Below are 44,504 nucleotides of genomic sequence, written 5' to 3'. Positions count from 1 at the left end.
ATAGGTTTTAAGTAGCTAACCATATGAAATCATATATTTCTGACTCCTTGTTCAGGTACTCTGCTTCGTTACAACTCCGGTCACATAGCTACGGCTATGCTCCCTCCGTTGTGCCTCGCATAGCACCTGCCCAAGTAGCCAGAAATATATGATTCCATATGGCCAGCTACTTATTTCATTGTTGAAACTGACCTGTTTCAGAATTGGATAATGCTGCCTGAGCCCACTAAAGTAAGTGGCTGTATGAACTTGTTGTTGATTGCTCTGTCTAAAAAGAATAATACGAATGAACTTACCCAAATGAATGAAATAAGCATGTTCCCTCAAACATCTGCTGAAAACCCTTGCCTCATTTGCTTTGAGGATTTTTCCCAAGAGCCTGACCATGCATTATCTACCCTGAAGTGTGGGCACGTCTTCGGTCGTTCATGCATTATCGAATGGCGAGAAAGGAACACACGTTGCCCCATGTGCAGGGAAAATTTTTTTCTACCAAAAGAGAGTTCAGACGGCAGTTTTACCAGTGCATTGAAGGATCAATTCTACAATACCCTGTACAATCGAACGGTGTTGGCGTGCACATTTGTTTATTGTGGATTTTTTTATGCAACCAACCTTGAGAAGCTGGCTCGCTTTAATGCCTGTGCTGTAGCTGTTGATCTTGCTTGTACCCTGGCCATAAGATGTGTCTCAGAAGTCAGTGATGATGTAATGTCTGTATTTTTCGGCAGGGCTGGCACTCAAAACTGTCACTATCATAATCTGCCCCAAAAAATAGTGACTGAAGGTATTGTCAGCTGTTCGCTCATTACTGCTGGTTGGCTATGTCGGAAATTGCTTTTGGGCTATTGACCGGGTTGAAGCGATAGGTAGTGATCTCACAAAAAATATGTTTGACTTCATTTTGGTTGGTAAACAATGTTGCCGTGCAGGCTGCAATGGCTTTCGGCTGGCAAAAAGATACAATGATCAGGCAATGATTGCAGGGATAAGTTGCGAAAGGGATTTTGGATTACAGGGATTTTACCCGAGGTTGCAACAAAATCTCTATCACATTGTCGAGAGGTTCAAGTGCCGTTTTACGAGGGAACAAGAGATTGTCCAAGAATAAACTGCCCTACGTGGCAACTGCCGTACGGCAGTCTATTCTCGGTCTAGTTCGGCAGCTGTACATTGACCTCAAGGATAGAACAACCATCCTGAGAGTCCAGCTTGATGTCAATACACTCCTGCTGGACCTCTATGTATTTTTGAATAACCTCAAGAATATCCCGCTCCATGGCTGGCAGAAAATCACGCCCACTTCGACTGCTTCGTTCATGGGCTACTATGATCTGCAGCCTTTCCTTGGCAATCGCGGCGCTGTTATCTTCTTTGCGTGAGCGGAATAGCTGCATAAGACTCATCCTATTCCTCCGAACATGCGCTGTAAGAACCCTTTTTTGACGGGTTCGAGAAAACGGTGTGGTATGTCTTCCCCAAGGAAGCGCGCTACCACATCGTTGTATGCCTGACCGGCATCACTGTCGGTATTGCATACGACGGGTACCCCCTGGTTGGAGGCTTTCAAGACTGAGGTGGACTCAGGAACCACACCAATCAGTGGTATCGCCAGAATTTCCTCGACATCCTGAATATTGAGCATTTCTCCCCGTGTCACCCGCTCAGGATTGTAGCGGGTTACCAGTAGATGCTCTTTGACGGGTTCAAGGTTTTCGACTGCGCGACGGGACTTGCTTTGCAAAATACCCAGGATACGGTCAGAGTCCCGGACGGACGACACTTCAGGGTTTGTGGTAATAATGGCTTCATCGGCAAAGTAGAGAGCCATCAGGGCACCGTGTTCGATACCTGCCGGAGAGTCACAGATGATGTATTCAAAGTCTTTTGCCAGCTGGTTCAGGACTTTTTCAACCCCTGCATGGGTAAGGGCTTCTTTGTCCCGGGTTTGGGATGCTGGCAGAATGGACAGGTTTTCTGTGCGCTTGTCTCTGATCAGCGCCTGATGCAGCTCGGCCTCACCGTTAATTACGTTGACAAAGTCGTACACGACACGACGCTCGCAGCCCATCAGGAGATCCAGGTTTCTGAGGCCTACATCAAAGTCAATGACAACTGTCCGATGACCTTTAAGAGCCAATCCTGTTGCAATGGAAGCACTGGTGGTGGTTTTTCCAACACCACCTTTTCCAGAAGTCACAACAATAATACGAGCCAAGGTGAAATCCTGTCATAAATCAAGAACTGAACTATTGTCCAGTATTTCTTAAAGTTTCTTTATGTGCAAGCTTTGTGCCTCGAGGGATACAATAACACTGCCGCCCCAGAGGGGATCACTGTTACTGGCTGCTGAGGGCATTTTATACTGACCGTTGATGGAAATGAGTTCGGCTTCAAACTGCAGACAGAAAATACGGGCGTCAGTATTACCATTGACCCCGGCCAGGGCCCGGCCGCGTAATGGACCATAGACGTGTATATTACCGGCGGCCAGAAGTTCTGCACCGGAACTGACCGGGCTGGTAATGACCAGATCGCCCTCGGCATAGACCTGCTGACCAGAGCGGATCGGATGTTCTATAAGTGTGGTCTTATGAATGACTGGTGATGTTTGCGTCTGGTTGGCACTCTCTGCTGCAGCGGGACTGGCGGTGTGGGATTTCTGCATGATGACCACATTGGTTTCAACATGGCTTTCCACATGAGCAGCAGAATTTTCTTCTGACCGGTTCCGTTGCCTTGGTGACGGGAGCCAGGGAATGCCTGCCATCATGGCGTTCTGTTTATGGCTTTCCTGGCCGCCACGAACAGCAATCAGGATCAGGCCAAACTGTTGCAGGCTATGGCGCAGTTGGTAAAGATCAATCGGTGGTTGTTCCGGGCTGAGTTGGTCGAAGGCGATGATGACAGGTGCCTGCTGGAAAAACTTGGGTGCCTTGCGCGTCATGTTCTCCAGCTGATTGGTAATATCCGCAGGATTGGTAGAATGCAATTCAAGAGTAGTCAGTGTATAAATACCACCGGTCATCTTGAAAGCTGCAGCGGTAGTACCGGTTTGCAGTTGAAGGGTCATAAAGTACAACTCTGGTTGTGTATAACGGCTTTGTATGACGAGAGTCAGCAGATTAAATGGTCAGCTTTTTATACAGCAGAGTCTAGCGTAGAGAACTCAACGTTCAGATACAAGTATTGAATTAACCTATATGTCGCAAAACCCTGATGTTAACAAGCAGGCTGATGCCCGTGCAGACGACGTCTTTCGTCGGGCCTATCTGCACCCGAAGTACTGGCTTACCTGGCTGGTGATCGGGCTTACCGTTATCCCTTCGCTATTGCCTTATCGCTGGCTTCTCCAACTGGGACGATGGCTTGGACGTATCATTTACCATGTGGCGGGTGACCGTGCTCATGTTGCCCGGGTGAATCTGGAGAAGTGTTTTCCTGAGTTGAGCCAGGCTGAAAGAGAGGTGCTGCTGAAGAAAAACTTTGAGTCAGTCGGCATTGGTGTCATGGAGGTTACCATCGCCTGGTGGTGGCCTTCCGGCAGGTTGGACAAGATCGTTTCTTATCAAGGGCTGGAAAAACTGAAGTCTGATGATGGCACCCTCCTGATGGTTATGCATTTCACTACCATAGAACTGGCAGGTCGCCTGATTACCCAGCGCCACAGCGTGGATGCCACCTATCGAGAGCATGGGAATCCGGTTTTTGAATACGTTCAACGTCGTTTAAGACACCGTTTTGATCCTGGCAGCCAGTTGCTGAGAAGGAAGGATGTTCGTGGCATGCTGCGCTCATTAAAGTTGGGCAGAACCGTCTGGTACTCTCCTGACCAGGACTATGGCGTCAAAAATGGACTCTATGTGCCTTTCTTCGGTATTCCCGCAGCGACCATTACCAGTACCTCACGCCTTGCCAAAGCGGGCAGGGCGAAAGTGATTCCCATGACGGTGACCCGGCTGGCTGGTGCCAAAGGCTATCGGGTTCAATTGCATTGTGCCCTGGAAGGGATTCCTTCCGGTGACGACTTTCAGGATGCGCTGCAGGTTAACCAGTTTGTCGAGCAGCAAATTCGTAAGCATCCTGAGCAGTATATGTGGCTTCATCGGCGGTTTAAAAATCGCCCTGAGGGTGAGGCGGACTTCTATCGGGGCTGACTGCCCTGAATGCTCACTGATTGAGTGTCCGGAATATCCTTAGTCAGAAATAGCGTTTCCCGTGTTCTTGCAGAGGACGGCGGCTGGGTGGCCGCTGTCTTATATTGAATAAAGCCATCGGCACTTCCCTGATGTCTGAAAATACCTATAGAACCCGTCGTTCAATGGTCATTTCTTTTTATTTATGGCTTAAGGCCATAATTCATGGCTCGCTGTTGAGCTTGCTTGAGAGTATTGCGAAAAAGTAAATCCATATTCTCATGTAATTGATCAAGACTCACATCTTCCCCACTTTGGTCGACTGGAGGAAAAAGCATCTGTAAGTTCATAACTTTATCATCATTACTCATATTTTGATCAAACAAAAATGCCCTCAGTTGAGCAAAAAATTGTTTGTTTTTTTTCATAAGCTGATACTTATCACTATAAACCCTAACCCATTGTGTTCCTTCATAGTCTCCCTCAACCTTGTAAAAACCACCTTGGTATTCACCATAAAGCATTCTCTTGGCGCACCAGCAGGGGGCACCAACATCAGGGTTCAAAATGGTTTTAAGATCACAGAATCGAGTATCATGAATTAACTTTGCCAATGGCTGGTACTTAACGGGATCAGCTTCAAATAAACAATTTGGATCTTCAAGGCCATTGAATATTCCCGGATGATCTTTGTTTAGTCGTTCAATTGTCTCTTGCTTTAAAGTTCCCGGAGAAGTGTAAGAACCAACATATAAAAGATAAAAATCATCATCAGAGGACAGCTTTAGCTCAACAGAATCACCAGAGACAGATTCCGGCTGATTCGGCTCTGGTGGCGACTGGCCAGCACCGGCAATGAACGAAGATGTTAGAGAAGAAGAGGGAGGAATCATAAGTCATACCGTTACTTGTTTATCTGGTAGGACAAAATAAAAACAGGAGGGTTCCCTGAACATAATAAAATAATTACATAATTCCAGATCATTGTCGGTAAGGCAGACTACCGGGCTGAATAGTCGTACTCTTGTTGGGATAGACCGATTCTTTCCCCGTTCCAATGGTTGTTCCTGCTGTGGGTTTGTCGATAAAAATCTAACGTCGTTTATCTGTAAATGTGATTATCCTGAGTGCAACAATCATCACGACAGTGACATAAACGTAGCAGAGAATATCGAAGCCGAGGTTAGGGCCTGTAGCGATCCGGGAACCCTCCCCCGACAGGAGGCGAGTGTCAGAAACTAGCCAATATGCTCAATAATGGATATTTCCGTAGATTTTGTAGGTCTTTATGCTTATTATCTCTTCGGAAACTCTGGTGCATAAATGACCGGTTTGAATGGCATATCAGGCAGGATGTTTACCATGAACATGTAGCCGAAAAAATTAACGTCCCTTTTTGTTTAAAACTGATAACGATTGTTTTCACAGCTGCAACGGCTGTGCATTATTGAAGACCAAAGATTATGGAAGAGCATTTTAAGCTTGTTGATAAGCCGACCTTTTTTGGTGCGGTTATTTTGTTGATCTCGGTGGTTATACCGCTGGCACTGTTTCCGGATGAGGGCGCTCACTGGATTGCCATCGCAAAAACCTTTATGACGGACACAATGGGGGTGCTTTATCTGGGCCTGGGGCTGGCTGCCGTGGTGTTTATGGCCTACGTGGTATTTTCCGATATTGGCCAGATCAAGCTGGGTGATGCCAATGAGCAGCCGGAGTATTCGACCACCTCCTGGGCGGCCATGCTGTTCTGTGGTGGCATCGGTGCCAGCATTCTCTACTGGGGTTGTATTGAGTGGGCCTACTATTATCAGTCACCGCCTTTTCAGCTGGCTTCGGGCAGTGAAGAGGCAGTTCGCTGGGCGGCCACCTACGGTATCTTCCACTGGGGGCCTGTTGCCTGGTGCATTTATATGATTCCGGCTATTCCCATTGCCTACTTTTTTCATGTGCGCAAAAACCCGGTCCTGAAGGTATCTGCTGCCCTGATGCCGGTACTGGGAGAAGCTCGCAGTAAAGGGCCACTGGGCAAGGTGATTGACGTGCTGTTTATTTTTGGCCTGCTCGGTGGTGCTGCCACCACGCTGGGTTTGGCGGCACCGTTGATCAATGAAGGCATTACCTACCTGACCGGTATTCCATCCACCAATGGCACCCAGATTGGTGTATTGATGGTGTGTACGGCACTGTTCGCCTATTCCTCGTACAAGGGAATGGATGGTGGTATCAAGCTGCTGAGCAATATCAACTTCTGGGGAGCCCTGAGTCTGCTGGCTTTTGTCCTGGTGGTGGGGCCTACGCTGTTTATGGTGGAGACGGGTCTGGACTCCATTGGGCGGATGCTGTCCAACTTCTTCGTCATGGCCACCTGGGCAGAACCTTTCGGTGGTTATGGCACCTTTGAAGATACCCACTTCCCTCAGGACTGGACCATCTTCTACTGGGCCTGGTGGTTGGTATATGCACCCAGTATGGGACTGTTCGTAGCCCGTATTTCCAAAGGGCGAACCATTAAACAGATGGTCGGCGGTGCGATTTTCTGTGGCTCCCTGGGGTGTGCGGTGTACTTTATCGTACTGGGTAACTTTGGTCTGTCCCTCCAGCTTTCCGGTCAACTGGATGTTGTGGGTATTCTCAATACTGAAGGCCCAACAACCGCTATATTCAGTGTGCTTGAACAGCTGCCGTTCAGTTACGTGGTTATCGTATTGTTCACATTGCTCTGTATTATCTTTACTGCGACTACCTTTGACTCCATCTCCTTTATTCTCGCGTCAGTTGTTCAGACTAATGTGACTGAAGATCCCATGCGCTGGAACCGCCTGTTCTGGGCTTTCACTTTGTCACTGATGCCTTCTGTGCTGATGTTTATGGGTGGCCTGGCCACCTTGCAGACGGCAGCAATTGTCGGTGGTCTGCCGCTGCTGGTGATTGCGGTGATGTTGATGATTTCTGCAGTGAAAGCCACCATGCTGGATATCTCCCGCCAGGAAGGCTACGAAGAACCCACCATCAATATTGAAGAACTGCCGGAAGTGGACCCATGGAGCCTGGAAGGTTCTGCACTGGCCCGCTTTGAACAGCTGAAAGATCAGGCGACAGAAGCCGTAATTGCAGAGCGTCAGGCCCATGAAGCGCTGGCTGCACTGAAAAAACAGATTCGCCGGGAGGCTATGGCTCGTGGTGCAACGGGGTCTGATCTGGGGGATGCACCTGCCCCATTGCTGGAGGAAGTTGAGCGATTAACCCGGGTTGCCATTGAGGCCAATGAGAAGCGGCAGGCTGCTTCTGAGTTGGCTCAGCAGGCGCGCATGGAGTTTAATGAGCTGATGCGTCAGAAAGAGGAAGAGCAGAAAGCGCTGGAGCGTCTGCAGGCTAAAGAAGAAATTCTGATGCGCATGGGCAGAGCTTGATTTTTTAAAGTTTAACCACTGCCCAGCCTGTTGGTAAAAGGGTTGGGCAATGTGATTTGAACATCCATACTGGAAACAAACACGGGCTAACGACAGTATGGTGGTATACATCTGGCAAGAGAGTCCTCGTAAAGTTTGTAGAGGGAATTCGCAACCTGATCACGAGGGAATTGGTTGAGTCACATAGGTATTTTGACTGATCGTATGAAAAGTTGGAACTTATCATAAGGCTGCTGGTCAAAAGATCGTAATGAAATAATTACTGATCTCTGTTTGGAATGAGTCTGACTAAAACAGGCACTGCCACTTGTTCAAAGCAGGCGGTGTAGAAAAATTAAGGACGTTATTGGCAGGCTTTTCCTGAGAGAATGTCCGGCATTGACTGTATCTTATGGTCAATCCTTAATATCTTTTAACTCATAAAAGTATGAGAACACTAACATGTATTCTGCAACTACCAGCACAGAACAGTTTGCCCCCGGCACAGCTCAGCCGCCGTCTGGCGGCATGCCATTAGCTCTTGCCGTGCCTCAATCCTATCAAAACCATGTCAGGTCGTTGCCTGAGGACAGACGCAGAGAAACTCTTCAAGAAATGTTGTGGTTTATAAAAGAACAGTTCCCTGAGGAAATGTCGGCATTTTTTGAAAGATCCTTGGAGAATCGAGAGGTAACCCATGCTGAAAATTCCTCTGAGCCCAGGGTAGTATCGATAAGTCCGATGGAAAAATTAATTGCTCATCACGACTGTCCTGAATTAACTGCTCATTTGAATAGTATGGTGGAAGAATTTAACGCTAACTTAAAACATTTTATAAGCTATTCACAAAATAGTGAGCTTCCTTCAAACATGAGAGAGCGTGCCTCGAAAAAGTTTTCAAAACAATTGGAAGATTTTGGAAATGATATTCACAAAATGACTAGCCAGGATTGTGAAAGTTCCCGTGCAAATAGGAAAGTCGTAGCGGCAACACAGAAGAAGCTTGCTGCATGGCACAACTCGGTAAAAATTCTTTGTCAGGGATTGCTTGATCCATTTCTTGATGATCCAGAAGGATTCAATCACAATTCCACAGAGAAGGATAAAGCACTTTCCGCTCTGAGTGATATACAAAGTCTAAAGCAAGATGTTGGAAAAAAAGATTATTTCAAGATTGATATTTTATTAAATTATTTAGCTAAAGGTGGGTTACACAATCATGTTTGTTCCCGCTTGAGTGATCTTATTCTTACTGATTTTATTGGCAGTGGTAACCTGATAATATTCCAGAAAACCCTGCAGCGGTTATTTGAATATTATCAATTCATCCCATACGAAGGGTCTCTTGGTGAAATTACCAATGATCTCTACGACTCTATCAAATTGTTTGCAACAATGAAGACGTAGACTGGGGGCTAATAATTCAGTTCCTGAGATAAAAATCCGGCATTGACCGCATCTTATGGTCAATCCTGAATATCTTTTAACTCCCAAAAGTATGGGAATACCAATATGTATCCTGCAACTACTACCGGCAGAAATCAGTATGCCTCCACAGACCATTCGGCGTCTGGCAGCTCAGCATTGATAACTTTTTCCGTCTCTCAAGCCTTTCATAAACTTGTCAAGACGTTGGAGTCGTCTGACAAGGTCAGATGCAGTGAAACTATTCAAGAAATGTTGTGGTTTATAAATAATGAGTTCCCTGATGTAATGTTGAGATTTCAAGAAAAATCCTTTAGTGAACGAGAGGTGACGACCCTTGCTGAAAATTCCTCTGAGACCAGGGCTGTAACGATAAGTCCGATGGAGAAACTGATTGCTAATCATAAAAGCTTTGATTTAATTACTCATTTGAATAGTTTGGTAGCTGACTTTAACATCAGGCTAACTGTTTTTACAGGCCATTTTCACGATAGTGAAAGTTGTCCATCCAACAGAGAAATGAATTTGAACATCTTTTCATCAAAATTGCATGATTTTGGAAAGGATATTCTCAAAAAGACTAACAGGACTTGTGATATTGATACATACCACGATAGTGAAGCGTGTATTGAGTTGGCAGAGGAAACAAAACGGAAACTTGAAGCATGGCACAACTCAGTTAAAGTTCTTAGTGAGGGATTGGTTGATCCGTTACTTGATAAATCAGAAGGACTTGATCATAATTCCAGCGAGAAGGAAAATGCAATTTCCCATCTGAAGGAAATACAAAAACTACAGCATGAGGATGGAAAAAAAGATTATCACAAGATTGATATTTTATTAAGATATTCAGCTAATAGTGCTGCATTACGCGAAACTGTTCGTTCCCGCATGAGTGATTGTATTCTTAAAGATTTTATTGGCAGTGATAACTTGTTAGTTTTCCTGAAAACCATGCAGCTGTTATTCGATTATTATCAATTCACCCCATACAATGAGCCTCTTGGTGAAATTGAAAAAGACCTCTGCGACACTATCAAAAAGTATGCAAAAATGAAGAAGCCGGTTGGGTACCGTTAATTCAGTGACTGGTGGAAATAGACAGCCTTAAGAACTGTCATTTTTAATAATGTTGACTAGGAGCCTGTCCGAGAATAGCGCCCGTAGCGAGGATGGCAGAAAATTGAGGATAAAAATTTCGTTTTGTGAGGTGAATAGCGGGGCTATTTGCCGAACAAAACGGAATTTTTAGACCAATTTGCTGCCACCGCAGTAGGGCAGTCTATTCTCGGACAGGCTCCTGGAGTGCTGCCCGCCACCGGAAAAGCCGGAACCGTTTGTGCGGGCAGCAGGCGGGATCCCCAGGCTGAATAAAAATTAGATAGAAACCTTTAGGAAAATATTAACCAGCAATCATAATCCGTAGCGCATCCAGTCGAAGAACCGCTTTCTGCAGTGCCTGATGCCCTAGGGCTGCACGGTTTTTCAGATATTCAATCTCTTCACCACGGACGTTCGGGTTAACAACTTTAAGCGCCGCCAGTCGTTTGATCTCTTCAGTGACATCGGTCAGCAGGTTCTGGCAGGCCTGATTAACGATGGGTTGTACCCGATCTTTGGCATACCCTTCGGCTTTATCCAGCATGGCCAGAAAGGGGGCCCGCTGGGCATTCACCAGTTTTTTGGCAACACCCCGTTTCAAAGGCTGAAGCTGGGCGTTCAGGGTATCAAACGCCACTTTTTCGGACAGGTCATTGAACCCCGGGTCGATCAGACAGCGGATCGGTGTGGCTGGCAGGTAGCGGTCCAGCTGCAGAGTTCGGTCGGCGCTGGTTTCTACGACGTAAATTGCTTCCAGCAGCATGGTGCCGGGCTTCAGGGCTTTGTTTTTGAGCAAAGCCACAGAGGTATTCCCCAGCTCGCTGGTCAACACCATGTCCATGCCTTCGGCAACGATGGGATGCTCCCAGGTCAGGAAGTGCATGTCTTCTCTGGACAGTGCCATGTCCCGGTCAAAGGTCACGGTCATGCCATCATCCGGCAGGCCGGGGAAGGTGGTGATCATGTGGCTGCCCGGGCGAATCACCAGACAGTGTTTGGAATAGTCTTCCGCCTCAACACCAAAGCCTTCGAACAGCTTCTCCATAAACCGCTTGAGCTGTCTTGGCTGTTCCTGCTCTTCGATGTCGTTGATCATATCTTCATTGGAGATCAGGCCCCGGGAGTTCAGCTCCAGCAGTCGGTCTCTGCCTTTATGAAGGTGCTCCATCTGTTGCCGGTTCAATTGGGCTGCCTGGTTCAGCAGGGTATCCATGGCTTCTGTGGAGGCCTGGCTGCCCGGTTGCAGATAAGGCAACAACGCTTCACCCAGTTGCATCTGCACCATGCTACCGGCAGGGCAGGTATCGGCAAAAGCGTTCAATCCCAGCTCGTACCAGTGGAACAGTGCCTCCTGACCGGTGCCAGACAGATAGGGCACGTGAATCTTGATGGCTTCAGTCTGGCCAATACGATCCAGTCGGCCAATACGCTGTTCCAGCAGGTCGGGATGTTCGGGCAGATCAAACAGCACCAGATGGTGGGCAAACTGGAAGTTACGGCCTTCACTGCCAATTTCTGAACACACCAGTACCTGGGCACCATGCTCTCCTTCGGCAAAGAAGGCCGCAGCACGATCCCGCTCAATAATGCTCATGTTTTCGTGGAAAACCGCTGCCGGAATGCCGGACAGTATGCGCAGGGCATTTTCCAGGTCCAGTGCCGTATTGGCATTGGCACAGATAACCAGTACTTTCTCTTTCTTCAGCAGTTTCAGCAGGTTCATCAGCCAGTCTACCCGGGGGTCGACTTTCCACCAGGGGTCCATATCATCGACACGGATCTGAGCCTGGTAAGCCAGCTCCGGATAAAGGTTATGGCGGTAGTTGGACTCTTCTTCCAGTGCGATTTCGTACAGTTCCGGCAGCGCCTGGGGGTAGCCCTGGGCAGCTCGACCGGAGAATCCGCCAACGGCTGCCCGGGTATTACGAAACATCACACGGCCGGTACCATGACGATCCAGCAGGCGGCGCAGCAGCTGGGTTTGGGCAGTATTTCGAGCCTCTTCATCACCCTGATCAAGGATATCAATCAGCGACTTGCTGTCTTCTCCAAGGAAACTGATCAGATGGTCCCTTGCCTTGGCAGGGAGCGTCTGATTGTCATTGTTCAGAAGTTCCTGAACAGCCTCTGCCACCGGCTCATAACGGCTTTCTTCGGCTTCGAAGGCGGCAAGATCATGGAAGCGGTCCGGGTCCAGCAGACGCAGATGGGCAAAGTGGCTTTTGGCACCCATCTGCTCCGGCGTTGCGGTCAGCAGCAGGAGTCCCGGAATCTGCAGGGACAGCGCTTCAACACAGCGGTATTCCGCATTGGTCTCTTCTTCAGACCAGATAAGGTGATGGGCTTCATCCACAATCAACAGGTCGAAGTCCGCTTCCAGTGCCTGTTTACGGCGCTCGTCATCATGGCAGAGAAAGCCGATGCTGCTGACAATCAGCTGCTCGGTATTAAACGGGTTTTCATCCGGAGACTGACGGCAGCGCTCTTCGTCAAAGACGCTGAAACGCAGGTTGAAACGGCGCAGCATCTCCACCAGCCACTGGTGTACCAGGCTTTCCGGCAAGAGAATCAGCACCCGGCTGGCACGGCCGGTAATCAGTTGCTGGTGCAGTATCAGGCCGGCTTCAATGGTTTTACCCATGCCCACTTCGTCGGCCAGCATAACCCGTGGCGCATGGCGCTGGGAAACCTCCCGGGCAATATGCAGCTGATGGGGAATCAGGCTGGTGCGTGGGCCAATCAGGCCACGCATCGGGGACTTACGCAGACCGAAGTTATACTGGAGTGTCTTGTAACGCAGGGTAAAGTTGCTGTTCTGGTCAATCTGACCCGCCAGCATCCGGTCCTGTGGCTTGTTGAAGCGAATATGGTTGCCCAGCTCGGCTTCTGGCAGCTGTCGTGTTTCTCCGTCAGGGAGGGTTCCGCAGTAGGTCAGCAGGCCATCTTTCTCAATCACCTCGGTGACCAGCATAATCCAGCCCTCGTGGCTTTCGACACGATCTCCGGGGTTGAACTCAACGCGGGTCAGAGGGCAGTTGTTTATGGAGTAAAGCCGGGTTTCCCCGGTGGCAGGAAACAGCAGGGTGACCATACGACTGTCAAAGGTGAGCACAGTGCCCAGCCCCTGTTCGGTCTCAGTATCACTAATCCAGCGTTGCCCAGAAACGAAACTCGTCATATTTGACTACTAACCTTGCCTGACTGACAGACCGCCATTATACGTTACCGCCCGGGCGGTGCGTAGGCCGGAGATGGACCGGCGGACTGTATTTTGAAAATGGTTTATGGTGAGAGAGCCTCTGTATCGAACAGCAGGTTCTCAGGCTACTCGGGCCATCTCAATCATACGCTTCCCCGAAGTGTTTTGCCTGAAGATTATGACCGATGTGCCAAAAAGCGCGCTATATTAGCGGAATCCTCTTAAATTGCACTACGGGGATGACCGAAATTCAGCATGCCACGATGATTATAGACGGGAGTTTGGCTTTTATTGGCCTGGCTTGTTTTAAGAAGGTGTTCTGGAGGGAGGACTGCACAGGAACTTCCAGCGGCCTGTGCAGAAATATAACCGGGGGATCGTCAGAATTGGTAACGCAAGCCCATCAGCAGTGTGGTGGATTCCAGCTTGCCCTTGAGGGACTCGTCACCGGTAGCTGGCAGGTTTTTCAGTTCCCAGTCTCCCAAGTTGCGATGTTCGACACCAAGATCCAGGGCAAGGTGTTTACTGAATATGTAGGAGACGCCTGTACCCACTGTCCAGGCTATTTCGTTGCTGCTATGGTCATCCCATTTTTCATTCCAGTTCGCATTTGCTGAAAAGGTCTGTACACCGGATGCCTTGTTTTTGGCATATCCTGCGCCAGCCATAAGGTAGGGGACTACATGTTTATTGAGTGGCAGGTCGAAATAGGCCTTGAGCATATATACTTCAGATTCAATACTGATGTTGTTATACGCGGTACCAAGAAGTGTCGCATTGAATGGGCCTCCTCCTGTTAACCGATAGCCCAGAGAAACATCAATCTGATAATCTGACTCTTTCTGATAAGACCCTTCAAGCTCCAGACGGAAATTGGGGCTAAATACCAGTCCGGCACCAAAAGCTCCAACAGCAACGCTGTGATCGTTATTCAGGTTGGCTATCCCCATACTGCCTTGGAAAGTGGCAGGGTCATTGTTAGAAGGAGTACTGCCAATTGCAATGAATGGATTGACAGCCTCAGTATCCTTAATCGCCGTATAAGCTGCCCCACCCCGGGCAAAAGCATAAATATCCATAGCCTGACTGGTGGCCGGTACGGCAAGCGCCAGGCTTACCAATGTTGCGTTAAATGTTTTCATCATTATTTTACCGTTCAATGGTTAGAGAATTTTTATTTGAAAGCGATAACTGCCAGCTTTCTTATTAAAAAGGATAGACAAACTATGGGTGAACGGTATCAGCGGGCGATATCAGCGGGCAATGGGTGACAGGGACTACATATTGTGTACTTCTGGCTCTATACCCGCCTGACGATAGGCCCGGAACTTCGCCCTGGAAATCGCTTTCTGGTTCGGGTTCTGAACCACGACTTCACAGACACGGGCAAAGTCTTTGAAGAATGGAGGAACCTCAGGGCTGAGATTAATCAGCAACCGCTTTGACGCCACGGCAGGGTGGTCAAACCCCAGGGTGATGGGAGACTCTCTGGCCAACAGTACACTTTCCGGGGTATTGCCCTGGATGGGTGAAATAATCCCATGGGGAAGAAAGCTATCCTCCCGCCATGACCAGAGCAGTTGATCCATGGACTGGCAGCTGCTTTCATCCTCTGTATGGATATGCATGGGCAGGCCTCCACGCCATGCTTTGTCGATAAGGCGGCAGGCAAACTGCTGTTCGCTTTGCCCGTTATTGTCAAGATTGCTGTCTAGAAGGTAGAAAGTCACTCTGGTCATGGGGAAATCATAAACTAATCTGAGCAAACAAACAGGCCCTGATCGATCAGGGCCTGTCATCAGTACTGGTAACAGTCAGATTTTATTCAGCAGGTATTGTACCAGCATGGGCACTGGACGACCGGTAGCCCCTTTTTCCTTGCCCGATTGCCAGGCGGTTCCGGCGATATCCAGGTGCGCCCAGGGGTAGGCTTCGGCAAATTTAGCCAGGAAGCAGGCTGCGGTAATGGTACCCGCAGCAGGACCACCAATATTGGCCATATCGGCAAAGTTGCTGTCCAGCTGGCGGCTATATTCTTCACCCATTGGCAGCTGCCATGCCCGGTCCATGGCTTCTTTGGCAGCACTGATCAGCTCTTCAGCCAGCGGCTCATTATTACTGAGCAGGCCGGTGGTGTGATGGCCCAGGGCAACGACGCAGGCACCCGTCAGGGTGGCAATATCGATCACCGCTTCCGGCTTATAACGTTCTGCGTAGGTGAGGGCATCACAAAGCACCAGACGACCTTCGGCATCGGTATTGAGAATTTCAATGGTCTTGCCGGACATGGACGTTACGATATCTCCCGGGCGGGTGGCCTTACCGCTGGGCATGTTTTCTGCCGCAGCTACCATGCCAATGACATTAATGGGCAGATCCAGCTCGATAATAGCATTCATCACGCCGAATACACTGGCGGCACCGCACATATCAAACTTCATTTCATCCATGGCGGCACCGGGTTTCAGGGAGATACCACCGGTATCAAAGGTGATCCCTTTACCCAGCAGAACGAGAGGTTTGGCACCGCGTTTGCCATTTTTGAACTCCATGCAGATCAGCCGGGCTTCCTGTTCGGAGCCGGCACTGACGGAGAGCAGGGAACTCATGCCAAGGTCAGACATCTGTTTTTCATTGAGCACCTTGGTGGTCAGTTTGGCATGCTTTTTCGCCAATGCTTTGGCTTCCTCGGCAAGGTAGGTTGGATGGCAGATATTACCTGGCAGGTTGCCCAGGGTTCGGGCCACATTCCGGCCATTACCAATGGCCTGCCCCTGGGCCAGACCGGCTTTCACTTCTTCAGCATTTTTACGGTCTGCCAGCAGAGTCAGCTTCTTCAGAACCGCGCCTTTGCCGGTGTCGTTTTTAAACTGGCTGAACTGATAAAATGCATATTCAACCGCTTCAACCAACTGACGGGTGATCCAGTGCAGTGATTTGCCCTCGACGTTGATATCTTCGATGGCAATGCTTGCTTCCCTGGCATTCAGTGATTTCAATTGGCTGGCCAGGTTGACCCTCAGTTTGTTAAACCCGGCTTCTGTTAATGGCTTATCATTTTCACCCATGGCCAGCAGCAGCAGACGCTCAACCGGCGCATGTCGGCTGTGCAGAAGCATCAGTGAGTGGCCGGGCTTGAAATCCAGATCGCCACGTTTGAGCAGGTCGGTAAGATACCCCTCGGTTAACGAGTCTAAGGCTGTCGCAGAGGGCGGAAGCGTTTTCTTGTGGACGCCCAAAATAAGGCAGGCAGTTTTCTGTTTTTCTGCAGCACCACTCTTAACAACAAATTCCATGGTCTCTCCAAGGGGACAAGTTATCCGATTTCATGGATAATAATACGGTTAAGCCAATTCAACCAGACGCTTTAGTCCGGATATGGGATATTCAGGCATCATCCAGACGGCTATCAGAACGTAGAAGTCATTGGGTTAATTGTATGTTTATTCTACGATTCTGTCAGACAGGCCGGGATTATACCGGTTTTTTAAGGCGACTGACGTATAATTGTTCATTTTGATTTTATGAATTTCACCAAGGCATGCCTTTAATCATATTTCGTTACCTGTCCAGACAGATGCTGCAGGTTATGTTAGCAGTGACGTCTGTCGTATTGCTCATTATCATGAGTGGACGCTTTGTGAACTATCTGGCACAGGCGGCAACCGGGACGCTGAAAGCGGATTTTCTCTTTGCCATCATGGCTTACCGGATCCCGGAGTTTCTGGTCATGATACTGCCCCTGGGGCTTTTCCTGGGCATTATTCTCGCCTATGGCAGGCTGTATGTTGATAACGAAATGACGGTGCTCAGCGCCTGCGGTCTCAGCCATCATCAACTTTTAGGCATAACCATGGTGCCTGCGGCCGGGGTTATGCTGGTGGTTGCGCTGTTAAGCCTGGAGGTTGCCCCCCGGGGAATACAGAAAGTTGAAAGCATTTTTGTCGAGCAGGACGCTCTGACTGAGTTTGATACCCTGGTTTCCGGTCGTTTCCAGAAGTTTGGCTGGCAGCGCGTGACCTACGCAGAGACGTTAACCGACGACCGCCAGCAGATGATCAGGGTTTTTATCGCCAACCGTAACGGGGATAGCAAGAACACAGGTTCGATGACCTTGCTGCTGGCGCAAAAGGCAAGCCTTGAAGTTAATGCAGCAGAGGGTGGTCAGCGCTATCTGATATTGGATGATGGTTACCGCTATGACCTTACGCCCGGCGCATTGCCTCTGCGGGAAATTGCCTTTGAACATTACGGTCTTCGTATGGAAGAGCGGCGCTCCGGAAAAGAGATCAGCAAGGAGCAGGCCCTGCCAACGGCAACACTTTTGGCGTCCGACACCCCGGGGCATCGTGCTGAGCTGCAGTGGCGCATCTCTTTGCCACTGTTAATACCCATTGTGGTGCTGATGGCATTGCCTCTGGCCCGGGTTAATCCCAGACAGGGGCGTTATGTGAAGCTGTTGCCCGGAATATTGCTGTATCTGCTGTATCTGGCTTTGTTAATGAGTGGCCGTGGCGCGGTTGAGGATGGACGACTATCGCCGGATATTGGTCTGTGGCCGATTCATATTCTTTTCTTGCTGATTGCTTTGCTGTTATACCTTGTTGAGCCGGGTAAACTCTGGCTGGCGCGCCGGAGGGCTGGAAATGCGTAAGCTGGATCGTTACATATCCAGAAATATTCTGGGGGCAACGGTGATTGTCCTGCTGATTCTGGTATTTCTGGAAGCGTTGTTTGCTTTTTTGGGGCAGCTGGATGATGTCAGGGGCAACTATCAGTCGCTGGACGCTTTGATATATACCCTGTTGATGATACCCAAAAAACTGTACGAGCTGATTCCCGTGTCGGCACTGGTTGGCTGCCTTATGGGGCTGGGCTCCATGGCGTCCAGCAGTGAGCTGGTGGTTATGAGGGCCGCTGGTATCTCACTGTGGCGTATTCTGGGGGCAGTAATGAAGCCCACCCTGGTCATGATTATTACCGGATTGATGCTTGGCGAATATCTTGCCCCCATGGCCGAGCAGGTTGGCGAAACCAGAAAGGCGATAGCCCGCTCCGCTGATGGCACATACACCGGAGAAGGCTTCTGGCATCGTGAAGGCCGTGAATTTATGTACTTCAATGCGGTCGAGCCAAACGGCGTGCTTTACGGCGTGAGTCGTTATGTTTTTGATGATGAGATGAAGCTTCAGGAAAGCGCTTTTGCCAAACGGGGAATCTATCAGGGTGATCATTGGCTGCTGGAGGATGTCACCACCATACGCCGTAAGAATGAGCAGTTTATTACTGAGCAGAGTCTGGTTGAACCCTGGGATACCAGCCTGACAACAACACTGTTGAAAGTGGTGGTGGTCAAACCTGAAGCATTGCCCATATCCGGCCTGCTCACTTATACGAAGTACTTGAAAGCACAGGGGCTGGATGCCGGAGAGTATGATCTGGCACTGTGGACAAAGCTGCTTCAACCGTTATCCATACTCTCCCTGGTTATTGTGGGCATCTCTTTTGTCTTTGGTCCTTTGCGTTCGGTCAGTATGGGGTTGCGGATCTTTTCCGGGGTGATCACCGGCATTGTCTTTATGATCGTTCAGAACCTGATGGGTCCATCCAGCCTGGTATTCGGGTTTCCACCGGTATTATCGGTAATGATTCCAGTCGTCATCTGCCTGCTGGCGGGTGCGGTGATGTTAAGGCGGGCTGCATAAAGGGTTAAAGGGCGTAGGCTCCATGCCCTGAATAAAGGACTGTGCCAATCACCCTTCTACTCCGCTCAGGGTGAACGGAGATTGTTCGCATCCTTTAGGCTTCTTTATGCATTCCCACGCAGAGCGTGGGAACGATGGGGGTGGAGATTATCGCTGGAAAGGGTGCCCGGGAATTCTTCTTACAGGCTTTTGTGGGGTTCGTGTGACCGGGCAGTAGAGCCTGCACTCTTCCAGTTGATCTGAGTGGTGGAAAGATTCTGGATTTCCTGATAAACGACGAAAGACTTCCGCCAGTTGAGATACAACCTGTTCAAATAGCCAAGTATTCATACTGGAGTCTCCCTTTTTACTGCCTGCTGAAAGCCTATCTGCTAAGAAAAGCCATCGATAGTCTTGTTGGTACACCGTCGTCGGTGAATGACGATGGTTTCATTCTAATGCTGGATAGGTAAAAATACCAATAAATGTTTCGGTATATGTGTATCAGGCGGCAGACAGCAGTGAACAGTCGTCTGTAAATATTAATGCTGGTAGTGTAACCAGTGCCGCTTATTTATGAAGCTGCACTGAGATATTAGAAGGCTGTGGTCAGGTTTTTTTTACCGGTTTTTCCAGAAGAATGACTCTGGATGACGATGCCAGATCCTGCCAGCTTCGCCGCTGATGATCGATCAGTGCCCAGAGAAGCCCGATACCAGCAAGCGACAGTGCAGGAATGGCAATCAGAAAACGGATCACGCTTTGCCATGGGCTGATCAAATGGTTGTCGCTGCTGACCACTTTTATTCTCCAGGCCTGCATACCGAGGGTTTGTCCTGACCGGGTCCAGAAAAAGCCAAAGAAGCCGTAAATGATGACCAGCAGCGCGGCGTAGAAAAAGGGGCCTCCAAGCTGGTAGCCCTCTTCAGTCATGGTTTTCAGTTGCTCATCACCGAAAATCTGTATCTGGATGAACAGATTAATAAAACCGGCCATAAACAACAGAGCCAGGATTAACAGAGAATCGTACAACATGGCCGCAGCTCTTCTCCACACTGGAGCCGGGGTAAGATTAGTGGCTTCCATCGACCTCTTGCCTTGTTATTAAACGTGTCGGGACATTCTATCAGCAAATTTTTTTCACGCACATAACTACTGCTGTCGTCCGCTCAATGGTAGCACCCGGCACAGGTGTCTCGGTATTTTTCTGTCTTTGGACTTTTTAATGGAACAAATTTACGTGGTTGCTGTCCCATAAGGGCTGAAGATTTTTGAGAATCGGATTATTACGATTTGATTACATTATTTATCTTTTTTTAAGGGATGAAATTGTTTTTCATTATTGAATGGTGACATGCCTGAAAAGAATAAAATGCTTTCCGGGGAGTATGATGAGGCAGAATCGAGTTGTTCATGATTTCTCATTTTTAATTGTTCTTATGTTCAGTTTACTGGCCATTAATGCCACTGCCGATGTAGATGAGCATACTGAAAATATCTCAGAATCATCAATGTATCTGGATGATGAGGGTGATTTAATTGAGGAAGATCTGGACGATGACGATGATTTAATGGAGGAAAATCCGGAGGATGAAGATGATTTAATTGAGGAAGATCTGGATGATGATGCTGAAGAAAATGAAGCCAGCAACGAACCCGAGAAACAATATGCAGACAGTGAATATTACCAGGATCTGATTCGATCCAGAAATAAGAATGCAACCTCTCTATTCATGTCGATCATTGATAATAGTAACTACCTGTTTAATGACCTGATGATGGAACCCCTGATCCGTCCTTTTATCAACTTTGCTTCGGAGTATCAGGATGTTTTCAATCATCACGTGCTAGACCCGGTTCGCCGTGGCAAACACTATATGAGGTATATGGACAGTGTCATGCTCGGTACCTTTGATAATATTTTAAATGAAGATACCGGGACTAAAAACTGGCCTTATGCTATTGCAGGCGTGCCTTATGGCTGGGTTGTAAAGAATGTTGTTGCTGATTTTAAACTGGGCTCTGAGGTACGCAGTCCGGGCATTACCGACAATAAATATCATAATCATCCCGTTCTGGTGGAACGCCTCGGGGCAGAGACGGCGGAAGTGGGAACCAAAATGTCAGAGGAACACAAAAATGAACTGGTTGTTATTGATGTTGTAAAACCTTTTATGCCGAGGCTGGAGATATGGGATGAAGAAAATTCACTTTTTTCGTCCCTGTACAATTTCTATTATGCGACAAAGGAGCTGGTAACTGACGTCTATCAAGTTGTCGAATTTGAAGAGACGGATTTTTTCCAACGAACAGGTCGGTATGAGGAGTCTGACCGAACGTTTCTGCATCACTGGAATAAAACCATATCAAAGCGAAGTGCATTCAGAAGTGGTCAGATTATCAGGGTGGACAGAAAGGGTTATTTTTCCATGGGGCCTGTTCCCATCGCCTGGAATTATTGTGAAGTGATGTTACACGAAGGTGGCAGCAAAGATATTGAGGTTGTTGAAGAGGAAGATGAAACCGAAATTTATTATCAGCATCCTGACACTTATGTATGGGGCGCGCGGGGTGACAGAATGACTCCCAGGGAGAGAACCAGAACGGTTCGTAAAAAGGTGGTCAAACAGGTCCCGAATATTACCACATTCCGGGTTTACACCGAAAACCTATGCCTGGCAGCGGAGGCATCCGTTCGCTCTAAAAGTGAGGTCATTACCTTCACCACGCGCAGGTTGTTTTCCTGGTTCGTGCCAGGGCTGGCATTTATTGGTGCCCCTTCCGTTTCTTATCTGCTGATGGGGCAGTTTGGTATTAATAATTACTTCCCGCTCACAGCCGGCCTGATGGCCACTGTTTTTCTGACGTCCTGGGTGGTTCCCTCAATGTGGGAGTCTGACATTGAAGATACTATGCACAGTATCAAGTTCCCTCCCCCGGACAAGTTGTAATGCCTCTCCTGATGGTAGTCACGGGTATGATTCTGAGCACCACCAGACCAGTGCGGAAACGTCTTTTGCTGTTTTCAGGCTATCTTAAATTATCTATCCATTGACTTAAGATTAATTTCTCAGGGGATTTGGCATGACCTGGTTGCAGTTGATCATTGTTCTGGCATTTATTTTCCTGGGAGCCCGGTTGGGCAGCATTGGTATTGGTTTTGCTGGTGCTGTTGGGGTTGTGGTGCTTACCCTGGGGCTTGGGATGAATCCTGGCACCATTCCGGTGGATGTGATCCTTATCATCATGTCTGTCATTGGTGCTGTGGCAGCCATGCAGGTCGCTGGCGGGCTGGATTATCTGGTATATATTGCGGATAAATTGCTTAGAAGGCGGCCGCAGTACGTGACGTTCCTGGCTCCGGCTGTTACTTACTTCATGACATTGCTCGCTGGCACAGGCCATACGGCTTATTCAACATTGCCGGTTATTGCCGCTGTTGCCCGTGAGAATGGGATTCGCCCATCCCGACCTCTGAGTATTTCGGTGATTGCCTCTCAGGTCGCCATTACCGCCTCTCCGGTCTCCGCCGCTGTGGTGGTATTCAGCGGTATGCTGGAACCCTTTGGTGTTGATTATCTGGATCTGCTCCTGATTTGCATTCCTACCACATTTGTTGCCGTGATGTTGACGTCGCTGGTGTGTAATTACCTTGGCTGTGAACTGCACAAAGATGAAGTGTACCTGCACAAGCTCTCTGAAGGCCTGATTCAACCTGCAGAGGTTGTGGATAATCGAATAAAGCCCGGCGCAAGGATGTCCGTGCTGATTTTTGGCCTGAGCATTCTGGCGGTGGTGGTATATGCGACGCTGGTCAGCGATAAGGTGGGTGTTATTGACAATCCCGTACTGCCCAGAGACAGCGCCATTTTTGCCTTTATGCTCAGTGCGGCGTGTCTGATTACCCTGGTTACCCATATAGATACCAATCACATTCTGAATGCCCAGACTTTCAAGTCGGGTATGAGTGCGTGTATCTGTGTTCTGGGCGTTGCCTGGCTGGGGAATACATTTGTTGGTGCCCACCTTGAGAATGTTCAGGAGACCGCCGGGGATATTCTTGATCACTATCCCTGGCTGCTTGCCCTGGCACTGTTTCTGGCGTCCATGTTACTGTATTCCCAGGCCGCAACGACCCGGGCTCTGATGCCAGCAGCCCTGATGATTGTTGACCCGGTGACGGCTATCGCGTCATTTGCTGCCGTGAGTGCCCTGTTTGTTTTGCCAACCTACCCAACCTTGCTTGCCGCGGTCGAGATGGATGAAACAGGTTCTACCCGGATCGGCAAGATGGTGTTTAATCATCCTTTCTTTGTACCCGGAGTGATCTGCATCCTGCTTAGTGTGGTTTTTGGTTTTCTGCTGGCTCCGGTTATTATCTAGGAGCCTGTCGGACTTAAGACTGTCCTACTGCGGTTGCGATAAATTGGTCTAAAAATTCCTGCTTCTTCGTCAAATAGCCCCGCTATTCTCCTCAGAAGCAGAAATTTTTATCCTCAATTTCTCGCAATCCTCGCTACGGACGCTTAAGTCCGACAGGCTCCTAGTTTCAAAAAATAATATTGATCTAAGTGGCAGGGGGAACAGGTATGTTAAATCTTGATACGACAGTACTGGTGGTTGTGGATGTTCAGGGCAAGCTGGCCACCCTGATGCATGAACATGAGTCACTCTTTGACAATATTGTGACCATGGTTAAAGGGGCCAGATTGCTTAATATGCCGATTCTCTGGCTGGAGCAGGTTCCGGAAAAGCTGGGAGGCACCATTCCTGAACTGGCTGATGAGTTATCGGATTTCAGCCCGGTGAGAAAAACATCCTTCAGTGCCTGTGGTGAGCCCGCTTTTATGTCAGCGCTTGAACAGACAGGTAGCAGACAGGTGTTGTTGGCCGGCATAGAGACCCATATCTGCGTTTATCAGACGGCGATGGATCTGCTTGCTGGAGGCTATGAGGTAGAAGTGCTGGTTGATGCGGTTTCATCAAGAACATTACAGAGCAAAGAGGTGGCTCTGGATAAAATGTCAGCCCAGGGGGCTGATCTGACAACCGTTGAAATGGCGCTGTTTGAACTGATGAAATCTGCCGACGCACCACAGTTTCGTGATGTCGCCAGGCTGATTAAATGATTCGGACCTGAGCCTCAGGAGGCTGAGGCTCATTTTTCGATGTCAAAAGATAAGGTGGGCGATCGCGGCAATAACGGGCAGCGTGACCAGCGTTCTCAGAATGAAAATAATAAATAGCTCAACCAAGGTGACCGGAATCTTGCTTCCCAGGAGCAAAGCACCCACTTCAGAAAGGTAAATCAGCTGAGTCAGGGATAATGCCGCAATTACAAACCGGGTCATATCATTGTCAATGGATGCCGCCAGGATAGAGGGCACAAACATATCGGTGAAGCCCACCATCATGGTGGTTGAGGCCGCCTGGGCTTCAGGAATCTGCAACCACTCCAGCAACGGCAGAAAAGGCATGCCCAGGTACTGGAAGACCGGGGTGTATTCGGCAATGATCAGGGCAATGGTACCAATGCCCATCACCACTGGCAGTACCCCAAACACCATATCGATGGCGTTCTTGCCACCATCCTGAATGATCTTCATGGGATGGGTGATTTTGGCGGCTTTCTCCAGTGCCTGCTCCAGACCCCAGGCAAAAGCACTGGTACCCTGAGGAATAATTTCATCATCATCACTGCGGGTTTTGCCGCAGATGAACACGTCTTTTTTTCTGGACAGGGGAGGCAGCTTGGGGACGATAAAAGCGGCAACCAGCCCGGCAAAGCAGACGGTCAGGTAGAAGCGGGTAAACATGTGTTCCAGACCCACCTGAGCAATCACCACCAGTGAGAAGGTAATTGACACAACAGAGAAAGTGGTACCGATCACCGCAGCTTCACGCTGAGTATAATAGGAGGTTTCATATTGCTTACTGGTCATCAGGATACCAACGCTGCCATCCCCCAGCCATGAGGCAATACAGTCAATAGCTGAACGGCCGGGCAGGTTAAATACCGGTCGCATTATGCGTGTCATCAGGGTGCCCAGCAGCTCCAGCAGGCCAAAGTTCATTAATAGTGGCAGCAAAAGTCCGGCAAAGATAAAGACTGAAAACAGAGTCGGCATCAGGTCATTCAAAACCATGCCGCCAGTGGCTCCTGACCAGATGGCTTCGGGACCAAACTCGAAAAAGCTGGAAAGCACAAAGACCATGCCAGCAACCCTTACCAGGCACCAGAGTGGGGTAATATCAAACAGAGAGTTAAGAAATGGGCGCGTCATTATTGCTTTTGGCTGAAACAGCTTGGTAATGATGGTGATGCATCCGGTAAAGCACACAATAATGGTAATGATGGTGGTCAGCTGGTCTTTGAGCAGCGCTTTTAATCCGCCGGCCAGCAGGGCCACAGGAATGGTAAATTCATCATTAATACTGACCGGAGTGACAAATAGCAACAGACCAATCAGTGATGGAATTAAAAACGTTAACCAGTGACGCAGGCTGGTCTCTCTCTTTTTTACGGCTGTAAACTGCTTCATAACAAGCCCGACTCCTCAAACTCAGCCATGCACGAAAGTATGATTCAAAAACCTCAAATTTCCTGCCCAGCAAATAAATGAGTCAGGAGTCTGGTCATGGTCTAAATGAATCAGTGCATATCGCAGCCAGTAGGTTTGCTGGCTGCTGATTGCACCCTGTTTAGGTTGATTATGCATTATTTCTTAATAAATATTAACTTTCTACCCCGGAAAAGACCTATCTCCTTGATTTTTTATTAAATACCAAGGGCTAGTGATACTCATTGCATTGGCTAACGATAGAAATGAGGATGGAGATATTGATATGGGAACCAGAAGGGATATTGAATCAACAAAGCTGCCAACTGCCAACTGCCAACTGCCAACTGCCAACTGCCAACTGCCAACTGCCAACTGCCAACTGCCAACTGCCAACTGTCAGTCGGCAGTCATTATGAGATATCAATCAGCCCCGATAATAACGCTGTTCGATAAATGGCATTTTACTGACGGTCATTGGCAACTTTTTACCTCTGACCAGTGCATACACTCCTGTTCCCAATGCCGCATAATCAGCGTTGATCAGAGCCATCGCAACCGGTGCCCCAACCGTTGGGCCAAAGGTGCCGGAGGTTACCCGACCAATAGGCTGACCGAGATCATCAACCAGTTCTGCCCCTTCACGAACCGGGGCTCGGCTACTGCCAGTCAGGCCAATGCGTTTGGTGGCCACCTGTCGGGTCTCAATCTGCTGCAGAATTTTTTCGGCTCCGGGGAAGCCTCCTGCCCGCTCACCATCATGACGACGATTTTTACTGATGGCCCACATCAGGCTCGCTTCAATAGGGGTGGTATTGACATCCATATCATGGCCGTAGAGACAGAGGCCCGATTCCAGCCGGAGGGAGTCTCTGGCACCCAAACCAATTAATTCAACCTCCGGATGGTCGAGCAGTAGCCGGGTGATGCGTTCAGCGTCTTTTTCCGGGATGGAAATCTCAAAGCCATCTTCCCCGGTATACCCGGAACGGCTGATAAAACAGGGTGCCCCATCGATGGATAGCTGGCGGGAGTCCATAAAGACCAGTTCAGCCACCTCAGGAACAACCTTTGCCATAACCTCTGCGGCCATGGGTCCCTGAAGAGCAACAAGTGCCCGGTCATCGAGAACGTCCAGCTTGATACCTTCCGGCAGTCTGGACCGGATATGCTGAATATCCTGCGCCTTGCACGCCGCATTAACCACCAGATAGAGGCAATCGTCATAACGGGTGGCCATCAGATCATCAAGGATACCCCCAGCCTCATCGGTAAACAGGGCGTAACGCTGTCGGCCAATGGCAAGGCCTGCAATATCAACCGGCACCAGGGATTCCAGGAAATAGTCAGCCCCTTCACCGGACAGTTTCAGCTGCCCCATATGAGAAACATCAAAAAGCCCGGCCTTACTGCGTGTATGGATATGCTCGTTCTTAACCCCGGATGGGTACTGCACCGGCATTTCATAACCGGCAAAAGGCACCATTTTTGCTCCCCGGGCCAGATGAAGACCATATAACGGGGTTCTTTTCAGGCTTCCAGCGGACGCTTCAGACATACCTTATCTCCATTTATTGATAATTATCAATGCCGGGGCACGAACAGATAAAATTGCGGTCGCCAAAAACGTTGTCGATGCGATTGGCCGCAGGCCAGTATTTCGACTTATGACCGGCAGCTGATGGAAATGCCGCGACCTTCCTGCTGTATGGGCGTTGCCATTCATCTTCCGCCAGGTCTGCCATGGTATGGGGGGCGTTGACCAGAGGGTTGTTGTCTTTTGGCCATTTGCCGTTGGCGACCTGATCAATTTCCTGCTTGATTGAGATCATCGCATCAATAAAGCGGTCTATTTCTTCCCTGGATTCAGACTCGGTTGGCTCGATCATCAGGGTTCCAGCCACGGGGAAAGACATGGTCGGAGCGTGGAAACCATAATCCATCAGGCGTTTGGCAATATCTTCCTCGGTAATACCGCAGGCCTCTTTGATCGGGCGAATATCAAGGATGCATTCGTGGGCAACGTGGTTGTTTCTGCCCTGATAGAGAATCGGGTAATGATCACCCAGCCGTTTTGCCATGTAGTTGGCATGCAGGATGGCCAGCTCTGTTGACTCCCGTAGACCCCGGCTGCCCAGCATGGTGATGTACATCCAGCTGATGGGCAATATGGACGAGCTGCCGTAAGGCGCAGCAGATACGGCGCCAATGCCTTCATTATGGCCTTCGACCGGGCTTATAGAATGGTTGGGCAGGTAAGGTGCCAGATGGCTCTTGACGCCAATGGGGCCCATACCCGGACCGCCACCACCGTGGGGAATGGCAAAGGTCTTGTGCAGATTGAGATGGGAGACATCGGAGCCGATATCGCCCGGGCGGGAGACACCGACCATGGCGTTCATATTGGCACCATCCATATAAACCTGGCCGCCATGATCATGAATGATCTGGCAGATGGTGCGGATCTCTTCTTCGTAGACCCCGTGGGTGGAAGGGTAGGTGACCATCAGAGCACAGAGGCGGTCACTGTACTCTTCAGCTTTGGCTCTCAGGTCATTGACATCCACGTTACCGCTGTCATCACAGGCGACAATCACAATTTTCATCCCGAGCATCGCCGCCGAAGCGGGATTGGTGCCGTGAGCGGAAGAAGGGATCAGGCAAACATCACGGTGCTCCTGCTGGTTTGCCCGTTGATAATTACGGATAGCCAATAGGCCCGTATATTCCCCCTGGGCTCCGGAGTTTGGTTGCATGGAGATGGCGTCATAACCGGTAATCTCCACCAGAGCCTGTTCCAGTTGCCGGATCATGGTCAGGTAACCCGGAACCTGATCTTTGGGCGTGAAAGGGTGAATACTGGAAAATTCCGGCCAGGAAACCGGCAGCATTTCTGCTGCAGCATTGAGCTTCATGGTGCATGAACCCAGTGGAATCATGCCATGAACCAGTGAGTAATCCTTGTTTTCCAGCCGCTTCAGATAACGCATCATATCGGTTTCTGAGTGATGGCTGTTGAATACCGGGTGACTCAGGATGCTGTCTGAACGTCGCAGTTCCGGTGCGAGTCCGATGGTACTCCGGGTATGAGACAGCTGACTGTTATTGGCCGAGATCTGGCGGTCAATGGAGGCAATATTCAGCTCTTTGCCGTCACCCATAAAGATATTGAACAGTTCAATAATGTCTTCAGAGCGGGTGGTTTCATCAAGGCTGACACCCAGGCGGTCAGAGCCAATTCGGCGCAGGTTGCAACCATATTTCAGCGCCCGCTGGATAATGGTTTCCTGCTCACTGCCTACCTTGAAGGTCAGGGTATCAAAGAAGGTTTGGTTGCACTGGAAACCCATTTCAGTGAGTCCATGATGAAGGATTCGGGTCAGGCGGTGTACGCGTTCTGCGATGGTTTTTAACCCTTCCGGACCGTGGTAGACCCCATAAGCGGCCGCCATGTTGGCCAACAGAGCCTGGGCAGTACAGATATTGGAGGTGGCTTTTTCCCGGCGAATATGTTGCTCACGGGTCTGCATGGCCATACGCAGGGCGGTATTGCCACGGCTGTCTTTGGATACCCCGATAACCCGGCCGGGGATTGAGCGTTTCAGTTTACCGGTGGTGGCAAAAAATGCAGCGTGGGGGCCGCCAAAGCCCATGGGCACGCCAAAGCGCTGGCTGTTACCCAGAACAATATCAGCGCCAAGTTCCCCGGGGGATTTCAGTAATGTCAGGGCCAGCAGATCCGTGCCTACTGAAACCATGGCACCCTGTTGCCGGGCCATGGCGGCAATGCTCTCAATATCTGTGATGTTACCGTAGGTGCCCGGATACTGAAGCTGCACACCAAATACATCGTGATTGCCCAGCTCGGTATGGGGGTTGCCAACGATAACGTTGATGCCAAGCCAGTCGGCACGGGTTTTGATTACATCAATGGTTTGTGGGTGCACGTCATCGGCCACAAAGAATGTTTGTGAGGCCGCTTTGCTGCGTCCCACGCTACGCAGGCAGAGGGTCATGGCTTCGGCAGCGGCAGTTGCTTCATCCAGAAGGGAGGCATTGGCAACTTCCATACCCGTGAGGTCCATAACCATCTGCTGGAAGTTCTGCAGCATTTCCAGGCGGCCCTGGGAGATTTCGGGCTGATAAGGGGTATAGGCGGTATACCAGCCGGGGTTTTCCAGCAGATTACGCAGAATGACATTGGGTACTTCGGTGTTGTAATAGCCCATGCCAATGTACGACTTATTCACTGTATTTTGCCGGGCCAGGTCATAGAGCCCGGCAAGGGCCTGCTGCTCTGTTTTTCCGGCAGGAAGTGCTAACTCCCGATTTAACCGGATGCTGCCCGGAACGGTGTCATTGATCAGCTCTGCCAGCGATTTGAGCCCGAGACTTGCCAGCATGGCCTGCTGTTCCTGCTGGTCAGAACCTGTGTGACGATGGGTAAAGGCATCGTTATGTTCCAGTTCTGCCAGTGTTGGCAGAGTAGAAGTGTGTTCAACGGCCATGTTGTCGTCCTGTTGTCACTATTACGTTATTTTAATAAAATTTCTTTGAACTGACGGATTTGTTGTTAAAGACAAAGGTCAGTAGTGGAAATATAAGACAAATGTTGTTTTCGGTTCGGTTTTCAGCACATTACGACATTAACAGCCAGGCCACCGGTGGCTGTCTCTTTGTATTTATCCTGCATATCCAGCCCCGTCTGGCGCATGGTTTCAATGACGTCATCAAGGGAAACCCGGTGCTGCCCGTCACCTTTCAGGGCCAGCCGGGCCGCATTGATGGCCTTGACAGCGCCCATGGTATTGCGCTCAATACAAGGGACCTGTACCAGACCGGCTATCGGGTCACAGGTCAGGCCCAGGTTGTGCTCCATGCCTATTTCAGCGGCATTTTCAATCTGGCGGTTATTGCCACCCATGACGGCGCACAGAGCGCCTGCCGCCATGGAACAGGCCACCCCGATTTCCCCCTGACAACCCACTTCTGCGGCCGAGATTGAGGCGTTCTTTTTATAGAGCATGCCAATGGCAGCAGCGGTGGCCAGAAAGGTCACAATACCCGCTTCACTGCTACCCGGAACAAAACGATCGTAATAGGCAAGAACCGCCGGAATAACACCGGCTGCACCATTAGTTGGTGCGGTAACAACACGACCACCAACGGCGTTCTCTTCATTGACGGCGATGGCAAACAGGTTGACCCAGTCCATGACTTCCAGGTGATCCTGCTGGTCTTCCGGGCGGTTCAACAGTTCCTGATGCAGCTGATGTGCACGACGATTGACGTTCAGACCGCCGGGCAGTACCCCGGTCTGCTGACAGCCACGGTTGATGCAGCGGTCCATTACCTGCCAGATATTCAGCAACGCTGGTTGAATCTGGTCAGATCTTCCCAGATGTTGTTCATTCTCCAGAACAATTTCACCGATGGAAAGTCCGGTTCTGTCTCCGATATCCAGAAGGTCCTGGGCGTTATTGAACGGAAAGGGGATCTGAATGTCCGTTGCTGAAGTTGTCTGCTCGGTTTCCTCTTCATTCAGTACGAACCCTCCGCCCACGGAGTAATAATTGTCATGAAAAAGCTCGAGGCCTGCTGCATCAAAGGCTCTCAGGGTCATACCGTTAGGGTGCTTGGCAAGCGAGTGACCGTGCAAAAAGTGAAGGTGTTGATCTTCGACGAAAGGAATTGGATATTGGCCAGCAAGTATCAACTCACCGGTGCTGCGGATATTGTTGATCAATGCCGGAGCCTGGTCAGGATCAAGCAGGTCCGGTTTTTCACCCATAAGGCCCAGCATTACGGCAGTGTCGGTGGCATGGCCTGCACCGGTCATGGCCAGGGAACCGTAGAGCTCAATACGAATCTGACGGGTATTCTCAAGCTGCCCCTGTTGGAGCAGGGCGTCAAGGAAGCGGTTGGCGGCTACCATTGGACCCACTGTATGGGATGAGGAAGGGCCTACACCAATCTTGAACAAATCGAGAATACTTAAGCTCATCGCCATGACTCCATTTGTTGATATATTTTTGTGATATCTGCTTTCAGGGCTGTTTTTTTGTTATTTATCAAAAGGAAGATGGTCATAAGAGCCATTAATAGAGAGCCGCCTGAAACCAAGCATCAATGGGTTATTAACGGGTTTTGACCAGATCACTGAATTCCTGACGGTAAGCGTAACAATACCTTTCTCTCACATCAATAAACAAGTTTTCAATAAGAAACAAATTTTCACAGCGACATGGTTAAAAGGGCATCTGGAGCCCATCTTGAATACACCGGAAGACGAGTTTCAATCACTCAACGCTGATGACATCAAGGCAAGAGCCAGAAAGAGGCTGAACAATTCCGGAGGTGATGAGTGAGCGAACTCTACCGCTTTGCCCGGTAGCCATTGCTCAGCAGGAAGAAATCTGGCTCTTTACCTACAAACATTGGGGAGAAAAACAGGCCGATCTTTACATTGATGGGCTACACCAATATTTAACCAGCGTCGCCAGAAACCATGCTCTACTGAAAGTGCTACCGGAGAGCATCATCAACGGAGTCAGTTTTTGCGTTATAAGAAGCACTATGTATTTGTAAAATCCTCCGATGGTGCGCAATCGGAAGTTTTATACGTCCTGTCTATTTTGCACAGCAGTATGGACATACCAGCACGTTTAAATGAGTTGCTTGATGAGTTATAGAAAGCAGCCTGCAGGAGAGGAATGCTTCTTTCTCAGGTGGTTGATGGCGCGGCGATGTTGGGAGGAAGTTCAAGATGCAAGACCCCAGCTTTTGGGGCGGACCATATATGATACCGGTTATGCACTGGAGTGTGATTTTTTACCTGAACATTAAACCTGTTTGCCAGTTAGCCAGTCAGCAGCTGCTTCCAGTGGGTTGGCGGCCATTTCCCATTTCACTTTCTCTCCGGACTGCTTGATGATACCCCACTGTCCGGGTTGAAAGAATGAACGACAGATAACCAGCTTTTCATCGGATGCCAGATGATTGGTTGCTACAGAGTCCTGACAGGCAATGTAAAGCTGGCTGGTGAGGTCATAGTCCACAATCTGTTTTTCCTGCCAGCCTTCCGGCGTTTCCGGTAGACCATCCTGAAACAGCACTGCAATGTGTTGATCAATCATGTAGTAGTGCATTGCTCTGGAAGCAAAACCATGACCGGATACGCCAAAGACGACCATGCTTGGGCACTGACCAGTTAGTAACTGGTTCAGATAGAACTGGAAATGATAGGGGTCGGGCAGGGATGGAGCTGTCGTGAACAGCGGCGAATGGGGGATTTGCTGAAGTTTACCGATAAATTTGTGATGTAACGGTGGACAGGGCAGCCCCTCGCTGGTCAGGAGTGCAACAGCCGATTGATAACAGTTACGGCCCGCTTCGTGCTCAAACATAACTATAAACCTTGTGATTGTCCCTGGACGGATAATAGATAGCTGTCGGGTGCATGGTGGCGCTGGAATTGCGCAGCATTCAATCCTGTGGACGGATCTTTCCATTGTTGCCAATTCTCAATAACCCGGCCATTGCTTGCCAGCATGGAGGCATGGCTCTGCAGTTCTTTCACACGGCTGACCGTAGACTTTGCTTCCTCTCGGGTTATCAATCCATCCATTTGCTGGTGAATCTGCGCCGGGGTGATTGACATCAGTTTCTCATAGACTCTGGCATCAATCACCGAAGGTAACCCTGCGGTACTTCCTGCAAACCGGCGAAATCCTCCGGGCTTTGAAGGGGTGCGTACCTGATGGAGGCCAGGGTAGAAACCCATGTCATTATCAATCAGCGTAACCTTACCGTCTTCCGGATCGATAAACAGGTTGCCTGGATGACGATCCTGCTGGGCACAGATTCCATCAAGCCATTCTGCACTGTTGAGCTGTTCCTGAATCTTTGCAGCTTTTTGAGGCTGGCTATCGTCTTCAACCGGGGTCCAGTTATATTGGTTAGTACTTTGGTCGTAAGGCTTGACACCTTTGGCCACATCCATCAGTACGCCGACTTGTCCGTCGTGCACCGTCAGCTCCATCTCAGGCATCAGTCCGGTTCCCAGCAGGTTGTCAAATTTTGCTGCTGCAAAGTTGCGTGTGGCAAATCTTGGTTTGCTTTTATCAAGATAGTTTTTTGCGCCAGTAATGGAATCAAATGGGCAAGGATCAACAGGGTCATCACCTTTAAAGATTTTTTCGACCACCCCGGTGCTGGTCTGAAACTGGAGTTTAGTCACTGAGTGAATAGCACCTGAACCAAAATTTTGATCAGACCCTCGTATCAGTTGGCTATCGTTAAAGGAGCTGAAATGCTTGACCATAGTAGGCGTCAGGTCGTATCCAAGTCGTTTAAGCTCCATAGCCTGAGTCAGATCCAGTGAGCCTGCAACACTGGCAACTCCCGGATCATCCATAACCTGAAGCATCAGCTTCTGTTCATTGTGAAAGGTTCGCAATAACCCGTTCAGTTGTTGGAATTCTGTTGGATGCATCATTCCGCCTTGCTGATTAAGCAGCTGGCTCAGCTCGTTAAAACCTTTCTGCAAATTATCAATGACCTGCCTGCCCTGCTGCTCAATTTCACCTTTGTTGGTTGCCAATGGTTGCTTAATGGCTTGACTGTGCAGAGAAATATGGTTGCTGACCTGACCAAGCTGACCGCCTTTTACCAGTAGTGCATGGTTTTTTCCCCAAGGGGTTTTACCCTGATTATGAGCAGACCAGGCTGCATTCAATATGTCTCTGGAGACCTGCTGGGGCTGCTGAAATTGAGCGGTTACCCGCTCCCTGGAAACCAGGCGGCGGTACTTTTTATTTTTGTACAGTGCGGCTCCTTCACCGGATGCTTTTTGGCGTTGTGGTAATTGAGTTCTTTTGGATTTTGATGATGATGCGGTTGGATTGACATGATTTTGTGGAGAAACCGTCTTTGCTCCACGCATGTGAACAGATTTTTTGGGGGGGCGGCCAGATGCTTGTTGATGAATATGTTTGGTTGCCTTATTGGGAGCAACGGTACGATTAAAAGCTGCTCCAATTTTTTTTATACGACTTTTGACAGAATCAAACAGCGACGCATGATTCTGCCGATTGACTCCCTCTAAACCCGCCATTCCCTTTCCCTGCTTATAAAAAAACTTTTTTTAATTGTGATAAATAGTATAGCGAAACCAAAAAAAAACAGTCACAGGCCTTGAATCTTGCAGACTAGGAGGCTGACCGAGAATAGCGCCCGTAGCGAGGATGGCAGAAAATTGAGGATAAAAATTCGGTTTTGTGAGGTGAATAGCGGGGCTATTTGCCGAACAAAAGCGGATTTTTAGACCAATTTGCTGCCACCGCAGTAGGGCAGTCTATTCTTGCTCAGCCTCCTAAGTAACTGCCCGAATCGTTCCGTTTAATCCCTGATGATTATCCCACAGGCAGGTGCTAGAATCCGGCCAGACTTTCAGCCGGGAGCTTTCTCAGAGCATCTTTTCCAGCGCACCGACATAAGGTAGTTATCCTTGCCCGCACGGTGTTAAGAGAACTGCCTGAGATTGACTCAGGCCCTATTGAACCACTATCTATCAGGAGCTCCACTTGCTTTCCCGATCTCTGAAGCGATCATTGATACCTGCCATCATTGTGCTGGTGGCGGTATTTCTGGTGTTGAGTACGCGGCCCAGGCTGAATAGCTTTCAGGGGCAGGTTATGGGAACGACCTATAACGTCAGTTATGTAGCGACTCTGTTCAGTCATCCGGTAAAGGATGTGTCCGCTGTAGTTCAGGATGCCCTGGCTGATGTGGATCAACGGATGTCAACCTATAAGCCTGACTCTGAGCTGATGCAGTTTAACCGGGCTCCGGTAGGGGAGCCGTTTAAACTGTCCGGTGATATTGTTCAGCTGGTTCAGCAAGCCAGGGCGATTTCTGATCTGTCGGATGGAGCCTACGATATTACCGTAGGCCCCCTGGTGAACCTGTGGGGGTTTGGCCCGACACAATGGGTTGCCGTCAACGACAGTCACGAGGATAGTGACTCCCACCCACTGGCCAATGCTCCGGAATTTGTCAAATGGATAGAGGATCAGTATCCGGGCCATATTCCCGAGGCAACCGCTATTCAGGAAGCCCTGGCCAACGTTGGTTATCAGAGTCTGAAAGCGGACCCTGAAGGCTCAACCCTGACCCGTGAAAAGGCGTTGTTTGTTGATCTGAGTTCCATCGCCAAGGGCTATGGTGTTGATCAGGCGGCAGCGGCTCTCAGGGCTCAGGGTATTGAGGACTTTATGGTAGAGGTTGGTGGCGAAGTGCTGGTTCAGGGTGTCAAGCCTAATGGCAACCCCTGGCGATTGGCGGTGATCGGTCCTGAAATGGGAAAAAACGGCGTATCAGCATTGGTTGAGCCTCTGGACAAGGCACTGGCAACCTCTGGTGATTATCTGAATTTTTTTGAAGTCGATGGCAAGCGTTACTCACATACCATTAATCCCGTTACCGGCTGGCCTGAAGCCAAGCGGGTAGCGGAAGTGGCTGTCATTGCCGATACCTCGGCCCGGGCCGATGCCCTGGCCACCATGTTTATGGTGCTGGGGGATGAGAAAGGACTGGAACTGGCGAACAGGCTGGGTATTGCGGCACGTTTTGCCTATTATACCGATGAAGGATTTGCAACGGTAACCAGTGAGGCCTTTAAGCCTTATCTGGTTCAACAGCCATGAACAACCTTGAGCGGGAAATAGCGTTTCAATAAACAGGTTCCGTGTATCACCTGAACCATTTCATGGTAAATAATGGAGGAATCAGTCATGACCATTATGCTGATTACATTTTGTACTTTTCTGGTACTCATTGCGGCTATGGCGGTGGGTGTGATTTTTGACAAAAAGCCGATTAAAGGCTCCTGTGGTGGCCTTAGTAATCTTGGCCTGAAGGACAGCTGTGTCATTTGTGGCGGCGGAGACAACACAGATCCTCTTTCCGAGGTGAATGATGACCTGTTTTATGACGCGACGGCTGCAAATCAGAGTAAAAAGGCGTAATCGTTTCTGGTTACGTTTGTTGTTTGTAGACACCAGTGACAGCCTCCTGGTGTAAAGCTTTTTGGACACTCAAAGTATAAGCTGTAAAAAAGAATAAACGGATAATGTTTTGGAACCGGGGGAATCGAATAAATGGGTGTCAGTAAATACGATTTGGTCATCCTTGGGTCGGGGCCTGCGGGTGAGGGGGCGGCCATGAATGCCGTCAAGCTTGGTAAAAAGGTCGCTGTCGTTGAGCAGTTTAACTTTGTCGGTGGCAGCTGTACTCATCTGGGTACGATTCCATCCAAGGCTCTGCGCCACTCTGTCAAACAGATCATGGATTTCAATACCAACTCCATGTTTCGTGAGATTGGTGATCCCCGCTGGTTCAGCTTTCCCAAAGTATTGAAAAGAGCGGAATCGGTGATTCAGAAGCAGGTACAGTCCCGGACCATGTACTATGCCCGGAATCGCATTGATCTCTACTTTGGCCGTGGTGTCTTTATTGATGAGCACACCCTGGAGGTGACTGAGCCCAGCGGGAATACGGAACGTCTGTTCGGGTCCAGCTTTCTGATTGCCACCGGGTCCCGTCCCTACCATCCACCCGGTGTCGACTTTCACCATCCCAGGGTTTTTGATAGTGATTCCATTTTGGAGCTGTCTTCTACGCCACGACGCATGATTATCTACGGTGCCGGTGTTATCGGCTCTGAATATGCCTCGATATTCTCTGGTCTGGGCGTGCTGGTGGATTTGATTGATACCCGTGAGCGGCTGCTGTCGTTTCTTGATAAAGAGATTTCCGATGCCCTGAGCTATCAGCTGCGCAAAATGAACGTCATTATCCGTCATAATGAAGAGTTCCAGAAACTTGAGACCATGGATGATTGCGTGGTACTGCACCTCAAGTCGGGCAAGAAACTCAAGGCCGACATGTTGCTCTGGGCCAATGGCCGGACAGGCAATACCCAGGCAATGGGGCTGGAAATGATCGGCCTTAAGCCCGATGGCCGTGGGCAGTTAAGTGTTAATGAAAGCTATCAGACTTCATTACCCCATATTTATGCGGCGGGTGACGTCATTGGCTGGCCCAGTCTGGCCAGTGCCGCTTATGACCAGGGGCGCTCGGCGGCAGCACACCTTTGTAACAGTGAGGACTGGCACTTTGTCAATGAAGTGCCTACGGGGATCTACACCATCCCGGAAATCAGCTCTGTGGGTTGCACCGAAGAAGAACTGACGGCAGATGCCATTCCCTATGAAGTGGGCAAGGCGTTTTTCTCCAGGCTGGCCAGGGCGCAAATCACTGGTGAGGTGGTTGGCATGCTGAAGATTCTTTTCCACCGGGATACCCTGGAAGTGTTGGGCATTCACTGTTTTGGTGACCAGGCTTCGGAGATTATCCATATCGGTCAGGCGGTGATGCGGCAAGAGGGCAAGGCCAATTCACTCCGTTATTTCCTGAATACCACATTTAACTATCCGACCATGGCGGAAGCCTACCGTGTTGCTGCCCTGGATGGGCTGAATCGATTGTTTTGATCCTGCTTAATTGGCTTCTCATCTCAGCAGTGCCCGGAGTACGGCTGCTTCCGGGCGCTGCTGAAATTCCGGAACACGCTTTTTAGCCTGACCATCCAAACAGAGGGTGATTCTGTTTGATATACTAAGAACGTTTCTGAAGCAGGACTTGAATTTTGCTTTTATGCAAAGACCTGCCACCGTTTCCCGCCTCCCCTTTTTGCCGCCTTTTTCTCTTATCACCGTAAACGACCAAAGTTGTGAACCATGAAAGACTTGCCCCCAGCTTTCGTGATCCCGGCTTTCAAAACTTACCGGGACTCCGCTACCAGCCTGCAAGGAATAATGGCTAAACGACAGATGTTGTTGGTTCTATTGATATCTCTACTATCCCTACAGCTCACTTTTGCAGATATTCCCAAAGGCAACCCTCAGCCTAACGCCGCAGGTGTAGTCACCCTGCGCGGCTGGGACGCCAAACTGGGGGCAGGTATCACCTGGGAAGCAAGCGCAAAGTACTTATTGTTCAGCGGAAGTTCCGCTGGTTCTCAAGCAGAATGGACAATCAAAGGTCTGGAGAACATTTCTTACGATGTGAACCTGTTGCTCAGAAATGTCCCTGCCAGCTCTGCAGGTAAGAGCGTTCAGTTACAAATCGGCCCGGAAGCGCTTCAATTTACTCTGGCCCAGACAAGTGGTGATCTAACCAGTATCAAATTAGGTACAGCTACGCCTGGCGAAGGAGAGCACACAGCATTTTTAAAAGGATTAGACGACTACAATGACAGCTTGATGGAAGTCTATCGTATCGTCTTGACTCCAGTTAACATCCAGCGGTGGTGGAATCCCCTTGGCCAGACATGGGAGACGAAGAGGCCCCCTTTAATGCTCGGAGCCCAATGGTATACCGGCAATGGTAACTTCGACACGCCATCGCCAATGAAAGATGTGGATGATGTCCGTCTTAACCGTAAAGGCTATGCAATTGTAACCACCGAGAAACTTAGAAAAAATCTGACAAAGTTAAATGACTTTATCGCCCATAAAGAAGCCATCGGCTTTACTGTATATGTTGTCACTGAAAAAGATCACGGTGGCGGTCATGGTGCCTGTGCGGCGGATAACATACGTACCTGGTTGCGTAATAACTATCAGAGCAAGGATATTCTGTATGTCCTTATGGTCGGTGATCCCGATATTTACCGGGGCGATGTGCCGATGGCCATTGCCAAAGGCGGTATCTCACGCTTTGAACGCCAGGCCAAAGTCGATGCGGGTGAAGTCACAGATTGGTACGAGTATACCTATGGGGTAGCGGCTACTGATCATTACTACGTGGACCTGGTGAATGAAACGATTGATGCCGATGGCGATGGCGTTCTTTACAGTAATGGCGATTGGGGTAAAGGGCATTCAGGGCAGTGGAATGTCCTCGTTGGTCGTATCCAGGTGGCGGGTGAAGGCAGTCAGTTTGGCAAATACAGTGATGTGGATGCGATCTTGCAGAAGTTTATCGACTACGAAAACGAGGCCGATACCACCTGGCGCTACAGACCGGATATCAATGACACAACCTGGAATATCAATGCCGCTCTCTACGAATTTGCAGGCGTTGAGTATCGGGTTCGCGGAGGTGTTGTTGGCGATGGTCATGTGCCGACGGATTTCCAACAGTGGCAGAATGATCACTTCCTGACCAACTACGATATTGGCTATATCCGTACCGGTGGCCATGGTACACCCACCTGGACACAAGGCGGCCTCAGTGTCGATCTCTCACGCAACCATGGTAACAATGTCCGCCCGTACTTATCTGAGATCGGCTCCTGTGAAGCGTGTGAAGTTGGTTTCGACAATAACCTTTGTGCCTCCCAGTTGCGTTATGGTTCCATTGGTGTCATGGGAGGGACTCGCCCGGTGGCGTTACTTGGCAAAAATAATGGTGTTGGTGAACCGTTCTACCGTCATAGCCGCTTCGATATTTTCACCAAAGGTGAGCCCATGGGACTGGCACATTGGCATAGAATGTGTGATGGGCATCGGAGTCTCACAGGAAGTGATATTCTCTGGACACTCAATGGCGATCCGTCCATCCAGGTGATTCCACAGGCGATGAAGCCAACGTACCCGATCATCGCCCGCCCGACGCAGGAAGTCGTCTATGACTGGGATGGTAATGGCAAATTACCACATCAGGAATACGACATTACCAACAACACAGGTGTAAATCAGACACTGGTAATTCAAACAGACAGTCCGTGGTTAAGCCTTGACAGGACATCTGCTTCACTGGCAGCAGGTGAAACGATCACTGTCACTGCTACAGCCAATACTGCCGCCGTGAACCTCGATGAAGGTCAGTCAGTCGCTCATATCTATATCAAGGAAACCGGTGGTTATACCACGACCCGGAAATTCAATTTCTTTAAACGAACACCACACGTCGATGGTTTAATCGACTTTGACCATGTTGTTTCAGGTCAATCACAAACACTGGGCTCTGGTGGCGCTACAGTGGCAGTCAATGAGGCAGCTGTCGTTTTCGGTGGCGTCAGTGGCAAGGCGTACGACACATCTATCGACACCCATGGCCTGGTAATCGGCAATGATGTAATACCTTCTGCACGCCATCACAGCATGACACTCTCGTTTTGGTTTAATTCTGTGAAAGCGATCACTGCTAACGTCAATTTGCTCCACGGTTCTTATGGTAAAGAGTCGCTCAACATTGATATCGTCAACCATGGCACTGGCATAAAAATGCACTGGCCATCTTCACAATTGGCCGGTGCCATAGAATGGAATGAAATCGACGCCAAATACACCAATGAAGGGGATGTAGACATTGCAACAGGAACCTGGCATCAGGTAACCATGGTCCATGAATATGGCGGTATCAACAAGCTCTTCTTCGATGGTCAGCTCGTCGATTCTGCACCCCACGTGGGCTATACCTATAACTTTAACAGTCTGACTTTCGGCAAGGGCTTTAACGGGCTCATCGATGAGATTCAAAGCTTTAACTATGCCCTGAATGACGCTCAGGTTGCTGCCAATTATCAACGGACCAAACCGGTCCCGATTGCTCCTGCTTATAAAGGTATTGTTGCAGCAGGAGATGTTCAATTTGACTGGACAAGCGTACACGGTGCGGCAGGCTATGAACTTTTTATCAGTTCAAACAAAACGGATGTTGATAACCCGGACAGTGGCTTGGCAGCTGCCTGGACAGGCAGCCCTACTGAAGTTGTACAGACGGTTCACGACACCGACCAGGTTTTCTGGCGAGTGGATGCCATTATGGCTGACGCCAGTCGTATCCGGGGCGATACCTCCAGCTTCCGAAAAGTGGCTTCTGGCTATGTGGCTCATACCAACCAGGCTCCGGTGGTCACTCAGTCAACCATTGACCTTGGTACGATTGAGGGAAGTAAACCCTTTGGACCTGTTGATCTTAGCCAATACTACAGCGATCCTGAGGGAGGTGAACTCCTCGTCTTCCATAAAAATACGGCAACTGGTACTTATGGGCCATGGGGTGGTGCCTTTTCAGCGGGTTTGAACGTTCATGGTAGTGGTCAGGTTTACTCTAATGAGGGTGTAACGAATGCTGATGCACAGACCATAAAACTCAAGGTTGTTGACGACCGGGGTCAGGAAACGTTCTTTGACTTGAATTACAAGGTTGAGCAGGCCCCGAAATTCACCAGCAATGCTTTTCTGGTAATGGAAGATACAGCGGTCAACACTGTCGTTACGACGCTTACCGCAACGGATGCTAACCGTGGCGACACAACCGTCATCTATTCTGCAGTGGGCGGTGATGGACTCAGTCATTTCGCAGTTGCCCCTGATGGTACTGTGACCTTAATAGCGGCTTTGGACTTTGACCTGAAACCTTCATACAGCCTCGTTGTCAGTGCAACCGATGAACACGGCTACTCTTCTGAACAGACCTTTACCATTTCAATTGGCAACACTGTAGGGCTGCCGCTTCTTACTACTCATTCGACGTCTTTTGCAGTCGCTACGCTCACCGACTCTGGCTTATCACCGGATATCCCTGATCGCTCACTGGCTTCTATTACCATCGATGAGGTAAATGATCGTCTCGTCATTACCACAACTGGCAACACGGATATGTGGAAGGCACGTAACAATGGCCCTATTGCTTATTTTACGGCGCCCGGCTCTGAGTCCTGGGTAGTGGAAACAGAAGTCGAACTGAACACCGCACAAAATCGTCAAATTGCAGGCCTTACTGTCTACGCGGATGAAGATGGTGCACAACCGGTATTTTCCTATGGCCTGGACTACTGGAGTGGTCGTGATGGACTTATTAACCTCCAAGGCCTTGGTACCAATAACCCGCTTATTAACGTCAGTGCCCATAATTCTGGCAAGGTCAAACTGCGTATGGAAATGATTGAAAATGGTCATGGCACCGGGGTTGACAGGTACACGTTCTTCTATGATCTGTTGGATGGTAATGGCATGCAGAAGCTCACATCTTATGGCTTCTCAGTGGACAGAAGCCGTATTGGTCTTTTCCTGAAAACGGCGCACGCACGTACAGCGTACTTCGATAACTTTGAGGTTTATGAAGATAGCATGCCAGCGCCTTGAGTTTTCAAAAAATGTCGTCTTTCTACTTACCGAAGCCGGGACAGCGCCATAAACATGAGCTTAAAAGGGGCTGGTGAGTACTTTTGCTATATTCATTATTCAAAATAAAGAAGGTAATAAATCAGATGCATATTAATACAATACCAATGCAGCCAAATCAGATGCCACCAGATGAATCATCTGGCGCTATAGGAATAAATCCTGCTAATCATACAACTAAAGATACAACGTTCAAACAGTTCGATGTTCATCAGGTTGATCACCGAAACCTTTATTTCACACCAACTGCAGGGGAATATCCCGATCTCACCACAACAAGAGAAAGAATGCGTGCGGCCATTGATAAGCATAGGCGCATAGCTAGCCTTAGAGAAAGGCATCGTGTCGGTAGAATTAACGACGCCTTCGAGGTACTTAAAAATAAAATTCCCGGAGGGGCTGGAAAATCATTAACAAAACTACAGATATTAAGACAGGCGTGTCTATACATTAGAGCCCTTGAGCACCAACTCAGAAATCCCCCCGGACCTTTCTGATTGGTTGAATGGCACTATCGTTGACGCACAGCAGGTGTAACTGTTTGAAGGTTTAATCTGCAGCTGGTAATCAGACAGGGCGACACCAGGGTAAGAATGATCATCCTGGTGTCGCCTTCTTTTTTGCTTTTTCTTTGCGCGTTCTTTGGTAGTTCCTTTGGCGCTCCCTTATGTATTCTGCATAATCGGGATCATCATGGTAGCGCTTATTTCGATACTCCTGTTGTTTCTTCAGGCGGCGTTCTGCAAAATTGTGATCATTCTTGTATTGCGCCCTTTGGCGCGCCCTTTCGCGCGCTGCATAAACCTTATCATTATTGTAGCGCTCTCTTCGGCGCACCCTTTCGCGCTCAGCGTATTCAGGGTCCCGGCGAAGCTGCCTTATACGCTCCCTTTCACGCTCCCGGAAAGCATGGTCTTTGCAAAGCATCTTATAGCGGTTCCTTTGGCCCTGCCTCTGGCGCGCTGCGTAAGCCGGATCACTCTGGTAGCGGCTCCTTTGGTGCTCAATTATTGAAGCGTTACCCTCAGTCATTTCTTCTGTCTGGCTGGGGGCAATTGTCGTTTGGATCAGGTTTGGCGTGTTAACTACAGCAATAGGCTGAAAATCTTGCGAGTTGAATAACTGATGATCTGGATTCCAATAGCTTATTGTGGTTGGCTCCCTGATCTCAGGCACACTCCCCGATAAGCATGCCTGATGAGTACGGCATGTCTCTGTTATTGATGATGGCGGATTATTAGCGTGTTCATAAGCAGGATGCCATGGTACATATTCATCAAGAACTGATTGTGGAATCTCATAAATATCAGTTCTGAGGAAGTTTGCCGGATCATGAATTAATTGAGAGTCAATATTATGTTCAGTCAATAGTCTTAAAAAATCTTCGTTATTCGGAAGAATGGCTGATTGGCTATGGTAAACAGGAAAAGGATTGTCCAGCCTGATAACAGACCTGCCTTGATAGATCGACGGTTGTTCAACGGGATAAGGGTGTTCTATTAAATTTAAAGAGTCGAAATAAAAGCCAGAAAATGCAGGGTTGTGTGAAGGTATGCTGTTGTAGCAGTTCATTGAATTATTAAATTACTGAATTATAACTTAAGACTGATATTCGTGATAAAAGTTCATCCCTGATACACATTCAATATTTATGTCAACCTGGAGTAGTAATTTTTTACGTCTATTCCTGATAGCGATGCAAAGCTCTTGGAAAGCTGACCTGTTACTCAGGGAAAGATGAGTTTGATCTTGTATCTATTTTGATTCTGGCCTCCTTGTGTTTATCGGATGCTTCGTATTTGGCTCTGG

At 49.2% G+C, this 44,504-nt stretch carries 35 protein-coding genes (1 of these 35 only partly in view); 17 read left to right on the top strand and 18 right to left on the bottom strand.

Going from position 1 to position 44,504, the window contains the following annotated elements; translation table 11 throughout:
• Positions 1 to 210 precede the first annotated feature (210 nt).
• Positions 211 to 852 carry an RING finger domain-containing protein gene (locus tag CX664_RS05070; protein ID WP_101745694.1) on the top strand — a complete coding sequence of 214 codons (642 nt, stop codon included), beginning with the start codon at positions 211 to 213 and terminating at the stop codon, positions 850 to 852.
• Between the two features lie 302 nt (positions 853 to 1,154).
• On the opposite strand, the gene minE is transcribed toward CX664_RS05070, so the two are convergent.
• From minE to minC, 3 genes are read right to left on the bottom strand one after another with little or no spacing between them, the layout of a single operon-like run.
• Complete coding sequence (gene minE / locus CX664_RS05060) at positions 1,155 to 1,406, bottom strand: cell division topological specificity factor MinE (protein WP_101745692.1); 252 nt, start codon at positions 1,404 to 1,406, stop codon at positions 1,155 to 1,157.
• Complete coding sequence (minD, locus tag CX664_RS05055; RefSeq protein WP_101745691.1) at positions 1,403 to 2,218, bottom strand: septum site-determining protein MinD; 816 nt, start codon at positions 2,216 to 2,218, stop codon at positions 1,403 to 1,405. Before minD ends, minE begins: the two co-directional genes overlap by 4 nt.
• 48 nt (positions 2,219 to 2,266) lie before the next feature.
• Positions 2,267 to 3,073, bottom strand: coding sequence for a septum site-determining protein MinC (gene minC, locus CX664_RS05050; RefSeq protein ID WP_101745690.1), 807 nt, complete (start codon positions 3,071 to 3,073; stop codon positions 2,267 to 2,269).
• Positions 3,074 to 3,203: 130 nt separating this feature from the next.
• Between minC and lpxL the strand changes: the two genes are divergently transcribed.
• Positions 3,204 to 4,157, top strand: a complete 954-nt coding sequence (gene lpxL, locus CX664_RS05045) for an LpxL/LpxP family Kdo(2)-lipid IV(A) lauroyl/palmitoleoyl acyltransferase (protein WP_101745689.1) — start codon at positions 3,204 to 3,206, stop codon at positions 4,155 to 4,157.
• Positions 4,158 to 4,339: 182 nt separating this feature from the next.
• Here the strand turns inward: lpxL and CX664_RS05040 are convergent, their stop codons facing one another.
• Positions 4,340 to 5,029, bottom strand: coding sequence for a hypothetical protein (locus tag CX664_RS05040; protein WP_101745688.1), 690 nt, complete (start codon positions 5,027 to 5,029; stop codon positions 4,340 to 4,342).
• Positions 5,030 to 5,120: 91 nt separating this feature from the next.
• On the opposite strand from CX664_RS05040, the gene CX664_RS28055 reads away from it, so the two are divergent.
• From CX664_RS28055 to CX664_RS05025, 4 genes are all read left to right on the top strand, one after another.
• Positions 5,121 to 5,378 carry a zinc ribbon domain-containing protein gene (locus CX664_RS28055; protein ID WP_420810344.1) on the top strand — a complete coding sequence of 86 codons (258 nt, stop codon included), beginning with the start codon at positions 5,121 to 5,123 and terminating at the stop codon, positions 5,376 to 5,378.
• Positions 5,379 to 5,599: 221 nt separating this feature from the next.
• On the top strand, positions 5,600 to 7,549 hold the full coding sequence (locus CX664_RS05035; RefSeq protein WP_101745687.1) for a BCCT family transporter: 1,950 nt from the start codon (positions 5,600 to 5,602) through the stop codon (positions 7,547 to 7,549).
• A 441-nt stretch (positions 7,550 to 7,990) separates the two neighbouring features.
• The gene (locus CX664_RS05030; protein WP_101745686.1) at positions 7,991 to 8,935 is read left to right on the top strand and encodes a hypothetical protein; all 945 of its coding nucleotides are present in this window, start codon (positions 7,991 to 7,993) and stop codon (positions 8,933 to 8,935) included.
• A 105-nt stretch (positions 8,936 to 9,040) separates the two neighbouring features.
• Positions 9,041 to 10,033 carry a hypothetical protein gene (locus CX664_RS05025; protein ID WP_101745685.1) on the top strand — a complete coding sequence of 331 codons (993 nt, stop codon included), beginning with the start codon at positions 9,041 to 9,043 and terminating at the stop codon, positions 10,031 to 10,033.
• Between the two features lie 322 nt (positions 10,034 to 10,355).
• Here the strand turns inward: CX664_RS05025 and rapA are convergent, their stop codons facing one another.
• The 4 genes from rapA to CX664_RS05005 all read right to left on the bottom strand — a co-directional run bounded on the left by rapA (position 10,356) and on the right by CX664_RS05005 (position 16,549).
• Positions 10,356 to 13,232 carry an RNA polymerase-associated protein RapA gene (gene rapA / locus CX664_RS05020; RefSeq protein WP_101745684.1) on the bottom strand — a complete coding sequence of 959 codons (2,877 nt, stop codon included), beginning with the start codon at positions 13,230 to 13,232 and terminating at the stop codon, positions 10,356 to 10,358.
• Positions 13,233 to 13,633: 401 nt separating this feature from the next.
• Positions 13,634 to 14,398, bottom strand: coding sequence for an outer membrane protein (locus CX664_RS05015; protein WP_101745683.1), 765 nt, complete (start codon positions 14,396 to 14,398; stop codon positions 13,634 to 13,636).
• A gap of 132 nt (positions 14,399 to 14,530) precedes the next feature.
• Positions 14,531 to 14,992, bottom strand: coding sequence for a DNA polymerase III subunit chi (locus tag CX664_RS05010; RefSeq protein ID WP_163372469.1), 462 nt, complete (start codon positions 14,990 to 14,992; stop codon positions 14,531 to 14,533).
• Between the two features lie 75 nt (positions 14,993 to 15,067).
• On the bottom strand, positions 15,068 to 16,549 hold the full coding sequence (locus tag CX664_RS05005) for a leucyl aminopeptidase (protein ID WP_101745681.1): 1,482 nt from the start codon (positions 16,547 to 16,549) through the stop codon (positions 15,068 to 15,070).
• A gap of 245 nt (positions 16,550 to 16,794) precedes the next feature.
• On the opposite strand from CX664_RS05005, the gene lptF reads away from it, so the two are divergent.
• Both lptF and lptG read left to right on the top strand, forming a co-directional pair.
• The gene (gene lptF / locus CX664_RS05000) at positions 16,795 to 17,907 is read left to right on the top strand and encodes an LPS export ABC transporter permease LptF (RefSeq protein WP_101745680.1); all 1,113 of its coding nucleotides are present in this window, start codon (positions 16,795 to 16,797) and stop codon (positions 17,905 to 17,907) included.
• Positions 17,900 to 18,958, top strand: coding sequence for an LPS export ABC transporter permease LptG (gene lptG / locus CX664_RS04995; protein WP_101745679.1), 1,059 nt, complete (start codon positions 17,900 to 17,902; stop codon positions 18,956 to 18,958). Before lptF ends, lptG begins: the two co-directional genes overlap by 8 nt.
• A 147-nt stretch (positions 18,959 to 19,105) precedes the next feature.
• Here the strand turns inward: lptG and CX664_RS25570 are convergent, their stop codons facing one another.
• A complete protein-coding gene (locus CX664_RS25570) occupies positions 19,106 to 19,288 on the bottom strand; it encodes a hypothetical protein (protein ID WP_145999832.1) in 183 nt (60 codons plus the stop codon).
• Positions 19,289 to 19,546: 258 nt separating this feature from the next.
• Entirely contained in the window at positions 19,547 to 20,023 is a 477-nt protein-coding gene (locus tag CX664_RS04990; RefSeq protein WP_101745678.1) for an RDD family protein, read from the bottom strand.
• Positions 20,024 to 20,376: 353 nt separating this feature from the next.
• Here CX664_RS04990 and CX664_RS04980 point away from each other — a divergent pair, with 353 nt between their 5' ends.
• The 3 genes from CX664_RS04980 to CX664_RS04970 all read left to right on the top strand — a co-directional run bounded on the left by CX664_RS04980 (position 20,377) and on the right by CX664_RS04970 (position 24,066).
• Positions 20,377 to 21,888, top strand: a complete 1,512-nt coding sequence (locus tag CX664_RS04980) for a hypothetical protein (RefSeq protein WP_180966377.1) — start codon at positions 20,377 to 20,379, stop codon at positions 21,886 to 21,888.
• Between the two features lie 133 nt (positions 21,889 to 22,021).
• Positions 22,022 to 23,320 (top strand): anaerobic C4-dicarboxylate transporter, encoded by a 1,299-nt coding sequence (locus tag CX664_RS04975; protein WP_101745675.1) that lies wholly within the window; start codon positions 22,022 to 22,024, stop codon positions 23,318 to 23,320.
• Between the two features lie 206 nt (positions 23,321 to 23,526).
• Positions 23,527 to 24,066, top strand: coding sequence for a hydrolase (locus CX664_RS04970; protein ID WP_101745674.1), 540 nt, complete (start codon positions 23,527 to 23,529; stop codon positions 24,064 to 24,066).
• Between the two features lie 42 nt (positions 24,067 to 24,108).
• Here the strand turns inward: CX664_RS04970 and CX664_RS04965 are convergent, their stop codons facing one another.
• The 4 genes from CX664_RS04965 to CX664_RS04950 all read right to left on the bottom strand — a co-directional run bounded on the left by CX664_RS04965 (position 24,109) and on the right by CX664_RS04950 (position 31,501).
• Complete coding sequence (locus tag CX664_RS04965) at positions 24,109 to 25,479, bottom strand: YjiH family protein (RefSeq protein ID WP_101745673.1); 1,371 nt, start codon at positions 25,477 to 25,479, stop codon at positions 24,109 to 24,111.
• A gap of 445 nt (positions 25,480 to 25,924) precedes the next feature.
• Entirely contained in the window at positions 25,925 to 27,055 is a 1,131-nt protein-coding gene (gene gcvT, locus CX664_RS04960) for a glycine cleavage system aminomethyltransferase GcvT (RefSeq protein ID WP_101745672.1), read from the bottom strand.
• 13 nt (positions 27,056 to 27,068) lie between these two features.
• Positions 27,069 to 30,005: an aminomethyl-transferring glycine dehydrogenase gene (gene gcvP / locus CX664_RS04955; protein WP_101745671.1), complete on the bottom strand. Its 2,937-nt coding sequence runs from the start codon at positions 30,003 to 30,005 to the stop codon at positions 27,069 to 27,071.
• Positions 30,006 to 30,127: 122 nt separating this feature from the next.
• Entirely contained in the window at positions 30,128 to 31,501 is a 1,374-nt protein-coding gene (locus CX664_RS04950) for an L-serine ammonia-lyase (RefSeq protein WP_101745670.1), read from the bottom strand.
• 356 nt (positions 31,502 to 31,857) lie between these two features.
• Between CX664_RS04950 and CX664_RS04945 the strand changes: the two genes are divergently transcribed.
• On the top strand, positions 31,858 to 32,085 hold the full coding sequence (locus CX664_RS04945; protein WP_101745669.1) for a hypothetical protein: 228 nt from the start codon (positions 31,858 to 31,860) through the stop codon (positions 32,083 to 32,085).
• Between the two features lie 254 nt (positions 32,086 to 32,339).
• On the opposite strand, the gene CX664_RS04940 is transcribed toward CX664_RS04945, so the two are convergent.
• Together CX664_RS04940 and CX664_RS04935 are read right to left on the bottom strand one after the other, a co-directional pair.
• On the bottom strand, positions 32,340 to 32,903 hold the full coding sequence (locus CX664_RS04940; protein ID WP_101745668.1) for a hypothetical protein: 564 nt from the start codon (positions 32,901 to 32,903) through the stop codon (positions 32,340 to 32,342).
• A gap of 2 nt (positions 32,904 to 32,905) precedes the next feature.
• Positions 32,906 to 34,612 carry a hypothetical protein gene (locus CX664_RS04935; RefSeq protein WP_101745667.1) on the bottom strand — a complete coding sequence of 569 codons (1,707 nt, stop codon included), beginning with the start codon at positions 34,610 to 34,612 and terminating at the stop codon, positions 32,906 to 32,908.
• 469 nt (positions 34,613 to 35,081) lie between these two features.
• On the opposite strand from CX664_RS04935, the gene CX664_RS04930 reads away from it, so the two are divergent.
• From CX664_RS04930 to CX664_RS04910, 5 genes are all read left to right on the top strand, one after another.
• Positions 35,082 to 36,203 carry an FAD:protein FMN transferase gene (locus tag CX664_RS04930; RefSeq protein WP_145999831.1) on the top strand — a complete coding sequence of 374 codons (1,122 nt, stop codon included), beginning with the start codon at positions 35,082 to 35,084 and terminating at the stop codon, positions 36,201 to 36,203.
• An 87-nt stretch (positions 36,204 to 36,290) separates the two neighbouring features.
• Complete coding sequence (gene nqrM / locus CX664_RS04925) at positions 36,291 to 36,524, top strand: (Na+)-NQR maturation NqrM (protein WP_244910624.1); 234 nt, start codon at positions 36,291 to 36,293, stop codon at positions 36,522 to 36,524.
• A gap of 132 nt (positions 36,525 to 36,656) precedes the next feature.
• The gene (gene sthA, locus CX664_RS04920) at positions 36,657 to 38,051 is read left to right on the top strand and encodes a Si-specific NAD(P)(+) transhydrogenase (protein WP_101745664.1); all 1,395 of its coding nucleotides are present in this window, start codon (positions 36,657 to 36,659) and stop codon (positions 38,049 to 38,051) included.
• 324 nt (positions 38,052 to 38,375) lie between these two features.
• Positions 38,376 to 42,656: a LamG-like jellyroll fold domain-containing protein gene (locus CX664_RS04915; protein ID WP_180966376.1), complete on the top strand. Its 4,281-nt coding sequence runs from the start codon at positions 38,376 to 38,378 to the stop codon at positions 42,654 to 42,656.
• 125 nt (positions 42,657 to 42,781) lie between these two features.
• Positions 42,782 to 43,192 (top strand): basic helix-loop-helix domain-containing protein, encoded by a 411-nt coding sequence (locus tag CX664_RS04910; protein WP_145999830.1) that lies wholly within the window; start codon positions 42,782 to 42,784, stop codon positions 43,190 to 43,192.
• Between the two features lie 100 nt (positions 43,193 to 43,292).
• Here the strand turns inward: CX664_RS04910 and CX664_RS04905 are convergent, their stop codons facing one another.
• Positions 43,293 to 43,727 (bottom strand): hypothetical protein, encoded by a 435-nt coding sequence (locus tag CX664_RS04905; protein ID WP_145999829.1) that lies wholly within the window; start codon positions 43,725 to 43,727, stop codon positions 43,293 to 43,295.
• 691 nt (positions 43,728 to 44,418) lie between these two features.
• A protein-coding gene (locus CX664_RS04900) for a hypothetical protein (RefSeq protein ID WP_145999828.1) crosses the window boundary here: on the bottom strand, positions 44,419 to 44,504 show its final stretch. 778 nt of this gene lie beyond the right edge of the window; only the last 86 of its 864 coding nucleotides appear in the window; its start codon lies beyond the right edge, outside the window — the gene reads right to left on this strand; it ends in the stop codon at positions 44,419 to 44,421.

The organism is Endozoicomonas acroporae (genome assembly GCF_002864045.1).
Taxonomy (GTDB): Bacteria; Pseudomonadota; Gammaproteobacteria; order Pseudomonadales; family Endozoicomonadaceae; genus Endozoicomonas; species Endozoicomonas acroporae.
Note: the sequence above shows the minus strand (reverse complement) of the source record. Positions and strands in the feature narration are given on the sequence as shown.

Bases quoted from the DNA above. Each gene is read 5' to 3' on its own strand.
- CX664_RS05070 (WP_101745694.1), top strand. From the start codon at position 211: ATGCTGCCTGAGCCCACTAAAGTAAGTGGCTGTATGAACTTGTTGTTG.
- minE (WP_101745692.1), bottom strand. From the start codon at position 1,406: ATGAGTCTTATGCAGCTATTCCGCTCACGCAAAGAAGATAACAGCGCC.
- minC (WP_101745690.1), bottom strand. From the start codon at position 3,073: ATGACCCTTCAACTGCAAACCGGTACTACCGCTGCAGCTTTCAAGATG.
- lpxL (WP_101745689.1), top strand. From the start codon at position 3,204: ATGTCGCAAAACCCTGATGTTAACAAGCAGGCTGATGCCCGTGCAGAC.
- CX664_RS05040 (WP_101745688.1), bottom strand. From the start codon at position 5,029: ATGATTCCTCCCTCTTCTTCTCTAACATCTTCGTTCATTGCCGGTGCT.
- CX664_RS05035 (WP_101745687.1), top strand. From the start codon at position 5,600: ATGGAAGAGCATTTTAAGCTTGTTGATAAGCCGACCTTTTTTGGTGCG.
- CX664_RS05030 (WP_101745686.1), top strand. From the start codon at position 7,991: ATGTATTCTGCAACTACCAGCACAGAACAGTTTGCCCCCGGCACAGCT.
- CX664_RS05025 (WP_101745685.1), top strand. From the start codon at position 9,041: ATGTATCCTGCAACTACTACCGGCAGAAATCAGTATGCCTCCACAGAC.
- rapA (WP_101745684.1), bottom strand. From the start codon at position 13,232: ATGACGAGTTTCGTTTCTGGGCAACGCTGGATTAGTGATACTGAGACC.
- CX664_RS05015 (WP_101745683.1), bottom strand. From the start codon at position 14,398: ATGATGAAAACATTTAACGCAACATTGGTAAGCCTGGCGCTTGCCGTA.
- CX664_RS05010 (WP_163372469.1), bottom strand. From the start codon at position 14,992: ATGACCAGAGTGACTTTCTACCTTCTAGACAGCAATCTTGACAATAAC.
- CX664_RS05005 (WP_101745681.1), bottom strand. From the start codon at position 16,549: ATGGAATTTGTTGTTAAGAGTGGTGCTGCAGAAAAACAGAAAACTGCC.
- lptF (WP_101745680.1), top strand. From the start codon at position 16,795: ATGCCTTTAATCATATTTCGTTACCTGTCCAGACAGATGCTGCAGGTT.
- lptG (WP_101745679.1), top strand. From the start codon at position 17,900: ATGCGTAAGCTGGATCGTTACATATCCAGAAATATTCTGGGGGCAACG.
- CX664_RS25570 (WP_145999832.1), bottom strand. From the start codon at position 19,288: ATGAATACTTGGCTATTTGAACAGGTTGTATCTCAACTGGCGGAAGTC.
- CX664_RS04990 (WP_101745678.1), bottom strand. From the start codon at position 20,023: ATGGAAGCCACTAATCTTACCCCGGCTCCAGTGTGGAGAAGAGCTGCG.
- CX664_RS04980 (WP_180966377.1), top strand. From the start codon at position 20,377: ATGTTCAGTTTACTGGCCATTAATGCCACTGCCGATGTAGATGAGCAT.
- CX664_RS04975 (WP_101745675.1), top strand. From the start codon at position 22,022: ATGACCTGGTTGCAGTTGATCATTGTTCTGGCATTTATTTTCCTGGGA.
- CX664_RS04970 (WP_101745674.1), top strand. From the start codon at position 23,527: ATGTTAAATCTTGATACGACAGTACTGGTGGTTGTGGATGTTCAGGGC.
- CX664_RS04965 (WP_101745673.1), bottom strand. From the start codon at position 25,479: ATGAAGCAGTTTACAGCCGTAAAAAAGAGAGAGACCAGCCTGCGTCAC.
- gcvT (WP_101745672.1), bottom strand. From the start codon at position 27,055: ATGTCTGAAGCGTCCGCTGGAAGCCTGAAAAGAACCCCGTTATATGGT.
- gcvP (WP_101745671.1), bottom strand. From the start codon at position 30,005: ATGGCCGTTGAACACACTTCTACTCTGCCAACACTGGCAGAACTGGAA.
- CX664_RS04950 (WP_101745670.1), bottom strand. From the start codon at position 31,501: ATGAGCTTAAGTATTCTCGATTTGTTCAAGATTGGTGTAGGCCCTTCC.
- CX664_RS04945 (WP_101745669.1), top strand. From the start codon at position 31,858: ATGAGTGAGCGAACTCTACCGCTTTGCCCGGTAGCCATTGCTCAGCAG.
- CX664_RS04940 (WP_101745668.1), bottom strand. From the start codon at position 32,903: ATGTTTGAGCACGAAGCGGGCCGTAACTGTTATCAATCGGCTGTTGCA.
- CX664_RS04935 (WP_101745667.1), bottom strand. From the start codon at position 34,612: ATGGCGGGTTTAGAGGGAGTCAATCGGCAGAATCATGCGTCGCTGTTT.
- nqrM (WP_244910624.1), top strand. From the start codon at position 36,291: ATGACCATTATGCTGATTACATTTTGTACTTTTCTGGTACTCATTGCG.
- sthA (WP_101745664.1), top strand. From the start codon at position 36,657: ATGGGTGTCAGTAAATACGATTTGGTCATCCTTGGGTCGGGGCCTGCG.
- CX664_RS04915 (WP_180966376.1), top strand. From the start codon at position 38,376: ATGGCTAAACGACAGATGTTGTTGGTTCTATTGATATCTCTACTATCC.
- CX664_RS04910 (WP_145999830.1), top strand. From the start codon at position 42,782: ATGCATATTAATACAATACCAATGCAGCCAAATCAGATGCCACCAGAT.
- CX664_RS04905 (WP_145999829.1), bottom strand. From the start codon at position 43,727: ATGACTGAGGGTAACGCTTCAATAATTGAGCACCAAAGGAGCCGCTAC.